The organism is Loktanella sp. Alg231-35, assembly GCF_900143545.1.
Lineage (GTDB): Bacteria > Pseudomonadota > Alphaproteobacteria > Rhodobacterales > Rhodobacteraceae > Yoonia.
Genome location: NZ_FREV01000009.1, coordinates 55,911 through 112,817 on the forward strand (window position 1 = coordinate 55,911; position 56,907 = coordinate 112,817).

At 55.5% G+C, this 56,907-nt stretch carries 58 protein-coding genes and 1 pseudogene (2 of these 59 running past the window's edge); 37 read left to right on the forward strand and 22 right to left on the reverse strand.

Annotated elements, in window-relative coordinates:
* From DHN10_RS18100 to DHN10_RS18135, 8 genes are all read left to right on the forward strand, one after another.
* Positions 1 to 238: the 3' portion of a DUF4956 domain-containing protein gene (locus DHN10_RS18100; protein WP_108816761.1), read on the forward strand. 338 nt of this gene lie to the left of the window's left edge; 238 of the gene's 576 nt are visible here — the last part of the coding sequence; its start codon lies off the left edge, out of view; it ends in the stop codon at positions 236 to 238.
* Positions 239 to 260: 22 nt separating this feature from the next.
* Positions 261 to 1,028 carry a polyphosphate polymerase domain-containing protein gene (locus tag DHN10_RS18105; protein ID WP_108816762.1) on the forward strand — a complete coding sequence of 256 codons (768 nt, stop codon included), beginning with the start codon at positions 261 to 263 and terminating at the stop codon, positions 1,026 to 1,028.
* A 281-nt stretch (positions 1,029 to 1,309) separates the two neighbouring features.
* Positions 1,310 to 2,857, forward strand: coding sequence for a sensor histidine kinase (locus DHN10_RS18110; RefSeq protein WP_108816763.1), 1,548 nt, complete (start codon positions 1,310 to 1,312; stop codon positions 2,855 to 2,857).
* A 9-nt stretch (positions 2,858 to 2,866) separates the two neighbouring features.
* The gene (locus DHN10_RS18115; RefSeq protein ID WP_108816764.1) at positions 2,867 to 3,538 is read left to right on the forward strand and encodes a response regulator transcription factor; all 672 of its coding nucleotides are present in this window, start codon (positions 2,867 to 2,869) and stop codon (positions 3,536 to 3,538) included.
* Between the two features lie 215 nt (positions 3,539 to 3,753).
* Positions 3,754 to 4,044: a hypothetical protein gene (locus DHN10_RS18120; RefSeq protein WP_441338184.1), complete on the forward strand. Its 291-nt coding sequence runs from the start codon at positions 3,754 to 3,756 to the stop codon at positions 4,042 to 4,044.
* The gene (locus tag DHN10_RS18125; RefSeq protein ID WP_108816765.1) at positions 4,041 to 4,343 is read left to right on the forward strand and encodes a metallophosphoesterase; all 303 of its coding nucleotides are present in this window, start codon (positions 4,041 to 4,043) and stop codon (positions 4,341 to 4,343) included. The genes DHN10_RS18120 and DHN10_RS18125 overlap by 4 nt, the downstream gene beginning before the upstream one ends.
* 51 nt (positions 4,344 to 4,394) lie before the next feature.
* Positions 4,395 to 6,050, forward strand: coding sequence for a Na/Pi cotransporter family protein (locus DHN10_RS18130; protein WP_108816766.1), 1,656 nt, complete (start codon positions 4,395 to 4,397; stop codon positions 6,048 to 6,050).
* 332 nt (positions 6,051 to 6,382) lie between these two features.
* On the forward strand, positions 6,383 to 6,868 hold the full coding sequence (locus DHN10_RS18135; RefSeq protein WP_108816767.1) for a hypothetical protein: 486 nt from the start codon (positions 6,383 to 6,385) through the stop codon (positions 6,866 to 6,868).
* A gap of 309 nt (positions 6,869 to 7,177) precedes the next feature.
* Here DHN10_RS18135 and DHN10_RS18140 read toward each other — a convergent pair whose 3' ends face one another.
* From DHN10_RS18140 to DHN10_RS18155, 4 genes are all read right to left on the reverse strand, one after another.
* Positions 7,178 to 8,377, reverse strand: coding sequence for an NADH:flavin oxidoreductase/NADH oxidase family protein (locus DHN10_RS18140; RefSeq protein WP_108816768.1), 1,200 nt, complete (start codon positions 8,375 to 8,377; stop codon positions 7,178 to 7,180).
* Positions 8,378 to 8,504: 127 nt separating this feature from the next.
* Positions 8,505 to 9,260: a globin domain-containing protein gene (locus DHN10_RS18145; protein ID WP_234417187.1), complete on the reverse strand. Its 756-nt coding sequence runs from the start codon at positions 9,258 to 9,260 to the stop codon at positions 8,505 to 8,507.
* Positions 9,261 to 9,271: 11 nt separating this feature from the next.
* Positions 9,272 to 9,727, reverse strand: a complete 456-nt coding sequence (locus tag DHN10_RS18150; protein WP_108816769.1) for a cupin domain-containing protein — start codon at positions 9,725 to 9,727, stop codon at positions 9,272 to 9,274.
* A 15-nt stretch (positions 9,728 to 9,742) separates the two neighbouring features.
* A complete protein-coding gene (locus tag DHN10_RS18155) occupies positions 9,743 to 10,177 on the reverse strand; it encodes a VOC family protein (protein ID WP_234417188.1) in 435 nt (144 codons plus the stop codon).
* Positions 10,178 to 10,273: 96 nt separating this feature from the next.
* Between DHN10_RS18155 and DHN10_RS18160 the strand changes: the two genes are divergently transcribed.
* Positions 10,274 to 11,176 (forward strand): LysR family transcriptional regulator, encoded by a 903-nt coding sequence (locus tag DHN10_RS18160; RefSeq protein ID WP_159087073.1) that lies wholly within the window; start codon positions 10,274 to 10,276, stop codon positions 11,174 to 11,176.
* Between the two features lie 127 nt (positions 11,177 to 11,303).
* On the forward strand, positions 11,304 to 11,765 hold the full coding sequence (locus tag DHN10_RS18165) for a hypothetical protein (protein WP_108816772.1): 462 nt from the start codon (positions 11,304 to 11,306) through the stop codon (positions 11,763 to 11,765).
* On the opposite strand, the gene DHN10_RS18170 is transcribed toward DHN10_RS18165, so the two are convergent.
* On the reverse strand, positions 11,716 to 12,162 hold the full coding sequence (locus DHN10_RS18170; protein ID WP_108816773.1) for an SRPBCC family protein: 447 nt from the start codon (positions 12,160 to 12,162) through the stop codon (positions 11,716 to 11,718). The genes DHN10_RS18165 and DHN10_RS18170 overlap by 50 nt on opposite strands.
* A 100-nt stretch (positions 12,163 to 12,262) precedes the next feature.
* Here DHN10_RS18170 and DHN10_RS18175 point away from each other — a divergent pair, with 100 nt between their 5' ends.
* A complete protein-coding gene (locus DHN10_RS18175; protein ID WP_108816774.1) occupies positions 12,263 to 12,955 on the forward strand; it encodes a helix-turn-helix transcriptional regulator in 693 nt (230 codons plus the stop codon).
* A 269-nt stretch (positions 12,956 to 13,224) separates the two neighbouring features.
* Here the strand turns inward: DHN10_RS18175 and DHN10_RS18180 are convergent, their stop codons facing one another.
* On the reverse strand, positions 13,225 to 14,109 hold the full coding sequence (locus DHN10_RS18180) for a LysR family transcriptional regulator (protein WP_108816775.1): 885 nt from the start codon (positions 14,107 to 14,109) through the stop codon (positions 13,225 to 13,227).
* 242 nt (positions 14,110 to 14,351) lie between these two features.
* Between DHN10_RS18180 and DHN10_RS18185 the strand changes: the two genes are divergently transcribed.
* The 9 genes from DHN10_RS18185 to DHN10_RS18225 are packed head-to-tail and all read left to right on the forward strand — an operon-like array spanning position 14,352 to position 21,899.
* Positions 14,352 to 15,806, forward strand: coding sequence for an NAD-dependent succinate-semialdehyde dehydrogenase (locus tag DHN10_RS18185; protein WP_199910721.1), 1,455 nt, complete (start codon positions 14,352 to 14,354; stop codon positions 15,804 to 15,806).
* Positions 15,807 to 15,834: 28 nt separating this feature from the next.
* On the forward strand, positions 15,835 to 16,869 hold the full coding sequence (locus DHN10_RS18190; protein WP_108816776.1) for a zinc-binding dehydrogenase: 1,035 nt from the start codon (positions 15,835 to 15,837) through the stop codon (positions 16,867 to 16,869).
* Positions 16,866 to 17,579, forward strand: a complete 714-nt coding sequence (locus tag DHN10_RS18195; RefSeq protein WP_108816777.1) for a succinate dehydrogenase/fumarate reductase iron-sulfur subunit — start codon at positions 16,866 to 16,868, stop codon at positions 17,577 to 17,579. Before DHN10_RS18190 ends, DHN10_RS18195 begins: the two co-directional genes overlap by 4 nt.
* Before the next feature lies 1 nt (position 17,580).
* Positions 17,581 to 17,913 (forward strand): succinate dehydrogenase, encoded by a 333-nt coding sequence (locus DHN10_RS18200; protein ID WP_108816778.1) that lies wholly within the window; start codon positions 17,581 to 17,583, stop codon positions 17,911 to 17,913.
* Entirely contained in the window at positions 17,910 to 18,263 is a 354-nt protein-coding gene (gene sdhC, locus DHN10_RS18205) for a succinate dehydrogenase, cytochrome b556 subunit (protein WP_108816779.1), read from the forward strand. The genes DHN10_RS18200 and sdhC overlap by 4 nt, the downstream gene beginning before the upstream one ends.
* A 1-nt stretch (position 18,264) precedes the next feature.
* Positions 18,265 to 20,022: an L-aspartate oxidase gene (locus DHN10_RS18210; RefSeq protein WP_108816780.1), complete on the forward strand. Its 1,758-nt coding sequence runs from the start codon at positions 18,265 to 18,267 to the stop codon at positions 20,020 to 20,022.
* Positions 20,019 to 20,975 (forward strand): fumarate hydratase, encoded by a 957-nt coding sequence (locus DHN10_RS18215; protein WP_108816781.1) that lies wholly within the window; start codon positions 20,019 to 20,021, stop codon positions 20,973 to 20,975. Before DHN10_RS18210 ends, DHN10_RS18215 begins: the two co-directional genes overlap by 4 nt.
* Complete coding sequence (locus DHN10_RS18220) at positions 20,972 to 21,637, forward strand: fumarate hydratase C-terminal domain-containing protein (protein ID WP_108816782.1); 666 nt, start codon at positions 20,972 to 20,974, stop codon at positions 21,635 to 21,637. Before DHN10_RS18215 ends, DHN10_RS18220 begins: the two co-directional genes overlap by 4 nt.
* 4 nt (positions 21,638 to 21,641) lie before the next feature.
* Entirely contained in the window at positions 21,642 to 21,899 is a 258-nt protein-coding gene (locus DHN10_RS18225; RefSeq protein WP_108816783.1) for a hypothetical protein, read from the forward strand.
* 470 nt (positions 21,900 to 22,369) lie between these two features.
* On the opposite strand, the gene DHN10_RS18230 is transcribed toward DHN10_RS18225, so the two are convergent.
* Complete coding sequence (locus tag DHN10_RS18230) at positions 22,370 to 24,049, reverse strand: BCCT family transporter (RefSeq protein WP_108816784.1); 1,680 nt, start codon at positions 24,047 to 24,049, stop codon at positions 22,370 to 22,372.
* A 127-nt stretch (positions 24,050 to 24,176) separates the two neighbouring features.
* Between DHN10_RS18230 and DHN10_RS18235 the strand changes: the two genes are divergently transcribed.
* On the forward strand, positions 24,177 to 25,112 hold the full coding sequence (locus DHN10_RS18235) for a LysR family transcriptional regulator (protein WP_108816785.1): 936 nt from the start codon (positions 24,177 to 24,179) through the stop codon (positions 25,110 to 25,112).
* Between the two features lie 957 nt (positions 25,113 to 26,069).
* Here the strand turns inward: DHN10_RS18235 and otnC are convergent.
* From otnC to DHN10_RS18275, 7 genes are all read right to left on the reverse strand, one after another.
* Complete coding sequence (gene otnC, locus DHN10_RS18245) at positions 26,070 to 26,714, reverse strand: 3-oxo-tetronate 4-phosphate decarboxylase (protein ID WP_108816787.1); 645 nt, start codon at positions 26,712 to 26,714, stop codon at positions 26,070 to 26,072.
* Positions 26,711 to 27,931, reverse strand: coding sequence for a 3-oxo-tetronate kinase (otnK, locus tag DHN10_RS18250; RefSeq protein WP_108816788.1), 1,221 nt, complete (start codon positions 27,929 to 27,931; stop codon positions 26,711 to 26,713). Before otnK ends, otnC begins: the two co-directional genes overlap by 4 nt.
* Complete coding sequence (locus DHN10_RS18255; protein ID WP_108816789.1) at positions 27,928 to 28,725, reverse strand: N-acyl homoserine lactonase family protein; 798 nt, start codon at positions 28,723 to 28,725, stop codon at positions 27,928 to 27,930. Before DHN10_RS18255 ends, otnK begins: the two co-directional genes overlap by 4 nt.
* Positions 28,722 to 29,012 (reverse strand): putative quinol monooxygenase, encoded by a 291-nt coding sequence (locus DHN10_RS18260; protein WP_108816790.1) that lies wholly within the window; start codon positions 29,010 to 29,012, stop codon positions 28,722 to 28,724. The genes DHN10_RS18255 and DHN10_RS18260 overlap by 4 nt, the downstream gene beginning before the upstream one ends.
* Positions 29,012 to 30,523: a tripartite tricarboxylate transporter permease gene (locus DHN10_RS18265; protein WP_108816820.1), complete on the reverse strand. Its 1,512-nt coding sequence runs from the start codon at positions 30,521 to 30,523 to the stop codon at positions 29,012 to 29,014. Before DHN10_RS18265 ends, DHN10_RS18260 begins: the two co-directional genes overlap by 1 nt.
* Positions 30,523 to 31,281, reverse strand: coding sequence for a hypothetical protein (locus DHN10_RS18270; RefSeq protein WP_108816791.1), 759 nt, complete (start codon positions 31,279 to 31,281; stop codon positions 30,523 to 30,525). Before DHN10_RS18270 ends, DHN10_RS18265 begins: the two co-directional genes overlap by 1 nt.
* 74 nt (positions 31,282 to 31,355) lie before the next feature.
* Positions 31,356 to 32,363, reverse strand: coding sequence for a Bug family tripartite tricarboxylate transporter substrate binding protein (locus DHN10_RS18275; protein ID WP_108816821.1), 1,008 nt, complete (start codon positions 32,361 to 32,363; stop codon positions 31,356 to 31,358).
* 131 nt (positions 32,364 to 32,494) lie between these two features.
* Here DHN10_RS18275 and DHN10_RS18280 point away from each other — a divergent pair, with 131 nt between their 5' ends.
* The 4 genes from DHN10_RS18280 (at position 32,495) to DHN10_RS18295 (ending at position 36,295) form a co-directional block, all read left to right on the forward strand.
* Positions 32,495 to 33,586: an isocitrate/isopropylmalate dehydrogenase family protein gene (locus DHN10_RS18280; protein ID WP_108816822.1), complete on the forward strand. Its 1,092-nt coding sequence runs from the start codon at positions 32,495 to 32,497 to the stop codon at positions 33,584 to 33,586.
* Positions 33,583 to 34,614, forward strand: a complete 1,032-nt coding sequence (locus tag DHN10_RS18285) for a Gfo/Idh/MocA family protein (protein ID WP_108816792.1) — start codon at positions 33,583 to 33,585, stop codon at positions 34,612 to 34,614. The genes DHN10_RS18280 and DHN10_RS18285 overlap by 4 nt, the downstream gene beginning before the upstream one ends.
* On the forward strand, positions 34,611 to 35,288 hold the full coding sequence (locus DHN10_RS18290; RefSeq protein ID WP_108816793.1) for a GntR family transcriptional regulator: 678 nt from the start codon (positions 34,611 to 34,613) through the stop codon (positions 35,286 to 35,288). The genes DHN10_RS18285 and DHN10_RS18290 overlap by 4 nt, the downstream gene beginning before the upstream one ends.
* A gap of 461 nt (positions 35,289 to 35,749) precedes the next feature.
* Positions 35,750 to 36,295: a cytochrome P460 family protein gene (locus DHN10_RS18295; protein ID WP_108816794.1), complete on the forward strand. Its 546-nt coding sequence runs from the start codon at positions 35,750 to 35,752 to the stop codon at positions 36,293 to 36,295.
* A 313-nt stretch (positions 36,296 to 36,608) separates the two neighbouring features.
* Here DHN10_RS18295 and DHN10_RS18300 read toward each other — a convergent pair whose 3' ends face one another.
* The 7 genes and pseudogenes from DHN10_RS18300 to DHN10_RS18330 all read right to left on the reverse strand — a co-directional run.
* Positions 36,609 to 37,520: a calcium/sodium antiporter gene (locus tag DHN10_RS18300; protein WP_108816795.1), complete on the reverse strand. Its 912-nt coding sequence runs from the start codon at positions 37,518 to 37,520 to the stop codon at positions 36,609 to 36,611.
* On the reverse strand, positions 37,520 to 38,119 hold the full coding sequence (locus DHN10_RS18305) for a histidine phosphatase family protein (RefSeq protein ID WP_199910722.1): 600 nt from the start codon (positions 38,117 to 38,119) through the stop codon (positions 37,520 to 37,522). The genes DHN10_RS18300 and DHN10_RS18305 overlap by 1 nt, the downstream gene beginning before the upstream one ends.
* Positions 38,119 to 39,168 carry an ABC transporter ATP-binding protein gene (locus DHN10_RS18310; protein ID WP_199910723.1) on the reverse strand — a complete coding sequence of 350 codons (1,050 nt, stop codon included), beginning with the start codon at positions 39,166 to 39,168 and terminating at the stop codon, positions 38,119 to 38,121. Before DHN10_RS18310 ends, DHN10_RS18305 begins: the two co-directional genes overlap by 1 nt.
* A gap of 18 nt (positions 39,169 to 39,186) precedes the next feature.
* A complete protein-coding gene (locus tag DHN10_RS18315) occupies positions 39,187 to 40,932 on the reverse strand; it encodes an ABC transporter permease (protein WP_108816798.1) in 1,746 nt (581 codons plus the stop codon).
* A gap of 72 nt (positions 40,933 to 41,004) precedes the next feature.
* Complete coding sequence (locus DHN10_RS18320) at positions 41,005 to 42,126, reverse strand: ABC transporter substrate-binding protein (protein WP_108816799.1); 1,122 nt, start codon at positions 42,124 to 42,126, stop codon at positions 41,005 to 41,007.
* 27 nt (positions 42,127 to 42,153) lie between these two features.
* A complete protein-coding gene (locus DHN10_RS18325; protein ID WP_159087075.1) occupies positions 42,154 to 42,990 on the reverse strand; it encodes a MurR/RpiR family transcriptional regulator in 837 nt (278 codons plus the stop codon).
* 123 nt (positions 42,991 to 43,113) lie between these two features.
* Positions 43,114 to 43,484 (reverse strand): annotated as a pseudogene (locus tag DHN10_RS18330) (IS5 family transposase); the annotation flags it as partial.
* Between DHN10_RS18330 and DHN10_RS18335 the strand changes: the two are divergent.
* Complete coding sequence (locus DHN10_RS18335; protein ID WP_306419275.1) at positions 43,441 to 43,881, forward strand: DUF6634 family protein; 441 nt, start codon at positions 43,441 to 43,443, stop codon at positions 43,879 to 43,881. The pseudogene DHN10_RS18330 and the gene DHN10_RS18335 overlap by 44 nt on opposite strands.
* Before the next feature lie 299 nt (positions 43,882 to 44,180).
* On the opposite strand, the gene DHN10_RS18340 is transcribed toward DHN10_RS18335, so the two are convergent.
* On the reverse strand, positions 44,181 to 44,843 hold the full coding sequence (locus DHN10_RS18340; RefSeq protein ID WP_108816802.1) for a GntR family transcriptional regulator: 663 nt from the start codon (positions 44,841 to 44,843) through the stop codon (positions 44,181 to 44,183).
* Between the two features lie 169 nt (positions 44,844 to 45,012).
* Here DHN10_RS18340 and DHN10_RS18345 point away from each other — a divergent pair, with 169 nt between their 5' ends.
* The 11 genes from DHN10_RS18345 to DHN10_RS18395 all read left to right on the forward strand — a co-directional run.
* Complete coding sequence (locus DHN10_RS18345; RefSeq protein WP_234417189.1) at positions 45,013 to 46,056, forward strand: Gfo/Idh/MocA family protein; 1,044 nt, start codon at positions 45,013 to 45,015, stop codon at positions 46,054 to 46,056.
* A 103-nt stretch (positions 46,057 to 46,159) separates the two neighbouring features.
* On the forward strand, positions 46,160 to 47,167 hold the full coding sequence (gene dctP / locus DHN10_RS18350) for a TRAP transporter substrate-binding protein DctP (RefSeq protein ID WP_108816804.1): 1,008 nt from the start codon (positions 46,160 to 46,162) through the stop codon (positions 47,165 to 47,167).
* A gap of 22 nt (positions 47,168 to 47,189) precedes the next feature.
* Positions 47,190 to 47,801, forward strand: a complete 612-nt coding sequence (locus DHN10_RS18355) for a TRAP transporter small permease (RefSeq protein ID WP_108816805.1) — start codon at positions 47,190 to 47,192, stop codon at positions 47,799 to 47,801.
* On the forward strand, positions 47,798 to 49,093 hold the full coding sequence (locus DHN10_RS18360) for a TRAP transporter large permease (protein ID WP_108816806.1): 1,296 nt from the start codon (positions 47,798 to 47,800) through the stop codon (positions 49,091 to 49,093). Before DHN10_RS18355 ends, DHN10_RS18360 begins: the two co-directional genes overlap by 4 nt.
* Positions 49,093 to 50,832: a bifunctional sugar phosphate isomerase/epimerase/4-hydroxyphenylpyruvate dioxygenase family protein gene (locus DHN10_RS18365; protein ID WP_108816807.1), complete on the forward strand. Its 1,740-nt coding sequence runs from the start codon at positions 49,093 to 49,095 to the stop codon at positions 50,830 to 50,832. Before DHN10_RS18360 ends, DHN10_RS18365 begins: the two co-directional genes overlap by 1 nt.
* Entirely contained in the window at positions 50,829 to 51,623 is a 795-nt protein-coding gene (locus tag DHN10_RS18370) for a citryl-CoA lyase (RefSeq protein ID WP_108816808.1), read from the forward strand. The genes DHN10_RS18365 and DHN10_RS18370 overlap by 4 nt, the downstream gene beginning before the upstream one ends.
* A gap of 67 nt (positions 51,624 to 51,690) precedes the next feature.
* Positions 51,691 to 52,590 (forward strand): sugar phosphate isomerase/epimerase family protein, encoded by a 900-nt coding sequence (locus tag DHN10_RS18375; RefSeq protein WP_108816809.1) that lies wholly within the window; start codon positions 51,691 to 51,693, stop codon positions 52,588 to 52,590.
* Positions 52,571 to 53,980, forward strand: a complete 1,410-nt coding sequence (locus DHN10_RS18380) for an aldehyde dehydrogenase family protein (RefSeq protein WP_108816810.1) — start codon at positions 52,571 to 52,573, stop codon at positions 53,978 to 53,980. Before DHN10_RS18375 ends, DHN10_RS18380 begins: the two co-directional genes overlap by 20 nt.
* Positions 53,980 to 55,773 carry a thiamine pyrophosphate-binding protein gene (locus DHN10_RS18385; protein ID WP_108816811.1) on the forward strand — a complete coding sequence of 598 codons (1,794 nt, stop codon included), beginning with the start codon at positions 53,980 to 53,982 and terminating at the stop codon, positions 55,771 to 55,773. Before DHN10_RS18380 ends, DHN10_RS18385 begins: the two co-directional genes overlap by 1 nt.
* Before the next feature lie 13 nt (positions 55,774 to 55,786).
* Positions 55,787 to 56,551, forward strand: coding sequence for an HpcH/HpaI aldolase family protein (locus tag DHN10_RS18390; protein ID WP_108816812.1), 765 nt, complete (start codon positions 55,787 to 55,789; stop codon positions 56,549 to 56,551).
* 41 nt (positions 56,552 to 56,592) lie between these two features.
* Positions 56,593 to 56,907, forward strand: the start of a protein-coding gene (locus DHN10_RS18395) for a fatty acid desaturase (protein WP_108816813.1). 513 nt of this gene lie beyond the right edge of the window; the window shows 315 of its 828 coding nt (coding positions 1-315); its start codon is at positions 56,593 to 56,595; its stop codon lies off the right edge, out of view.

The following is a 56,907-nucleotide window of genomic DNA, read 5'->3' on the forward strand; positions in this document are numbered from 1 at the left end:
CATTGTCTCGTTGGTTCTCATCGGTGCTTGGGCCCTGGATCATCCGCGCATTCTGCAATCCGCCGACGGCGTGAAAATCACACTCGACAAGATCGATCCGCATGCCTTGTCGGACCCCGACGCGATGCGCCGCGACTTGTCCACGCGCTTGGGTGTCGACGTTATGTCCTACCAGATTACCGCGCTCGACTACATCAACGATATGGCGCGTATCAACGTGTTCTTCCGCAAAACCTGACTCTGACCCTAGGGAGACCGACATGGATAATTCCATCGCAAAAACGCTTGCCGACTTCGAAACGATTGGCCTTGCAGAATTGAACAGCAAGGCCGCGATGCTAGAGCGGCTCGACAATAAATACATCCTGCCCGCCACTGCCTTTCGGCCCGCTTTGGCCCGGTTCGCAGCGCATTTCGATGTTCTTGAGATCGACGAGAAGCGCGCCTTCACCTATGCGACCAAATACTATGACGACGCAGAGTTGCGCGGTTACTACGACCATCATCAGGGGCGCCGAAAGCGCTGCAAGGTCAGAGTGCGTGAATACGTCGACGCGGGCTTCAGCTATCTGGAGGTCAAACTGAAGGACAAGCGCAAGGTGACGGTCAAGAAGCGCCTAAAGGTCGATGACAAAGCGAACCCTTTGAACGCGTCGGCGGTAGAATTCATCGAAGATAACTATCGCGATCTCTACGCACAGAACTTTGGCAAAACACTGCATCCGGTGATTGCCATGCAGTATCAGCGCATCACACTGGTCGCCAGGCAAGGTGGGGAGCGCATGACGATCGATACCAGTCTCCGGTTCGAAGCCAATGGGATCGTTCGGGCGGTTCAGCCCGACATGTTTATTGTCGAGACAAAATCGGCGCGGGGCAACGGGATTGCCGACAGAATTCTCAGAAGTCTGCACCTTCATCCGACGAAACGCTGCTCAAAATACTGCATCGGCATGGCTACAACGGGCGCTGTGCAACGACAAAACAAGTTCCTGCCCGCACTAAAGAAACTCCGTCTTGCGCACTGACCCGCCCATTGGGGCTGTAAGTGACGCAGGGACCGGATCGAAGTGCCGAGATGAAAGGTTAAGCCAATACTAATACCGGAGCGGAATTGGCCCCGAATGTGCGTGGTTCAGCCAGAAGTTAGTTAAGGCATTCATCAAATGTTCATATTTCTGACAAGCGTCGTTAATGATATGAGCATAGAAGAGATTAATCGGGCAACATCAGCGGCATCTTCGTTTGAATTTAGATGTTGGGGCAAGATGGCTCGCAGAGCCTTCATGAGTAGAGGCGCGACGTATCAATGAAGATCACACATGTGGTAAATGGTTTTGCTGCCGTTATGTTAGTGACGGCGATGGTCAGTGTTTCAGTGGCATCATGGGCTGCTAGAAAAAGCGACTACCACAATCACCGAATTTCTCTGGCTCACTCATCCTATGAATATCATCTGGCACTGACCGCTGATACATATCTGACGTTCAAACGGTTTGGGGATCTGCTGCTTATCGGGGACCCAGGTGAGATTGAAGACCTGGAGTTGTTGGCAACTCAACTGCGGGGTCATATCGCAAATATACGCCAAACCATCGAGCAAGAAATCCTACTGGTCGGGGATGAAGAGCTTGAGGAACTTGAACTACTCGCGCGTGTCGAGGAACTCATTGAAGAGTTGATCGCCCAGTTTCAAACCATTCTGGCGCTTGAAGACCTCGGAGACGAACGCACGAACTGGCGAGAGGTCTCTCAACTTCTTAGCAATGGTCTAAAGAATGACTTTCGCAGTTTGATCGAAATTGCGCTGACTGAGGAACAAGAAGAGGTCGCTGAAACGGAAGCCGAAGCGCGTTATCAGATGATGATCGTGAGGCGGATGTCGTTTGGCCTTGGCATGCTGTCTCTCTTCTTGACAGTCTTCGCACTCCATATCTTTCGTCGCAAATTCACCCGCCCCCTCAAGAGGCTTTTGGTTGGGGTGCGTGGCTTTGCTGACGGTGACTTTCGGTCACGCATCAAGCTTCGGGGCCGCAGTGAGCTATCAGAGATTTCGATGGTGCTCGACGAAATGGCCGAAGTTGTTGCAGATAAGACCGAGGCGCTGACGCTCGAGAATGAAAAGTTGGATGCGGCTGTCAAAGAAAGAACAAAGACGCTTGAGCACCTCTTGGCCGAGGCACGTCAATCCGAGGTGAACCGGCGCCAGCTTTTGGCAGATGTCAGCCACGAATTGCGGACACCGCTGACTGTTATTCAGGGTGAAAGTGATATCGCATTGCGTGGGAGCGATAAAACATCGGCCGAATACAAGGAGGCGCTGCGCAGGGCGCGCACAGCGGCGACGCATACTGCCAATCTCGTCAACGATCTTCTTTTCATGTCGCGTAACGAAGCTGGCGTCCTGCGGCTTTCGCGGGAACCGATTGATGTGGTCGAACTTCTGAATGAGGTCATTGCCATTTCTGGTACAGATGCAAAGCTCACCCCATCGCAACAGCCCGTTTTCGTGAATGCAGATCGGCAACGCATAAGACAGGCTGTTTTGGCGTTGCTGCACAATGCCGAACATCACGGCGGCGAGGATATCCAGGTCGCACTTAATGAGTATCCCGACAATGTAGAAATCTCTATCTCTGACGATGGGTCGGGAATGGCGGATGATGAAAAAAAGCACGCCTTTGAACGTTTCTTTCGCGGTTCAAATGCTACGACGCGCTACGCTGATGGGCTGGGGCTGGGATTGCCCATTGTCAGGTCCATTGCAGAGGCACATGGTGGCTACACGCGGATAAACGACCGCCCCGAAGGTGGTACAATAGTTTCAGTCTCACTCCCCCGAATACGCGAGAGCTAAGGTGCCGTTGTGAATATTTTATTGGTTGAAGATGAAGAACGGGTCGCTGATTTCGTCCGTCGTGGCCTGAAGGCAGACGGCTATAGCGTCGAGCACGCCAACAGTGGTGAAATGGCCCTTGAATTTCTGCTGTTGCGTGAATTTGATGTCGTTGTGTTGGACCTTATGTTGCCCGGCATTTCAGGCAGCGATGTTTGCCGCAAGATCCGGGCACGAGGGGATCATACACCTGTTTTGATGCTGACCGCACTGGATTCCACAGATGAACGTGTCGCTGGACTGCGGTTGGGCGCCGACGACTATTTGCCAAAACCCTTCGATTTCGATGAGCTGGTCGCCCGCATTGAAGCCCTGAATAGGCGCAAGACAGGCTATGCGATCAAAGATGGTGAAGAGCTCATCGTACATAACGGCCTGTCATTTGATCCCCGCGCTCTGGAGTTTTTTGTAGACGGCCACGCGGTCGGATTGTCCAGCAAAGAGCGTGAGCTTGCACTGTTGTTGCTAAAGAATGTCGGTCGTGCGTTAAGCCGTGAGCGCATCCTGAATGCCGTCTGGGGGACGCAGGCCGATCCAATGACAAATATTGTGGATGTCTATATTGGGCGACTGCGTAAGAAATTTGGTGACGCCGACATCAAGATTGTCACGGTCAGGGGCGCCGGTTACCGGCTAGATTGATGGGCAGGCAGTTTCGACAACCAGCCAGGGACAAGCCTATGCCAATCATCGGTACTGGCGGATCAAAAGGGGCAGGTGGCGTGGTATCCGGTCTAAATCGAGACCTGATGAATTTCTAACAAATTGAAAATAAATAACATTTCGGAAGATTCCATTTAGCCTCCGACGTTCGTCCGGCCAAGAACGCAACTTGGACAATAACCACCCCTGGAGATTTGAAAGAAGCCGACGACATCGAAGGCATGAACCGCTGGACCTACTTCATCTACGCGTTGGTGTGCGTGTCTATGCACTGGAACAACTTCCTGAAGCCGTTGATCGTAACAAACTCTTGTGAAACGCGGCCTTTGACAGTTGACTTGTCAACCTTTGGCGCGCCGGAAAACGACGTCGAATTCAGCATCATTTCCGCCACGACATGTATGTCGGGTGCGCCATTGTTGATTGCCTTCTTGATCTTCCAGCGTCAGTTTGTGCGGGCGTTCTTGCGCCCGGGAATCAAATGACGGCAATCTTACACATCACGGATACGCATATCGTAGCTGAAGGCAAAATGGTTTCTGGTAAGCTCGACGCGGCGGATACGCTGCAATGGCTGGTTGCCAGGCTTTACTCAATCCGTGATCAAATTGGGTCGATTGATGCAGTTCTGATCACCGGTGACCTCGGCGATGATGGCATTGCCCAAGGCTATGCCCGTTTCCTTGATCTGATGGCACCGTTGGACCTGCCGTTTCATGCGACCCTCGGAAGCAATATCGTTGAAACGACGGCTTTCAAACAATTCGGATCGGACCAGTGGTAGGATCAGGCCCATTTCCATTCCAGTCGCCACACTTAACAGAAAGCAGACACGGTGAGTGAACCGCACGCCCTTCAAATTCTAATCCATATCGCTGGCGCTGCCGCTTTGTTGATTTGGGCCGTGCGTTTGGTGCGCACCGGCGTCGAGCGCGGGTTTGCCGCACAGATGCGTTTCTGGTTGCGTCATTCGGCCAATAACCGTCTGCTTGCGGCCGGGACCGGAATGGGGGCAGCTGTCCTGTTGCAAAGTTCCACAGCGGTTGCCGTCTTGGTGTCAAATTTCGTTTCCAAGGGCAGTCTCGCAACGGCAGCAGGGTTGGCGATCTTGTTAGGGGCCGATGTCGGATCCGCGGTCGTAACGCAGCTCTTGATGGTACGCCAACCGCTTCTGATCCCGCTTCTGCTCGTGATTGGGATTGCGATCTTTCTGCGCGGTGAAGGCAGCAACACACGTCAGATTGGCCGGATCATGATCGGGCTTGCACTCATTTTCGTCTCACTGGATATGATCCGCGGCGCGACCGATCCGATGATATCACACCCCGGCACACAGGCTGTTATGGCCTATCTGGGTCGCGATCTATTCACCGCTTTCATCATCGGGGCCGTATTTGCATGGGGTGTCCATTCAAGCGTCGCGGCGGTGCTGCTGTTCGTCACCTTGGCGGGGCAATCAATCTTGCCGGTTCCAGCTGCCGCAGCAATGATTCTGGGGGCCAATTTAGGGGGCGGTTTCATCGCATTTGTTCTGACATATTCCGCGCCGCTAGCGTCGCGAAGGATGGTCATGGCAAACCTCATCCTGCGGGGGGGCGGTGCCGCGCTGACGGTTCTTTTGATTGCGGGGGTGCCGGACCTCATGGCCCAACTTGGTGCGACGCCCGCTCGGCAGGCCATAAACCTGCACCTTGGTTTTAATTTGGCTTTGGCGATCGTCGCCCTTCCTTTTGTCGCACCGATAACATCCGGACTTTCCCTTTTCATGGTTGAAAACACCGCCCCGAATGGCACTTTGGATGTCACCAGTGCGCTTGACCCCGCCCTGCTGGAGCGACCGCAGCGGGCAATAGATTGTGCGGCACGCGAACTGCTCACGATGGGCCAGAAGATCGAACAGTTGCTCATCGCGGTCCAACCGCTTTATGACAAATGGAATGCGGCCACCGCCAGTGTCATCGAGGATCAAAACAGAGCGATCAAGCAGACCCATCTGGACATCAAACTATACCTTGCCCGCCTCGGAAAAACGGGAATGGACGAGGATCTGAGCCGACGGTCGATGGAGCTTGCTTCGATTTCATCCAGCCTGGAAGCGGCGTCAGATGCGATCACGCGGATCATGCTCGATCTTGCCAAACGTCTCGACGCGCAAAAGCTGCAATTCTCACCACAAGGTCGCGAAGAAATCAGTGACTTTTCTGATCGGGTGCAGGGCAACATTCAATTGGCCCTGAATGTGATGATGAACCAAAATCCCGCTGAAGCCCGTGCGTTGGTTGCAGCGAAGGAAAAAGTACGCAAGGTCGAACAAAAACTACAGCGCAGTCACATTGGTCGGCTACGCGAAGGGCTCGCCGAAAGTATCGAGACCAGTAACATTCACCAAGAGACCCTGCGCGCGCTCAAACAAATCAACACAGCCTTTTCTATGGTGGGATATCCGATCCTTTTGAAGTCCGGAGACTTGCTAAAAAGTAGGCTTTCTTAGCGTTGGATCGGCACCATAAGGAGGCCTTCGTCCACTCCGCAGCAGATAACGGTCTTGGGCTCGCTCATGTGTCTTCATCGGCCCTTTCGAGACGTTGGCAGTGACAACCAACGCTGCAGTGCGGCTTCCCTGAAGCGGGCTTTTGAACCGGTACGCAGCATTTTGACTGGCTCGAGCTCTGCTATGCGGGACTTTCCCGACATTGGTATTCACAAATCGAATGACCGCCAAAAACCTTGAAAAACCACATGAGCGATGAGGTTGCCTCTCGAACTGCATAGGCGTGGCGACTGTTACTTGCGAACCTTGGCAGATCAACGCACTGTATTGTCATGGAAGAAATAGATGACAAACAAGCGAAAATTGAGGCCTTGCGTCGGCATTTCGCTCCATTGATTGGAGAGCGATTGTCGAGTTTTGAAACGGCTCAGATAAAACTTGAAGGCGGCTGGCTACCTTGGCTTGACCTGCCGATCCGGCTTTACTTCGGCCGTGAATCATTAGTTTCTATAGCATGGTCGCATTTTGACAAGCTATTCATATCTAACGATAAAACGATAAACTTTTCGACCGAAGGCTCAGAAGCGCGGTGGGTTTCTAAAAAGATTGACGTGATACGGCCAGCGTTATCGGGTACTTTGAAATCTGTCGAACTTGGTCGCGGGCGTCTAAGCATCGGAGACCAAGAAATCGAGATATGGACACGCTTGATTTTGGAGCAAGATAACGGCTGGCTTGAGGTGTTTAATGGTCTGGATGAGAACGCATTTCATTTTTGCCAGGATAAGCCGATCGGTGAATTTATACGATGTTGCTAGGTTGAAGTGTTTTACCAGCAGTCTTCTCGTTCCCTGAAAGCGAACTTTAGCTGCGTCACGGAAAATCGATAAAGAGTGCTCTTCGCGGCCATCGGATGCGGCGCAGCATTGGATCACATGCCGGCAGAATCGGCGTGGGGCACGGCCGAAAGTTGACCTCCAACGTGGATCTCGATGCTGCGGTCGCAACCCGGCACAGCCGACATTCGACGCGAGTGCAAAATCTGGAACAGATTGAGCATACAGATCGCGGAGAAGCGCCCCTTCACCGCAGGCGCACTTATGTCTGCTTTTTAACGGCACACACCACTATGCTGGGTGAAAATGGACGTTCCAGGTTGCGCGGCGCTCTTGGTCACGATCCTCATATTCCTTGATCGCCGCCCCAAGATCTGCCGCGATGAGGGGTGGTTCTGCATTGGCGATCTTCGTGATTTGCATCGTAAACCACGCGGTAACCCCGCCTTCAGGTGGATTGTCAAAACGGGGAAATTCCGGGTTGTCTGCACTGCCCGGCAGCCACTTTAGCGGAAGATCCGGATCAAGCACCAGGACGCGCGCAAGACCAACGATATCGGCCTTTCCATCGGCGATGGCACTCTCGGCCTGTTGTAGTGTTTTGAACCCCCCAGTCACCATGAGTGGCTTGTCTGACTTCGCCCTCGCGCGTTCGGCAAAATCCACAAAGTAAGGCCCCGATCCCGCCCTGTCCGAAGAAGATGCCGCGCCGGGAAAATATGTGCCGCCGCTGATATCGATGAGGTCGATGCTTGTCCCGTCAAGCGCCGCAATTACACTAAGCGCCTCGTCCTGTTGGAACCCACCCTCCAATTGATCGGTTGCGTTTAGCTTTATGCCGACCGGAAAATGTGGCCCAACAGCATCGCGCACGCTTGTCACAACTTCGAGCAGCAAACGCATTCTGTTTGTAAGGGAGCCGCCATAGGCATCGGTCCGCTGATTAAACAGGGGGGACAAGAACTGGCTGAGCAGGAACCCATGTGCTGCATGAATTTGAACCCCACCAAACCCAATTTCCTGCGCAAGAGCAGCGGTTCGCGCAAATTCGGCGGGCAATTCTTGAACCTCCGCCAATGTCAGCGCCCCGCATGACAAGCCGGGCAGATCAAGCGCACTTGGCCCCTTGGGCGCACTGATTAGTGGGTCCGCCATCGCTCCTGCATGGCCGAGTTGCAGCCATAGGTGCGCATGGTTCGTCGCCCCTCTTTTGGCAAGCAGTGTGAAGCGTTCGCGGTCAAAGCCTGGGCGCAAAACAAGGTTACCGGGCTTCTCCGCAAAGTCCGGCGATCCCTGGACTTCTCCAATTATGGATAGTGCCAACCCACCTTCGGCCCAACGTTCATATAGGCGAACTTGAGTATCTGTCGGATTGCCGCGCCCATCACCGAGTGAATCGGACATGGCGGGCTTGGCGATGCGATTTTTGAGAACAACACCGCAGGGTAGTTCCAACGTTTGCGCTAGTGGTGATTTTGTTAGGTCAAGCATGGGCCTTACATACCAGAATTGTCTACATCTGCCAGCAAAGCTGCCGTTCGTCATATCTCATCCGAATTTAACAGATGCGGGCTTTGCTGCCACGGTCGACCGTCGTTCAGATTTGCCGTACTTCGCCCTATAAGCCTATCGCTTTGCGTATCAAATCTTGCTTTTCACCAAATCGGCTGACATCGACCCCTCGACCCTCAAGGCCTTCACGCAGCTCGTCTTCAGTGAGCGCCTCGATTGCGCTTTCGGTCATGTTCCTGAAGTTGACTTGACGCCGCCAAGGTGGATTGGTTTCCCCAAAGCTCTCCCGATTTTCAAATGCGAACTCATGGGCGTATTTACCAAGGAAATGGGCAAGGAACGTGTTGAGACTGGGCCGCACCCGTGGGTCGTGGGTCATGCGTTCGCCAGAGGCATCCAGCGTCCGCACCATCAGCTCAACCCAGCGTTTCGCACCCTTTGCATCCATGAGCTGATGCGCATTGTGCGTGTGATGAAAACTAAGCCGGAACTCTGCGCCGTGGTAGTAGGGCCCGCCGCCCATGACGTCAGCCCACATGCTGGCTTGGGTGTTGGTGTGATGTTCCACTCCGCCGACGCGCGCAAAGACGGAAGTAAACCAATCCTCATCGGCAAAGACGCGAGTATAGAAGTCACCGACAATCGCGACAATGCGCTCAGGCCCAAGGATGGAAAAGAGCTGCCAGAACTGAATCGGGTTCCTGCAATTTTCAGGTGCGGAAAGCGAGACAATCTCGGGAATGCGATGGGCGTCTTCAGGAAGCACACCTGTCTTGATAGCGGACTCAATGTAATTGGTTCGCGTTTTTTCGGTCATATAGCCGTTAGCGGTTGGAAACCTGATGTCTGTGGTTTTGTTCAAATCTGGTCTTTCTAAAGCGGCGGTCCCACAAAGGTTTGCCCGTGATCTTTCGCGACCTGCGCCATGGTCGCTTCGGTCAATTTGCCATCGCCCTGCGCTTGATACAGCGCCCGAAACATATCTTCCATCTGCAGCGCTGGCGAAAACACATATCGCAGACGTCCAGGGGTCGATCCAACGTTTTTGAATGCATGCACGGTCTCGCGCGGCACAAAACCAATGTCCCCCGGTTCCATGTGATAGAGAGCACCGTCAATTTCGACATCGAAAGACCCCTCAAGGAAAAAGAAAGTCTCGTCTTGCCCATGATGGATATGACGGCCGGGTCCAATGCCGGGCTCAACGATATCTTCAAAGATCGCCTGATTACCATCGGTTTGAGACCCTGACAGCAGCACCCTCAAGGTGATCGCGCCGGGAAAGTTGAGGGCTTCTACGTCACCATATTTTGTTTGAACCGGTTGCATTGCGTCAATCCTTTCTCAGCTTGCATGAACATGGTCGGCAATCAGCTCGGCTACAGATGGACCGGGACCGACAAGCTCCAGTACATTGCGGTCTGGATCGCGGATAAAGATGGTCTTGGTGCCTTTGAATTCACGGCGACCGGTGATCGCAATATCGCTCTCAGTGACAAAGGCCTCTGTCGCCTCTGCATCCTTCACCTTCACGGCAAGATGCGTGATCCCTGGATACTTGGGTTTCTCATCCATGAGGATGTTTTCGCCCGCCTTGGCGGTCGCTGGTCCAAGAAGGTTGATGTTGATCCCGGACGGATGAAGCATCACCAGTGGGTGTCCGGCGTCATAGCCGCCATCAGCAATAAGCTTAAATCCCAGGTTTTCGTAGAACGCGACGGACTGTTCGCGATCACTGATACGGATACCGATATGGTCAAAGTTTGAAATGTCGAGCATGTCGCAGGCCTTTCCTTGTGGTTGGATCATAGATAGGCTTGCAACATGAACGCAGCTAGATCAGAAAAAATCACATCACCTGCTCATTCAGATCACATGCCAAGCGTAGATCGGATGCGCGAGTTTCTGTCCGTGATGCAGGCTGGAAGCATATCTGAGGCGGCACGGGTTCTTGGCTTACCTCGTGCAACGCTTAGCAGACGCATGGCCTCTATGGAGGCCGACCTTGGCATCAGGCTAATCCTGCGCAGAACGACCCGTCTGGCGCTAACCCATGCTGGCGAGGAGTTGTTTAGGCGGGCGCAACGGATTGTGGCTGATGCAGACGCTGCCTGGGAGGCTGTGCGCAGGCTGGACGACACACCACGCGGGCTGTTGCGTGTTTCGGTTACCGGACCGCACTTTCTGAAGCTCTTCACACAGTTCTTGTGCGACTTTCCGCAAGTCCGGTTGGAGGTTCAGTCGACGACGCGCCATGTCGACCTGTTGGCAGATGGCGTAGATGTCGCAATGCGGATTGGCCCAGTTGAGGACAAGGACCTGATTGTGCGGCGGGTTCACACAGATCGATCTATCGTCGTGGCCTCGCCCGACTATCTGGCTAACAGTGGCACGCCCCAAAAGGCGAGCGACTTAGCCAAACATCGCTGTATTGTCGGATTTGCCGGCGGTTGGACACCACAGAGCGAATGGCCTCTGCTAAAAGGTGGATCGGTTAACGTCGGTGGTCGCCTTTCAGCCAATGAGATCACCCTCATCCGAGAGGCAGCCCTTGATGGACTAGGCTGTGCGCTGATCGGGTCGGCTGTGGTGGCTCGGGAAATCCAAGAAGGTCGCCTGGTGCCATTGCTGTTGGATCAAGTTGGTTCAGAGCTGCCTGTCAGTCTTGTCTTTGCAGATCGCGAGTACATTGATCCCAAGGTTCGCGAGTTTGTGGATCGGGCAGTGAAGGTTATTGCGCAAGAGATGCCCCAGCCATTTGAGGACCTGGCGATCTAGGCTCTGCGGACCAGACAGGTATGCAATGCTCGGAAGAGAAAGGCAGACATTTCTGAAGGCGACGCGCCTTCGACCGTCGACAACATTCCAGTCGCGATGCCAACGCTAGGGGACCCGCACTGAATGGTTGGCCGAGCTCCAGAACAAGCAATTTGATCAGGCTGAAGAGTTGGTGTCGTTGATGGAAGGGGTCATCGAAGCGCTGGATAAAGGTAACGTGCAGATGCCGCATCCCGGTTACTTCGGGCTGTTCAATCCCGCGCCACGTTTTGCTTTGGAATGGGCTGACCGGATTGCGTCCGCGTTCAACCCGCAAATCGGTGTCTACTCCCATGTGACTGTCGCCGTGGAGGTAAAGCAGCATGTCATCAAAGAAATCGCGCGCCGCGCGGATCCCGATGAGACATACGACATGCGGTTTCATGTTGGCGCGGCGTCGGGCGGCGTGCTGATTGCCGGTGATGAAAGCCGTGGTGCGCTTTGGCTTCGCTTAGCCACCAATCCGCTCCAAAAGACGAGTGATTGCTTTAAGAATTTACTCATACAGCGCGAACCTTCTCTGACAGCCCCTGAAGGTTTGCATCGATGATCTTTCCCATCATGATTTTCATCATGGTTTGTCCCATCAGCCATCCAACCGGCCCGTATTTCACGCGATAATCAAAGGTCCAGGTCACCTTTGATTTGCCACCCGTTGGAGTGATGCGGATTTCGGAATTGGCTTCGTGCAGCGGCATCGCAGCCATGTCGGACAGCTTGACGCTATAGCCACTGCCCGGCTTCCATGCAGTCACCTCTTCGACAACAGATGTACCATTCGTAAAGTGGTTGCGGCGCTTTGATCCAATACCGATATCGCCATCGGTCAAGGCATCGACCGATGTGATCTGCGGTGCGAATTCATCGATTTGCATGTATCGGCTCAGAACCGTCCACACGACATCAGGGGCTGCGTCGATCGTCAGGTTGCGCTCAAGGTGGATCATTTTTCGGCTCCGTTTTTTTTGCGGTTTTCGATTTCTGAGCCCTTCCTAGAATTTCCCTCCTCTCACCGTTATGACAGTAGTGTGAGAGGAGGCTGTAAAAATGCGTCGCACTGAACGTCTGTTCCAGATTATCCAAATACTGCGATCTATTCGGTCGCCGATAACGGGACGGGAGTTAGCAGATGAACTGGAGATATCTCTTAGTACGCTTTACCGCGACATGGCGGAGTTACATGCTCAACGCATTCCCATCACGGGCGAAGCGGGGATCGGATACGTACTTGACGATGGATATGATATGCCGCCCCTGATGCTAACCGCAGATGAACTGGAGGCTGCGGCCCTTGGTGCAGCATGGGTGGCCTCCGAGGCAGACCCCTCGCTGGCGAGGGCTGCGCGGGATCTCGTATCAAAGCTCTCTTTGGCCATCCCGAAGGAACTGCGCCCCGTGGTGCTGGACGGCAGCACAAAGCCCATTCAAACGCACGCTAGAGTATCCGAACGTTTCGACAGCGCCCTGCTGCGCCATGCCATTCGAGAACGATATCGCTTGCAACTTTGCTACACGGACCGAGATGGCAAAACGACAGACCGGATCGTCTGGCCTCTGCTGATCGCGTTTCTGGATCGCACTCGATATCTGGTCGGATGGTGCGAGGCAAAAGACGACTATCGGCATTTCAAGACAGAACGGGTTGAGGGACTTAAAGTTCTCGGAGAGAAGTATCCAGGCCGCCGGGTGGCATTGCTAAAAGGTTGGGAAGAGGCAACGGCCAGGCGCACCCAAAGCTGACACTCATCCTTCTTGCAGCGCTTGGAAATTTGGGCTCTTTGCGGCCATTGGACACTGTCGGTGGCGCACGGGAGGCGTCAAGGCCCTCTATGAGCCCAGACAAGGCGAACACTGTCGCACGGTCGACGAATGGCTGCTCATGCGACTTGACGAGGATTATACGGACCAAAGCCGCGGTTAAAACACTGTCAAGGAATGGCGGCCTTAGTCCGCCTGCGAATGAAGCAAGAGTCATTCGAAAGGAGCGTCAGGCCAGACGTTGCACTTCGTCAATCGGCTGAAGAAGATTGGATGGCTTGGGAAAGCGCTTCGAATACTTCATCGATAGCCCTTTTTTTGACCTCGTTCTGACGATGCACAAGTCCCAGTGTCCGGAAAGGCGCTTCCGCTCCAAGACCTATGCGTTTGACGGAGGTGGAATCGATCGGCTTGATCGCAAGATTTGGCACGATTGAGACACCCAGACCGGCATGCACCATTGATGCGATGGCCTCTGGGCTGTCCAATTCCATCGTTTCAGAAACTTGAATGCGCTTTGACGAAATCCAGTTGTCGATAAGTGCCCCTACGACGGTGTTCCGGTCATACCTAATGAAGGGCCGTGATCGTAAAAGTTTGAGAGGGTCCTGTTCTTCTTCTTCAATTGAAGTGATCAACTGCAAAGACTCGTTCGCTAGCTCTCGAAAGATAAGGCCACTTGGCACTAGGTTTGGTTTGATAACTATTGCAGCGTCTAAGACCCCACGTTCAATTTCTAAGAACAAGGCACCTGTTAGACCGGGGCGAATACGCAGCCCTAATTCCGGGAATTTCGACTTTAGAATGGACATTGCTTTTGGCGTAAGACCCGTAAGCGTTGTACGGATCGCGCCCAAGGTGATGTTGCGAGCTAAGCCACCATCTCCCAATGCGATAGGAACCAAATTGTCGTACTCTTCAACAAGTTTGCGGGCCTTGATTACGACCTTGTGACCGTCTGGGGTCAACTCCGGAGTTCGGGTGCTGCGATCGAACAAAGCGACATCCAAGTCGGATTCCAGCGCCTGCATTTGTTGGCTGATTGCGGCATGTGTCACATGAACGACGTCCGCCGCAGCACTAAAGGTTTTTTTGTCCGCAATCGCGATGAGCGTCCGAAGGCGACGAATGGTCATGAACAATCTTTCTTTTCGAGGCGGCCATTGCCGCGAAGATCAAAGCTGATGAAGGTGTTTAGCAGCAGGACCGGCTTGCTAGGTTCGTAACAACCCGCAACGGTTTATGTAAGAAAAAGTACATTAGTATTAAGAATTTTTGAGTGTATGTGCATTCTTGCTTAATGCTAAAAGGCTCGGAAATAATGTAATGTTCAGGCGTTCTGAAGTTTGGATCTATTTCGCGTTCAAGGGAGCCATGAATGAATGATTTTAGCGGCATGCTGTTACAAGCCAACTTGATTGGCGGTGAGTGGGGCGGGGCGGACAGAGGGGCAACCATAGCAGTCACAAACCCGGCGGCCGGTACCGAGTTGGGCCATGTGCCCAACTGTGGCGCCGCAGAAACCAACCGCGCGATTACCGCTGCAACTTTGGCATTCGCGGATTGGTCCCGCAGCGACCTGTCGTTCCGTGTAGATCTTTTGCACAAGTTGCACGACGCATTGATGGATAATCAGGAACCGCTGGCGCAATTGCTAACGGCTGAACAAGGGAAGCCCTTGGCTGAAGCGCGTGGAGAAATCGCTATCGGCGCTGCTTATGTGCGTTGGTTTGCGGAAGAAGTCCGGCGAGCCAAGGGTGAGATTGTTCCCGCGCCCACAGCTGATCGTCGATTGATGGTTACGCGCCATCCCGTTGGTGTTGTCGGCGCGATTACCCCATGGAATTTCCCGTCCTCAATGTTGGCGCGAAAACTTGCACCCGCTCTCGCAGCCGGCTGCACGGTAGTCGCGAAACCAGCGACGGCCACGCCTTTTTCGGGTCTTGCCTGGGGAAAATTGTGCCAAGATGTTGGTTTTCCGGACGGTGTCGTGAACATTTTGACTGGCTCTGCCCGTGAAATTGCAGGCGCGATTATGGCAAGCCCAGACGTGCGCAAAGTTACGTTCACGGGTTCAACTGACGTTGGCAAAGTGCTGATCCGTCAATCTGCTGACACGGTCAAGAAAGTCTCGATGGAGCTGGGCGGCAACGCGCCCTTCATCGTTTTTGATGACGCTGATATTGATGCCGCTATCGAAGGCGCGATGATCGCCAAGTATCGCAACATGGGTCAGACCTGTGTCTGCACCAATCGCTTTTATGTGCAAGCGGGCGTGCATGACGCCTTTGTGGCGCGCCTCAAGGAGGCGACGGAAGCGATGCTCGTTGGTGACGGGACGCAAGACGGCGTTGTACAAGGGCCGATGATCGACATGGCCGGCGTTGAGAAAGTCGAAGAAATGATCGCCGACGCGACCTCTAAAGGCGGCAAAGTTATCACTGGTGGAAATCGCCACGCAAAAGGCGGCACGTTCTTTGAGCCGACAATCATTACTGATGCGTCGCCAGACATGCAATTCGCCACCGAAGAGATTTTCGGCCCGCTGTCTGCGGTGTTTAAGTTCGAAACCGAAGAAGAGGCGATTGAAGCGGCGAACGCCACTGAATTTGGTCTTGCGGCCTATGCCTACACCAAATCGCTTGGCCGTACGTTCCGCCTGAACGAGGGGCTGCAATACGGCTTGATTGGTATCAACTCAGGACTCATCACCACAGTTGAAGCCCCCTTTGGTGGTCTCAAAGAAAGTGGGATGGGCAAGGAAGGCGGCAGTCAAGGTTTGGAAGACTACCTCTCCGTCAAATACATGTGCGTCGCTGGCTTGGACGGCTAGATCACCTCACGCAACGAAGGAATAAACGATGCGCGCAGCAATCGTCAGAGATTTCAACGAAGACCTGTCCATCGAAACGGTTCAGGACCCCTCTTGTCCAGAGAACGGCGTTGTACTGGAAGTGGCGGCTTGCGGTGTGTGCCGATCTGATTTTCATGGCTGGGTAGGAGGCCACACCAAGGTGGCCAATGGTTCAATCCTTGGGCATGAATACTGCGGAACCGTTGTCGAAGCGGGTGCGCAAGCGAAGTACAAAGTTGGCGACAAACTTATCGCACCATTTATTCTAGGCTGTGGAGATTGCCCCGCTTGTCAGGTTGGCGCATCCAACACTTGCGAAAGTGCGATCGTTCCCGGTTTCGGCGCGCCTGGTGCTTATGCAGAATTCGTCGCTGTCCCATTTGATCACAACCTTGTCTATTTACCAGAAACGATGTCACCCGCCCTTGCCGCTGGTCTAGGATGCCGTGTCACAACAGCGTGGCATGCTTTGACCGACCGCGCCAACGTGCGCGCGGGGGAATGGGTCGCTGTGCATGGCACAGGCGGCATTGGTTTGTCTGCCCTGCTTTTGGCAAAGATGCTCGGCGCTCAAGTTGTCGTGGTTGATGTGGTGCAGGAAAAGCTGGATCATGCTCTTAGCCTAGGCGCGGACGCCGCAGTGAACGCGTCGACGCAAGACGTGCCCGCAGCGATCATCGATATCACAGGTGGCGGTGCGCAGGTTTCCTTAGAGGCGCTGGGCATCGCACAGACCACCAACGCCTCTGTAGAATGCCTCGCGACACTAGGTCGCCATGTGCATGTCGGAATGCCGGCAGGTGATGGTCGCATGGAAGTCAACATGCGCGCGATCTATTCCAAACAATTGGCTTTCTTTGGCACGCGCGGAATGCCGTCCTGGAAATACCCGTCTTTGCTCAGCATGATTGAACGCGGTGCCGTGGACCTTACCCCAATGCTTGATCGCGAAGTGTCACTGTCTGGTGCAAGCGCGGAATTGCGCGCGATGAAGGGCCCAACACGGCCCGGAACAGCGGTAATCACGGACTTCTCCAAATGACGAGTAGCGTGCTGAAAGTCACAATAGAGCGCAGCTCGGATGCGCAGGATGTCTTTGAGGTGCCCGCCTTTGAAAGCCAAACTGTGCTCGATGTGGTATCTTGGGTTCAGCAGAACGCAGACCCGACGTTGAGTTATCGTTTTGCGTGTCGCGTCGGCATGTGCGGTTCTTGTGCAATGATGGTGAACGGTGTGCCACGTTGGACCTGCCGCACGCATATCAACAAGGTGCTCGACGGGAACGAAGTCACCATCGGTCCATTGCGCAACTTGCCCGTGATCAAAGATTTGGCGGTCGACATGGATCCATTCTTTGACAAATGGGTTGCAGCCGAAGGCGTGCATCATGGCGCGTTGACCCGAGATGATCCGATTGCCCCCGTTGATGAGGATAGCTCGGATCGGGTCGAGGCGAATGCCGGGATCGAGTGCATCAATTGCTCTGTTTGCTACGCCGCGTGCGATACTGTCGCGGGCAATGCTGACTACCTTGGGCCTGCCGCGTTGCAACGTGCTTGGACTTTACTCAATGACGCCAAGGACGAAGGGCGTAACGCGATTTTGGAGGCTGTGTCGGGAAGTGGCGGTTGTCACAACTGTCATTCTATGGGGTCTTGCGCCGCTTATTGCCCAAACGATCTCGACCCAATGTCGGCGATTGCTGGTCTAAAACGCGGGACCGCGAAATCCTATTTCAAGCGGGGCCGCTAAGATGTTGAACCTGCGTCTATACATGCTGCAACGCATCACTGCGCTACTGATGGCACCTTTGGTGCTTGGGCACTTAACCGTAATGATCTACGCAATCCAAGGCGGGCTTTCAGCCGCTGAAATCTTGGGTCGCATACAGGGTTCTGCTTTGTGGTTCATCTTTTATGGCACCTTCGTCATCGCGGTAGCCATCCACGGAGCAATTGGCCTTCGTGCGATAGCGCATGAATGGGGCGGCCTCAAAGGAGGCGCGTTGGAAGTTTCCATGTGGGTCGCGGGACTTGGCCTTTTTGCATTGGGAGCACGCGCCGTTTGGGCCGTGACCATCGCATGAGAGCAGCCGCTGGCATCACATCACGTGCGCACCCTTTGTGGCTCGCTTATATCTTACATCGCCTTTCCGGCATCGTCTTGGCGCTGTTCCTTCCGTTGCACTTTTGGGTACTCGCCCTCGCGATGACAGACCCTGTGCGTTTGGACGGCTTCCTGCATCTGACAGAAACAGGCGTTGTGAAACTCGCAGAATTCGGTCTCGTCTTCCTGCTGGCTGTGCACATGTTTGGCGGTTTGCGTTTGATGGCGATGGAGTGGTTGCCTTGGACCCCTTCGCAGAAAACGCTCGCGGCAAGTGCAGCGGCTATTTCTTTCCTCATCGCCATGCTCTTTTTCCTGAAAGCGATCTGATATGCAGCTCTCTGACATTGAACGGCACGACACGGATATTTTGATCCTCGGCACGGGCGGCGCAGGTCTGTTCGCGGCCCTTCATGCCCAGCAAAGCGCGCCGGAAGGCACCAAGATCACTATCGCTGTCAAAGGGCTGATCGGCAAATGCGGTTGCACGCGAATGGTGCAGGGCGGCTACAACGTCGCCCTTGGCGGTGGAGACACGGTAGAGCGCCACTTCATGGATACCATTAACGGCGGCAAGTGGTTGCCCAATCAGGACATGGCATGGCGGCTGTGCGAGCAAGCGGTTGTGCGCATTCGTGAATTGGAAAACGAGGTCGGTTGCTTCTTTGATCGCAACTCCGATGGCTCTTTGCATCAAAAAGCGTTCGCAGGTCAAACTGCGGATCGGACAGTTCACAAAGGTGATCTCACAGGAATCGAAATCATCAATCGCTTAATGGAAAAGGTCCTCGCGAGCGGTGTTGAGAAACTGCAAGAACATCGCGCAGTGGGTCTGATCCCGACGAAAGACGGCTCCGCGCTTGCAGGGGTTTTGATGATCGATATGCGCACGGGTGGCTTCAAATTCGTGCGCGCCAAGACTGTGCTGATGGCCACGGGTGGCGGCCCGACCATGTACAAATATCACACCCCAAGCGGCGATAAGACAATGGATGGTCTTGCTATGGCACTGCGTGCGGGACTGAAATTACGCGATATGGAGATGGTGCAATTCCATCCAACAGGTCTGCTTGCGGGGGATCATACGCGTATGACGGGCACTGTATTGGAGGAAGGATTGCGCGGTGCTGGCGGGCAACTCATCAACCATTCTGGTGCGCGGTTTATGTTTGATTACGATGGCAAGGGCGAACGCGCCACGCGCGATGTGGTCAGCCGCGGCATCGATGCGGAGATGCGCAAGAACAACAATCCCGAGCAAGAGGGCGTGTTCATCTCGATGAGCCATCTTGGCCCAGACTTCGTGCGCAAAAAGTTCAAAGGAATGGTCAATCGTTGTGCGGACTCAGGCTTTGATCTGGCGGAGGGTAAGGTCGAGGTTGTCCCAACAGCACATTACTTCATGGGCGGTATTGTGGTTGATGTGGATACGCGCACGGCCATGGAAGGGCTTTATGTTGCCGGCGAAGACGCAGGCGGCGCGCATGGTTCCAACCGATTGGGCGGTAACGGCGTAGCCAATTCCACTGTTTATGGCGGAATTGCAGGGGACACGATGGGGGCCGATATTGTTAGCATGAGCCTGCGCGAGCCTGATGAAGCGGTACTCGCGGCTGAGTTCGACCGTGCGATTTATCCGCTGTCGAGAAAGCCCAATCTGGTGCTGCCATTGCGCAAACAGTTGCAAGATCTGATGTGGGAAGAGGTCGGCGTGATGCGCACAGAAGCGGGCATTAAACGCGGGCTAACTGGCATTGCCGAGGTGTCTGATGCGCTGATGGATGTGGGCGTCGATAACGGCACCCTTGCGTTCAATCTAACATGGCATGATTGGCTGAACCTACGATCGCTGTGCGACATATCCGAAGTGATTGCGAAAGCGGGCAACGCGCGAGAGAACTCGCGCGGCGCGCATTTCCGCGAGGACTTCCCAGAACCAGGTACGATGGAAGACAGCGAGTTTACCGTGGCGCAACAGACGTCCGAGGGCGTCACAGTCACTCGCGAACCCGTTGAATTTAGCATCGTGCGTCCGGGGGAGACAGTTCTGCCCGCCGACGCACCTGAAACACTGGTGGCTACTCAATGATCCCTATCAACCTTATCCAATCCACCGCCGAAACGCTGATGGACAAAGCTGCGATTGAAATCCCGCAGGATTATCTTGACGGGTTGCAAGTGGCTGCAAAAACAGAAGATGGCGATCTAGCTTCTTTTGTTCTGAAAGCCATGTTGGAGAACTACGAGGCTGCCAAAGAAGATCGCCGCGCGATGTGTGGTGACACGGGCGTGCCACGTTGGTTTGTGAAAATGGGCAATGAAGCCAGCGTCGAGGGAGGGATGATTGCGCTGGAGGCGGCGCTGCGCCGTGCGACTGCCTCTGCCACCAACGGAGTACCCCTGAGGCCCAATCGTGTGCACCCGCTGTGGCGCACAGATCACAACAACAACGTAGGCATAGGCGCGCCTGAGATCGAATATGGATTCGAACCTGGCGGCGAATGGATCGATTTGATCACCGTTCACAAGGGCGGCCTGTTCGGCTCTGACTATCGCATGCTGTTCCCTTCTGACGGCGTTCAGGGGATTAAGCGTTTTTATCTCGATAGTCTCATGGCTTTTGGAAAACGCGGTCTCGCGTGCCAGCCAGCGATCATTGGGATCGGGCTGGGTGGCTCAAAAGATATTTGCATGAGCCTTGGCAAACGTGCCTCGACCCTGCGCATCGTTGGATCACAAAACTCTGATCCTGAAGTTGCCAAGATGGAGGCGGAGTTCAAAGAAATCGGCAATTCCATCGGCATGGGCGCGATGGGGTTTGTCGGCAAGAATATGGTGATCGATTGCAATATCGAGGTCGGATATTGCCACACGGGTGGGATGCCGATGTCAGTGCACGCCTTTTGCTTGTCATCGCGCCGTGCCGTGGCACGGATTCATGCGGACGGACGTGTCGAACATCGGACTGATCCTGACTGGTTCACACCTTATCAGCGCCGCGAAACGGTCGACTGGCCCGCAGCGCAGGAGGCAGCGGAATGAGTATTCGTGAGGTCCGCCTGTCCACCACTCCGACCGATGAGGCGATTGCAGATTTACGACTCGGTGACATCGTTTACCTTGACGGATTGATGTATACCGCTCGCGAAGGCGTCTACATGCGCGCGCTTGAGGATAAGGCTAATATTCCAATGGAATTGCCAAGCAAATCGGCGGCGAATTTTCATTGCTCACCTGCAGCGCGGATCAACCCTGACGGATCGTTTGATATGGGCGCGGTGACCGCCACAGCGTCGTTCCGTTTTGCCAAATGGTTGCCTGAATGGATGGCCAAAACGGGGGCCAAATTGATCGTCGGTAAGGGCGGCATGACGTCCAAAGACTACAAAGATTACTTTGTGCCCAACGGTGCGGTTTATCTGTCCACCGTCGGCTATGGGACCGGCGCGCTTTTGGGACGCGGTGTCGAAAGCGTCGAGGCGGTTCACTGGAACGAAGAGCTGGGTGTTGCACAAGCCATGTGGGTTCTGAAATGCAACAAAATGGGACCGTTCATCGTTGCGTCCGACATGAATGGGGACTGCTTGTTTGAACGCGAGAACGCCAAAATCGCTGAGAATGTCGAACGGGTCTATGAGGGGACCATACCTGCAACCCTTAAACGCTATGGAGAAAGCGACGATCGCACGGATGAGGTGATCTGACCCCATGCCAATGGATGAAACCAAAGAAGAAGTGCCATCGATGAGGGACTGCCTCCTTCCAATCTTAATAATTGAAGAATTGGTAAAGTCAGACAAACCTATGGCAGTGGACAACATGCGTAATAAGTTGGGCATCGGCAAAGCAATGCTGCCGGGGCAATTCATTGCTTTGGCCGAAGAAGGCTTTATTGAGTCTTATGGATTACAAACGACGTATGTCGCAAGTAGATGGCTAGCAACACTGTCGATGGATGTTCTGTAAAAGTAACTCCGCATCGGCGATGAAGTCGCGGCTATCCAGTTTCCAATTCCACTCTCTGAAACCGGACTTTGGCAGTGATGCAGAAAAATAGGGAATTCGGCTCAGACCCGCCGTCGGTGCGAGCGCAGCATCTGCTCAACCTGCGCTCTTAACTCGGAAGCAGACGGCCCAAACCTGCCGTTCACCGGCTGGTCAAGATGATGCCGTCGCAGCCCGCTTTGCAGTCATTCGCTGCATGCACAAAATCTGGATGAGATCGAACACACAGTCTGCGGAACAATACTGCCATTCGCTGCGATCGCTCTAGTGACTGCTATGGGCATGATCGAAGCTCAGGCCGATCAGAAAATTTTGCCAAAAATGCAATCACACACTCGAATCTATTGAGCTCTTTACGCACCTTTCAGCGGCGCGAGAAGACACCTACGCCTCGACCAAAGGCCGAGGCGTAGGTTAGCTTTGTGTTTGAACTATTCCGCTGGCATCTGCGATGTTGCTGGATCAATCGTCGTAGCGACACCCGCTGCTTCACGGCGGCTGTCATTCCAGATCGCTTTGATCAATGCGACACACATCAATGCCATCACAATGGAGAATGGCAATGCTCCGATCACCATTGCAGTTTGGATTGCCCCGGTTCCTCCAGAGATCAACAAACCGCCGACAACAAGAGCAAGTGCTGCACCCCAGAACAATATGTGTGGACGCGCTTTCGGACCCTCATCACCGGCAGCGTTGATTGTATTCACAATCAAAACCGCCGAGTCAGCGGATGTCACGAGGAATGTCATGAGCAGGACCACAATCATGACCGCCATCCCCCAAGACAATACTTGGCTGATCGGCGACAGCATGAACTCGGTCATGGCAAATATCTTGTCGCCATTGGCTGCATCCAAAATCACTCCATTTGCTGCTCCGTTGAGTTCAAGATCAATTGCTGTGCCGCCGGCCCAAGCGAACCAAACAAAGCACATCAGAGATGGCACGATCATCGCTCCGAGTACGAATTCTCGGATGCTACGACCGCGAGAAATCCGCGCAAGAAACAGACCTACAAAAGGAGCGAATGCAATCCACCAGGCCCAATAGAATACCGGCCACCAGCCTTGCCACTGGGTCAACAGGAATGACTCGGATCCTTCGACACCATCTGAACTGTAGACGTTAAAGCTTAGCCATGGCAGTGCGACCAGATAATCCCAGATGCCGACGAAGAACGCCGAAGCACCAAAGAATGTTGCACCAAACAGGATAAAAAAGCCTAGCAGCACAATAGACAAGACCATGTTGATGTTGGACAGCCATTTGATACCTTTGCCAACACCAGACAGCGCTGACAACGTCGAGGCTCCCATGATGACAAGCAACGCAACCACAATTCCTAAAGATGTTGCCGAGCCATCTTCCAATGCAAGACCGCCGATCCCAATTCGAGTTAGTCCTGCTACGAATTGCTCAACACCGAATCCAAGCGTTTGCGCCACACCCAGAATAGTCGCCACAACTGCCACAATATCGATGAAATGACCGAAGTTTCCAGACAAGGCTTTGCCAAACAACGGTGTGAGTGAAGAGCGGATCGTAAGCGGTAGCCCTCTGCGGTAGCTGAAGAAGGCAAGTGCGAGGCCCGCGATGGCATAGCACGCCCAAGCGCCAAGTCCCCAATGTAGATATGACCAGACATAGGCAGTACGCACGTTGTCTACGTCTAACGCTGTCGTCACACCTTGAATAACGGAGGGGTTGTTTTGGAAATGCGCGACGGGCTCTGCAACAGCCCATGTTAACATCCCAACGCCGATGCCCGCACCGAACATCATTGAAAACCACGAAAAATTGGAAAATTCAGGGGTTTCGCCGTCCGCTCCGAGATTTAGTCGCCCGGCTGCTGGCCAAATCGCCAGGCCGATACAGACAATGACAAAGGCAGTCACGACCCAAATATACCAAGCGGCAAACTGAGCCAGAATTGCGGTGTTCCAATTTCCAAGAACTGTACCCGCCTGTGTTGGCCAAACAATGCACCAAACAACAAGTAGACTGATAATGATCTTACTGATCACCGTGACGTTCACGTTAAATCCTCGATAAAAGCCGTTGTCTGCGGTCTTGATCGGTAGCTCCGATAGTGGAGGTTTCATAGACATTCGTTTCTCTCCCAGCTGGCAACCTTGCACACTCCGTGCGGTCTCCATACTTCTGAGCCTACTTGTTCTTCTTGGTTTGAGAAATGGAAACGTTCCGATATATGGTTGCAAAAATTGGAAACCTTACATGGCCAAACGTGCACTCATTCGAGCTATTAGTAACATCGACATTCGGCTTGTTAACATTTTCATCATAGTCACGGAATGCGGTGGGTTCGCGGCGTCGGAGCTGGAGCTGAATATTGGCCGTTCGACCATTTCTAAGCACATCTCCGATTTGGAATCTCGGGTTGGGCTCAAGCTGTGTAATCGCGGACCTTCAGGATTCTCACTTACACTTGAAGGCCAAAAGTTCCTGGCCGTCGCCCGTAAACTGTTGATGTCCATCGATGGGTTTCAATCTGACATCGACAACATTCATGCCAATTTGACCGGCACACTGCGGCTTGGCTTGTTTGACCAGTCAACGACCAACCCACATGCACATATAGACAGAGCTATTCAGGCATTCGATGACATAGCACCGCAGGTCACCCTTGAGATTGGACTTGCTCCACCCAGCAGCCTCGAAGCGCGCGTCACGGATGGAACCATGGATGTGGCTATCGTGCCGATGCATAAGCAGTCCAGTCTGCTGAAATACACCACCCTCTACACTGAACGGATGACTCTATATTGCGGCGTAGGTCACGTGCTTTTCGATGCATCGCCTGACTTGAACTGCACTGACATAAATCTAAAGGAACAAAAGTACGCCGGTTATGCATTCAATTCTCCCAATTTGAAGGCGGGGCATTCTCTTGGCATCGCTCGTGCCGCCCGCGTCGAAGAAGAAGAGGCATTGGTCCTGCTCATTCAATCCGGGCGGTACCTTGGTTTTTTAGCCGATCATGTGGCTGCAAACTTCGTTCACGATGGTGAAATGCGCCCAATTTCGTCGGCGGAAACATCTTACGTTACCACTTTCGCGGCTGTCACTCGCAAGAAACCAACACCGGATAGAAAAACGCAGGAATTTGTTGCCTGCCTTGCCGCATCACATGGTGCAAAGGTCCTCGAATGAGGTTCAGTGCAACTTGAATTCTTGCGAATGCGGTTTCTTAAGCAAATGAAAAACAACGTGCATTTGTGAAGTTAAGCAGGCAATCCTCCCATCGAAAAGCCCACATCTTGGTTCTTCACCCAACGTAGAGTTAAGGGACGTATTGTCGGTAAAAGCATGCCATGCTCCCCCAATGCGCATTTGGGCTACGAGCTGACAAAAGTTGCCGTTCGTGCAAAGCGCAGCATCGGTCAACGTGGACTCGAACCGACGATTAGATCGGTCGCAGTGTCAACACCGAGCGGGCTCGCCAACCCCAGCAGGGACGGCCCAAACCGGGCACTCGTCGTGCCGTCCGTCGCCGCGCTGCAGCTTTCCCCAATGCGGTCGTTGATTGACTGCGCCGTATTTTGACAGAGCGGAGGTCTGCTTTGCGGGACAAACCGCCGTTTCGCTGCCACTGCGCAAATGGCTGATTTAGGACAATTGGTGCGGAACGCCTAACTCCTACTGCGCCAGGTGCCTCTTTGGGGTTTGTCGTGACTGCCATGGCAACTGACATCGTTCGTCTTTGGGGGCAGTCATACATTGTAGTTCGCCAAGGCCTTCGAAAGGTATGCGCTCCGCGATGTTCATCAAATGCAGTATGTTATGCTTAACAAGAACGATTGGGCTGCTTCGTGAGCGAACGCCAGCATCAGGCCCAGCATACAGCATCATTCTTTGATGCGACGAAAAGCCTTATGCGCTTGCCGAATGATGACGCACTTAAGTACGAACGTGACGACAAAATGCAGTTTGGCGCATGCAGCAAATTTCTTGTGCCGTCCCCACGCTCAATCTTTCAGTAGCATTAAGCCTTAAACAAAACCTTCAACCAGCAAACGCATGCGAGAATTCGACCTACACTGTGACGTGGCAATTCCTCTCGTGCAGAAATGGTTGCCCTTCATGTTCTGGGTCGGCTGCCGATTGACCCTACCAGTCTACGTCAAACTTGCGCACGATTTGCTGGACATGGTCGTCCAACATCATGATCGCATTCATTCCTCGCGTCAGCATCGCCAGCTTTGCCGTTTCTTCCAGTTCTTCCATTGCAAAGGCCGCCGCCCAAATGTCTTTGCCCGCCACAACCGGGCCATGATTGGCCAACAATACCGCCGAGCGTTTACCCTCCAGCCCGCGCACAGCGTCCCCCATGGCGGGGTCTCCGGGCAGAAAGAACGGCAGCAGTTTGACCTTGCCGACCCGCATGATCGTATAGGGCGTCAACGGCGGCAACACGTTGTCGGGGTCGGTTTCGGGCAACATGGACAGAGCTACAGAATGGGTTGAATGCAGGTGCACCACCGCGCCTGTGCCCGTTCGTGTTTCGTAAAATGCAGAATGCAGCGGCGTTTCTTTGGTAGGCGGATCACCCGACAGCAATTGGAAGTTCGTATCAAGATGACTGATCTGCGCTGGGTCCAAAAACCCCATTGCGCGGCCCGTTGGCGTGACCAGAACGCTTCCGTCCGAAAGGCGAGCCGAAATATTGCCGGACGACCCGCAGGTCAGTCCGCGGTCAAACATGGATTTGGCGAGAACGCAGATATCCTCGCGTAATTTGGCGTGTTCACTCATGCCGAGGTTTCCATGAGGTTAAGTGTTTCAGCAAAAAAGTCAGGACCACCAAAGTTGCCTGATTTCAGCGCCAGTGCGGTCCCGTTTGATGTGACCAATGGCACGCCCGCCGCTGCACGTGGACCGATAGTCAGTATGTCAGCGTCCAGCCCCGTAACAACTGCGCCCGATGTTTCACCGCCCGCCACGACGACACGTTGCACGCCCTTAGCGACCAATGCGGGCGCAAGACGGGCAAACAGTCCTTCAATCGCCTCCGCTGCGCGGTTCGTCCCGTGTTTGTCTTGAGTTGCGCGTACGGTTTCAGGATCGGCAGAGGAATAGATCAGCGGTGGCGCGTCTTGCGCCAGCACCCAATCCACCAGTTCATCCAGGTCATAGCCGTCCACAACAGCGTGATCCGCGTCAATCTGACGACTCGGCGCGATCGCGGCAAACCGCGCCACCTGTTCACGGGTCGCGCGGCTGCATGATCCGGAAAACACGACGCCTTGGCCCTTCACGGCAGCCCAGCTTGGAACTTTCGGCGCCATCCCAAAGTTTGCAGGCAAGCCCTGCGCAATGCCCGACCCGCCACACAGTAACTTGGCCCCATCCGCCGCCTTGCCAATCTCAAACAGGTCACGGTCGCTGATGGCATCGGTGATTAGGTGACGGTTCCCGGCCAATTCCGCGCGGATCGCGTCTGCGCCGTTCAATACCGTCATAGCATCAATATGGCCAATGTCCCGCGTCGTTTGCGCGCCCAAAACGCGGCGCAAATCGGGGTCGGTCATGGGCGTCAGAGGGTGATTTTCCATGCCGCTCTCGCTTAGCAATCTACCGCCGACGAACAAATGCCCCATATAGACGCTGCGCCCGTTTTCCGGGAACGCGGGGCAAACGATCACAGCCTCTGCTCCCAGTTTTTCGACCAATGCATCCAGTACCGGGCCGATATTGCCCCGCGCCGTGCTGTCAAAGGTTGAACAAACCTTCAAAACGATCTGCGTGGCGCCTTCAGCTAGTAACCAATCACACGCCGCAAGCGAATGCGCGACTGCGTCGTCCACAGGGGCCGTGCGCGATTTCAGCGCGACAACCCCTGCGCCCAAATCGAGATCCGCAGAGCTGCTCGGCACTCCGATAAACTGCGCCACGGACATGCCGGCCTCCGCTAGTGTCAGGGCGATGTCGGACGCACCCGTGAAATCATCCGCGATGACACCAATTTTCATGTGGGAATATCCTTGATCGGTCCGACGTCCAGTCGGTGAATATGATCGGCGAGGTCGGCCACAAAGTAGCTTCGCACCAGCGGGTCATGACCGGGAACAATCAGTTCGGGTTTGGACGCAAGGCGGCGCAGCGTGTCAAATCCTGCCATCATGTTTTCAAGGTCCACAACAATCGGGAAAGGTTTGCGCGCAAAGACGTTCTCATAGAAATGCGCCGCGTCCGAAGCCAGCACAATGCGCCCCACCTTGGTATTCACACACACACATTGCAGCCCGCGACTGTGCCCGCCAATGTAATGCACGGTAATGCCCTCTGCCACCTGCGCCTCACCGTCATAAAACGTAACCTTGCCGGAATAGAGCCGTTTGACCGCTTCGCAGATATGATCCGCCGTGAAGGGCATGCGCAGCGTGTCGTGGCACATGCACGGCCCCGTTGCATGGGCCATCTCGGCGGCTTGGATGTGCAGCGTGGCATTGGGAAACAGGTGCAGCCCGCCTGCGTGATCATAATGCAGGTGGGTGACGATGATCTTCGTAATGTCGTCGGGCGTGATGCCAAAGGGGGCGAGGGCTGTGCGCGGATCAAGACGGATGGGTCGCCCCCGCGCCTGTGCCTCGTCCGTGTCATAGCCAGTATCGACAAGGATAACCTCATCCCCGTGCCGCAGCAGCCACATGAAATAGTCCATGGCGTGGGGCGCATCTTGCTTATCATCGAAAATGAAGCTGTCGGCGCGCGTGCGTTCGTTTCGGTCAGCATATTTAACGGCGTAGACTTCCCATTCAATCATGATGTGACCTGCGCGTAGGTGGCTGCGGATTTCGACGCGATCATCGGGGCGACGAGCGCGTCGAAGGTCTTGAAATGGGCGCTGGCCAGATGGACGTCGAACGCGGCGCGATCTGTATATAGTTCGTACAAGAAGACCTCATTTGGGTGCGCTGGATCGGTGCAGACATCAAAACGATGACAGCCACCTTCATCTGCCAAAGACGTGGCTGCATTGGCCCGCATGGCTGGCATAAACGCTGCCCAATCGGACGGATTGATCTGGAACGTCACAATAACAGCAAACATCAGGCGGCCTTTCTGAACACTCGGCTAGACGCGCGTTTGACGAAAGGGAACTGGCTCATGATGAGAGCAATGTTCAAGAGCAGCAAGATGCTCGCCACGGGGCGCGATGCGAACACAAGGATATCCCCGCCTGATATCAACAGCGACCGGCGGAAGGTCTCATCAAACAACCCGCCAAGGATTACCCCGATCACAAGCGGCGCGATGGGGAATTTCAGCAGGTTCATGAAATAGGCCACAAACCCCACGCCCAGCATCAGGTACAGATCATTGATGCCACCACCTACGCTGAATGATCCGATCGTGGTCAGCACCATCACGATGGGCAAGAACACGACCGGCGGTATACGCAGGATTCTCATGAACACGCGGGCGGTTAACAAGCCCATGATGAACATCGTGCACGACGCCAGCAACATGATCGCGACCACGCGCAAAATGATGTCGGGGTCGATTGTGGGACCCGGAATGATATTGTTAATCTTGAACGCCCCCATCAGCGCCGCGGCGGGGGGCGACCCTGGGATGCCCAGCACCAGCAGCGGGATCAACGCACCGCCAATGCAGGCGTTGTTGGCCGTTTCGGATGACAACAATCCCTCAACGCTGCCTTTGCCGAATTTATCGCCTTCTTTGGAGACGGTCTTGCCGACGCCGTAGCTGACCCAGCCCGCCACGTCCTCTCCCACACCCGGCAGCGCGCCGACGCCCGTCCCAATGACGCCTGAGCGGGTAATCGTAGGCAGATAGCGCCGCACAGAATTGAAATTGGGGACGATGCGGCCCTTCACTTGGGCCACTTTGCCGACTTCCATGTGACGCATACCCTCGATGATCTGGGGCACCGCAAAGGCCCCCATCAACACGGGCACCACTTGAAAACCTGACAGCATATAGGACCACCCGAACGTGTAGCGCGGCTCTGACAGCAGCGGGTCGAGGCCCACCATGGCCATCGCCAACCCAATTAGCCCCGCGATCCAGCCTTTGACGACCAGATCCTCGCTCATCAGCGTGCCCGACAGGAGGATGCCGAACAGTGCGAGTAGGGCTTTTTCAGGGCTGGCGATGTTCTTTGACAGCAGCAGCAACACCCAGACGAAGACGAGCAACGCAATGGTGCCAATCAACGTGCCGATAAAGCTGGCTGTGGTGGTCAGGCCCAATGCCTCACCTCCGCGTCCTTGTTTGGCCAATGGGTAGCCGTCCATCGCCGTGGCCGCAGACGCCGCCGTGCCGGGGATATTGAGCAAGATCGACGGATAAGACCCGCCATATATCGCTCCGACATAGGCCCCAAGCAGCGCAATCAGCGAATAATCTAGCGGGATTTTGTTACCAAAGAACCCTGTCAGGATCGTCACGGCCAGCGTCGCCGTCAGCCCCGGCAAAGCGCCAAAGGTGATACCAAGGAACACGGATATGATCAAATAGGCATAGGTGAGTGGGTCCGCAACCAATGAGTAAAACGCGCTGCCAAAGCCGGACAATTGTGTGAGAACGAAATCCATCATGACCTCCATAGCGGGCGAAGGGTGACGTAGTAGTGGTATTCGATTTGGCTAAAGATGATGCCGCCTCGGTTGGGCACATTCTGGCGAAACCCGAAGGCCATCGCGCAGACCAAAATCAACGGGGCAACCACGGCGAGCACAGGCACAAGGCGCAGCACACGGTCGCCCTTTGCATTGATCATCACCCAGACGGTCAACACGGCCCAGAGCACCAATGTGACCACATCATCGTCATGCACGCCCCACTCGGCCTGCGGCAGATGGGCGATAAAGGCGTAAGCGCCAGCCAGCGCGACAATGAAAGCGGCCAAAATCATCCGCTCAACGCGGCCTTGGTAAAACCCGAAAACTAACGCCGTGACCAAAAGCCCGCTACATGCGATGAAATCAACCCGTGGGACCAATCCGGCGACGTAGCAAAAGAGTATAACACCGATTGTGGTGAATCGCAGCGCCTCTGTGCTGTTCCAACCGATCCCAACGGCGCTGAATGCGCGTTTCGCACCACCCGCCTTGATGGCGATGAAAAGCAGCACAAAAGACAAAAGCAACAGCGCGGAGAAAATGCCGAGCGGCACAATTGCGGCGGAATTATACCAAGACGCCGATGCCACCCCTGCGCGGTTTCCACCCCAAAGCGGAATGTCGAACGTGCGCCACAAAAGACAAACCGACAGCGCCATAAGAACCAGCGCGCCCCAGAAATCGCGGGCGCGCAATACCGCAAGCTCATCGGACGTGGTTTCGTGTTGCATGGATGTCTTCCCTTGGCGGTCGCGTAAGGACGCGAGGTAACCCCGCGCCCTGGAGAAATTTTGAATCAGCCGGCTTATGGCCGTTCGATGCCCAGGCTCATTGGATCGACTGTTGTCGCGCCAAGCTCCTGCAGCGTGTAGGCAAAGTTTGCTTCCAGTGTTGTGAAAATTACCTGAGCTTCTTCACCATACTGACCGCCAACATCGTAGTTGTTGGCCGCGGCCCATTCGGCAACCACATCGGATGCGATGGCTTGTTCGAATGCTGCACCAAGGGCAGCTTTCACTTCGTCAGAGGCGGAATCGTGGATCGCAAAACCGATCGCTTGCTTCAGTGGCAGGTACGCATCCAAACCATCATAGATGTCGAATGCGGAGGGTACTGTGCCTCCACCGATGTCTGCACTGTCTTCTGTCAGCATAGCGAGTGGGCGCAGTAGGCCTCCTTCGATCAGCGCCGCTTGTTCAGCCAAAGATGTGACAACCAGAGCAACTTCGCCGGCAATCGCAGCCTCCTGGCCGGGGGCAGACCCACCGTAAGGCACGAACAGGAATTCAGCGTCCGCACCGTTCTGGATCGCGAGCAAATTCAGATGGTGGATAGACCCAGCACCGGATGCCGCCGCAGGGATCGTTCCAGGTGCCGCTTGAGCTGCATCAACCAGTTCTTGCAGCGTTGTGTAAGGGCTGTCGGCTGGAACCGAGATCAGGTCAGGCGAGCCGCCAACAATGAACGGATACCAGAAATCGAAACGCTGGTCCCAACCGCCCTGAACCGCAGCTGTGACGTTGGATTCAGACAGACCAACCAACGTGTAGCCATCGTCGGGCTGGTTCTGAACGTAGACCATACCATTAGAACCGGCGACGCCGCCTGTCTGATTGATAACGTTGATCGACACGGGAAGGTGCTTCTCCATTTCCGCCATGATCATGCGGTTGATGCTGTCGGTGCCGCCACCGGCACCCCAAACAACAGCCGTCGTGATGTCACGGAATGGGTAGTCCTGTGCGGTAGCAGCTGTTCCCAGCCCTGTCGCCAATGCGGCTGCAGCCGCCAGTTTCACAAGATTGAACTTCATTTTGTTGGTCCTCCCAGACGCAAGGTGTTTGTTATTGCATTTCATTGCGTATGCATTAAATGATGCACTGTCAACTTTTCGGTTTCAATTCCCCGAAAATCTGTAAAAAAACCGAATGCAACGAGGGCCACATGACCAAGAAATTTAACATCGCAGTCTTTCACGGGGATGGGATTGGCCCAGGAATTATGGGGCCGACGGTCAAAATCCTGACCCAAATGGCGGATGCTTCATCTGGCTATGATCTGATCTTTCAAGATGCCCCAGCTGGCGCCGCCCACTACGCCAAAACGGGCGAATCGCTGCCTGATGCGTCCATGGACACCGCCCGCAACGCCGATGCGATCCTGCTTTCGGCGATGGGTTTGCCCGACGTGCGCTACACCGATGGCACCGAAATCTCTCCACAGATTGACCTGCGCAAGGCGTTGACGTTGTTTGCCGGTGTGCGGCCTGTGACCGTGCGCAAGGGCCAGCGCACGCCACTGAACCTGCCGGCTGGCAAAGAGATTGATTTTGTGTTGATCCGCGAAAGCACCGAAGGGTTGTTTCATTCCCAAGGCCGCGGCGCGGTGACCGACAACGAAGCCCGCGAGACTCTGCTGATCACGCGTGATATCTCCGAAAAACTGTTCCGCTTTGCTTTTGATCTGGCGCAGACGCGCAAGCAAGCTGGCCGTGGACCGGGCAAAGTTACCTGTGTGGACAAAGCCAACGTGTTCCGCGCCTTCGCCTTCTTCCGAGAGCTGTTTGACGCCGAAGCCGCCAAGCACCCGGACCTCACGTCCGATCACGCCTATGTTGATGCGACCGCCCTTTGGATGGTTCAAAAACCGTGGGATTTTGATGTTATGGTCACGGAGAATATGTTTGGCGATATCCTTTCCGACCTTGGGGCGGGCCTGATGGGCGGCCTTGGCCTTGCTCCATCCGCAGACATCGGACTGGATCATGCGGTATTCCAACCGTGCCACGGATCGGCCCCCGACATTGCGGGTCAAGACCTTGCGAACCCATTTGCAATGATTCTGTCGGCAGCGATGATGTTGGATTGGCTTGGCATCAAACACGACAACGCGGCGATACGGGCAGATGGCAAACGCTTGCGCGAAACGGTTGAGGATGTGGTTGCCAGTGGCACGTACTTGACCCGTGATCTGGGCGGTACGGCAGGAACAGACAAGGCTGCGGGTGCCGTGCTCGACGCGCTGTTTGTGTCATGAACGACGCGCCAAGCCTGCGCGTGGCCTGCGTTGGTGCCGGCTATTTCAGCCAGTTCCATTACGGCAGCTGGGCGCGGATGGATGATGTTACCATTGTGGGGTCCTGCAATCGCGACATCGCCAAGGCAAAAGACACTGGCCTGACCGCCTATAGCGATCTGTCTACTATGCTGGTCGAACAAACACCTGACCTGTTGGACGTGATCCTGCCTCCCGTAGCGCACGCCGAAACCATCCGCACCGCGCTGGCGGCGGGGATCAAATGGATCATTTGTCAAAAACCGTTTTGCGTAGATCTCGCCGAAGGCCAGGCCATTACCGCAGAGGCCGATGCCGCAGGTGCTACGATCATTGTACACGAAAATTTCCGCTTTCAGCCTTGGTATCGCGCGATCAAAGCGGCGATTGATAAAGGAGCAGTGGGCGATCTTCGTCAAATCACCTTCCGCCTGCGCCCCGGCGACGGCCAAGGTGCGGAAGCCTATCTAGACCGTCAGCCCTATTTTCAGGATATGCCGCGTTTCTTGGTGCATGAAACGGCTGTGCATTGGGTCGACACGTTCCGCTATCTGCTTGGCAATCCGTTGTCGGTCTATGCAGACCTGCGCCGTGAAAACCCGGTGATTGCCGGCGAAGACGCGGGCTACATCCTGTTGGACCACCCTAACGGTGTGCGCGCGCTGTTCGATGGTAATCGCACCCTTGATCACGCTGCCGACAACCTGCGCCGCACCATGGGCGAGGCCTTGGTTGAAGGCACGCAAGGCACTATCAGCCTATCCGGCGACGGGTCCGTCTGGTTGCGAAAATTCCATACGCAAACACAAACCGCGCTGTTGCATGCAGACACATGGGACAGTTTTGGCGGTGATTGCGTCCATGCTTTGCAAAGCCATGTTGTGTCAGGCATATTGCACGGTACGGCGCTGGAAAACACGGCCCGCGACTATTTGGAAGTCGTCGAAATTGAGACCGCGGTTTACGCCTCGTCTGAGGCTGGCCGCAAAATCGAGTTGGACACCATATGAACAAAGTTCTTCGCAAGCAGATGAGCAGCTCGCAGCGTGCCTTGCTTGAGCTTCGCGAAAAGATCTTTGCAGGCGAGCTCGCGCCGGGGTCCGACCATTTGGAATCTGAACTCGCCGAACAGTTGAGCATGTCACGCACCCCCGTCCGCGAGGCGGTTTTGATGCTCGAAGGTCAGGGTCTGTTGGAATTGCGCCCGCGCAAAGGCATTCGGGTCGTGCCGTTGTCACCTGAGGATATGGAAGAAATCTACGATGTCTTGACCGAACTCGAAAGCCTCGCGGCAGAGTGCGCGGCAAGGGCGTCGCACAAAGAAGAAGACTTACGGTTTCTTTCGACCGCAATTGACGACATGGATGTGGCCATTGCGAATAGCGACTTGGACGCGTGGGCGGATGCAGATGACCGGTTTCACACTGAACTTGTTCGGCTTGGCGGCAACAGCCGGGTAAATTCAATTGTTCATATGATGAGTGACCAAGTGCGGCGCGCACGTATGACGACACTCTTCATGCGCCCACTACCGACGAAATCTAACGAAGATCATCGCAAGGTATACGAAGCCATTAAAGACGGGGAATCACAAGTCGCCCGCGATACACACCGTGAACACCGATTGCATGCCAAAAGGATTATCGTTGAGTTGCTGAAAAAGCACCGTTTACGGTTTCTCTAAGCCTAGTTCTCAAAACAAGTCATTCAAACGTCTCACCCAACTTTTCCTTTGTCCCGGCCATCTTCGCGAAGGCGTCTGCCATAGTGTCGTTTTAGGGATTGGTCAGGCACGACCGTTTGCTAAGACGGTACACATGGATTTGGTCTGCTTCCCCGAACATAAGGTGACTTTTGTTGCCTATCAGACTGTGGAGACTTCGGCCAAACCAACCCAGCGCAATAGGCAAATGCAACAAAGCCGCCCTTTGTCTTTACTGCAGCATCGGTCAAGTTGGGCTCAACGCGGTCATCCTCTGCGACCGAGATAGAACCCGCAACTTGGTGCGGGCAGCCGTGAAATTCCCAACAGCTCTTCTCATATCACCGGTATGTGATGAATCCTGAACTCTGAGTGAATGGGTTCCCGCTAACCTCCCTACTGACGCGCGCATGTTGCGGCGCAAAAACCGGGGGAGAATCGTGATGAAAAAGTTCGTTTTCGTGGCAGGGGTGGTAGTGGCTTCATCTGTGTTTGCGCAAGATACTATGATGTTTGGTTCGGATGATGATGAAGCCTATGCTTTAGCGATTTGGGACAGCATGTTGGAGAGCGACTTGGCCGGTGACGGGCTAGTGATTTCTTACCCATACCCAGGAACCGACCCCCATGGGTTTCTGCTTGAAACGTTCTACACGCAAGCAACCATCAATGGCCACACTGGTGCGCTGGTTGTGAAACGGAACTATGGCCCACTAGATGTTTCCGAAGATGAAGTGATTGCAGATCCCAAGGGCCATCTAAGCGCAATTACAATTATGTTCGAGCGCGAAGCTGGATATGATGATGCAACGCAGAACTGGTTTTATGCCAAATATCTTCCCGAAGGCTCATTGGACGTAAATCCGAATGGCGTATCGTTGGCGGGACTTGTCGGCAAAGACGCTGACGCCGGGTGCATTGCTTGCCACCAGAACGCAAGTGGAGACGACTACATTTTCACTACAGATGCGCGTTTGACGGTGAATTAAAGAGGGCGGCTGACCCTCATTCAACCAAGGTTCGCCATATCTTCCCAATGCCCTCTCGCAACGATCATCAGCGCAGGGTCATTGGCGCTGGCCTCGAGAACCCCGGTCCGGTTGCTCGATACACCACGAGAGCCTGAATGGTTCTTTATCAGCGTCCTAAGTTGGCGGCATCAACCCTTGCAGCATGGTATTGATCTGCCTGAGATTTCTAAAGCCGACCTTTGGACGTATTGCAATGAATGACTTGAAAAAGCCCAAAACCACCGATGCTGCGCTGACCACGAATGTCTGCCTCGAACAAGATGGATGGGGGTTAGATCAAAAACAGCACCGCGTAGCACGCCAACATGACCAGGGCCTCTGGTCGATTAAGGCAGAAATTTATGCGTAGGAAAACGAGTGTCAGGATCGTCGCACCAATCATCCCAAGCAGCCAGAATGATAGAAATATCGGGGCGATCAAGATCGGTGACGCCAAGGCAGCTGCACCGATCACGATTGTTCCGTTGAAGACATTGCTGCCCAGAATCCCACCCAAGATAAGGTTTCCTTCGCGGCGTAAGGCTGCCACGAAACAGGCTGCCATTTCAGGCAATGATGTGCCGATCGCGACAACGGTAAGCCCGATGATCGCTTCTGACACCCCAAACGACGTTGCAATTCCGATGGCGCCGTCAACGAAAAGATGCGCGCCCAGTGGCAAGGCCAAAAGCGCCAAGGCCCCGATCACCAGTGCGCCGGATAGACTTTGCACATCGGTGGGGGCGTCATCCTCCGTTTCGCCGATCGTGAAAAACCGCAAGACGATGTAGCTCACCATTGCACCGATCAGAAGGAATGCATCGGTGCGTGAAACTACGCCGTCAGCCATTATTGCCCAAAGGGCCAATGCGGCGACAAGCATGGCGCCACCATCCATGTAGAGGATGCGTTTGTCGATCGCTAGTGGCGCGATCAATGTCGTGAGCCCCAGCACCAGCAACAGATTTGCGATGTTGCTTCCCACCACATTGCCAACAGCGACGTCAGGTGTGCCTGTCACGGTTGCGTTGACCGCAACAAAGAGTTCAGGCGCAGATGTACCGAACCCCATAACCACAAACGCAACAAGAACGGGTGGAATGCGCGATCCCCTTGCAAGACCTACAATCCCGTCCACAAGCCAATCACCACCAAAATAAAGTAGGCCGCAGCCAGTGATCAAAAAAGCAACGTCGATGAGCACTAGTCGGGCGCCTTGAAATCAAGAGTGCCGGGGCGGTGGTTGAATAGCTCCAACCTCTCGGGCTTGTTTCCTAGTAGACGGATCGCCGTTAAGCTGGCGGGAGCGACAGGAATGATGCGGTCGGGTGTCAGGCCCAAAAATCGATGTAAGATGGCGCGGATGACGCCGCCGTGGCAGACAACCAACAGGTTTTTGCAGGGGTTTGAAGTTTCAGATTGGATCACAGAGGCCACGCGGTCAGCGAAATCATCCCAAGGCTCTCCGCCGGGCGGCGTGGCGGTGCCCGCGCGCCATCCCTGATAGGCGGCTTCGTCCGCGTCACGAATGTCCGCAATGGTTTGACCTGTCCAATCACCAACATCAATCTCGCGCAAGTTTGGTGTAAATGATGGTGTTGCATCGGAGATGCGCGCGGCGGTTTCCTGCACCCGTTTCAGATCGGATGCAATCACGCGGCAGGGCCCAATCTCATCAATGACGGGTCGCAGGGCGTGCGCCTGCGCTTCGCCAGCGTCAGACAGCGCAATATCAGCTTGGCCTTGCAGACGATGTGTTGCGTTCCATTCTGACTGACCGTGACGTACCAACAAAAGCCGCATCAGGCGATCCTCTCGCCTGTGGCCCCGAACCAGACGTCTGGCTTAGAGGGCAAGATAAAATTGGCCGTCTCGCCGACACGTTGATCTGGTTTCTCATCCACGATCGCAGTCAGTCGTAGGCCATCGCGCAGGCCTGTGATCATGGTGCGGCCAGCGATTGTGCTGATCTCGACGAGTACCATTTCAACGCTTTGGTTGGGCGCGTCGGGCGCAACCCTGAGGCCTTCGGCGCGGTACATCGCGTGGCTGGCCCCGTCAGGCGGAGTCACGCCAAGCTTGCAGCCGCAGACCTGATGATGTCCGCTTGTTTGATCAATCGGAATCAGGTTGTTCGGCGGGGTGCCGACAAAGGTCGCAACGAACGCGGTTTCAGGCCGGTCCACCAGATCTTGCGGCGTGCCAAATTGCTGCACGACACCGCCGTTCATCACGGCCACATGGGTTGCCATCGTCATCGCTTCGATCTGGTCATGGGTCACATAGACGGTCGTGGCCCCGGTCGCGTGATGCAGGCGCATCAGCTCTGTGCGCATCTCAACACGCAGCTTGGCATCAAGGTTCGACAGCGGTTCATCAAACAGCATCACGCTGGGCTTTGTCGCGATTGTGCGCGCGATGGCGACACGTTGTTGCTGGCCACCCGAGATTTCGTTTGGATAGCGGTCCGCTAACTGGTGGATATCAAGCAGTTTGAGCGTCTCATCGACGCGCTCATCACGTGCGGCCTTTGGCATCTTTTTGACCTTCAGCGGCCATTCGACATTGCCACGGACGGACATGTGCGGCCAGAGCGCGTAGGATTGAAATACCAGGCCAGAATTGCGGTTGGCCGGGTCGACTGACCAATTTGTGTCGCCGTCTGAGACCAGCTGACCGTCAAAAGCGATCTTGCCTGTAGTCGGCTGCTCAAGGCCCGCCAGCATCCGCAGCAAGGTTGTCTTGCCGCATCCCGACGGTCCTAGCAGCACAAGAAATGCTCCGTCAGGTACCGAGATAGACACATCCTTGACGGCCTCAAAATCGCCGAAGATCTTGGTAATGTTACTCATGTCCAGCATAGGTTTTCCTTAGTCTTCCAGCCAGGGTTGCGATTTTCTTTGCAACCGGTTGGCCAGCAACGTGGCCGCGATTGAGATAAACAGGATCACGATAGTGATCGCATTGGCGAATTGTCCGAACCCTTCAGAGGCATAGCGATAAGCCAGCACCGACAGGACCGGCATCGTCGGGGTAAACAACAGCACCACGAGCGACAGATCGCGGATGATTTTCACAAAGATCAGAATACCGCCCGCCGACAGGCCGCGGATGGCCAAGGGCACTGTGATTGACGCAAGCCGCCGCAGGAAACTGGCCCCAGTGATGCGGGCACTTTCCTCAAGCTCTCCACCTACCTGTTGAATAACTGCGCGACCTGTCTGTACAGAAAACGGCAAGAGATAAGCGGTTGCGGCGATCACGAGGATGGCGAAGGTACCGTAAAGTGCAGGGAATGGCCCGATGGGAGCACCAAGATAGGCGATGTAGGCTGCACCGAACGCAATGCCGGGCACCAGCAGGGGCAGAAAGCTGATCTGCGTGATCGCGGCAGAGACCCAGCCCGTGCGGTAGCGCGCCGTCGTGTAAGAGGCCAGCAATCCGACAATCATACCTGTGAACGCCACCGCAATGCCAAGGCTGAGTGTGACGATCAAAGCCCGCACGATATCAGGATTATAGGCAATACCGGGGATGCCTTGGGCAAACGATGGGTCCGATAGCCCTACCCAATAGGCAGAGGTCCAGTTGGAAAAGAGGTTTGCAGATGATGGCGCGAAGCTGGAGGCGAGCAGGATGATTATCGGCACCACGGTCGAGCTGAGCAAAATCACCATCGCAACTGCAAACAGCGGCCAGCGCGCGCCGCGCAGATCAAAACGCCTGGCCCTTCCGCCCTTGCCAGTGATCGTGGCATAGGACCGCCGGCCAGAGACCGCACGGTTGCCGATCCATAGAAAAGCGGCCGAGATCAGGACCAAAAGGATCCCTATCACATAACCGCGCCCCACCTGACCAACCTCGATCATACCGAACAGACGCGTGGACAGCGTTTGCATGCGCACAGGCAAACCGAGCAACGCGGGTGTTGCAAAATTTGAAACGGCACCCGCAAAGCATAGGCTGCCCGCTGCGACAAGCGCTGGTGTTGTCACCGGTAGGACAATGCCCATCAAGATGCGCCTTCCTTTGGCACCAGCGATCTGTGCTGCCTCGACCAGATCCGAGTTCACGGTCGCAAGGGCTGCGGCAATGATCGTGAAAGCCAGGCTAAAGTAATGCAGCGTCAGGACGATCAGCGTTGGCACCATGCCCCATGCCAGCCAATCGGGAACATCAAGCCCCATTCCTTGCAGCCATCCGACCTGCCCACCGACACGGTCGTTTCGAAACAAGGATCCCCACGCAAGCGCTGCGGCAAAGCTGGGGATCATAAAGGGCAACGCAGACAAGATACCGATGGTGCGTCGGAAGGGAACATTCGTCATCACCACAAGCCACGCCAGAAACCCGCCTAGCAACATGCAGCCCGTTGCGACGATTACGCCGATCAGCATCGTGTTGCCGAGAGGTTTGTAAAACAGGTTGCGCGACAGACGACCGGTTAGAACATCGCTCCAGGCCTTGATGACATCAGGCTGAAAGGTGAAGAGAACCGTGCGGATCAGGGGTAAGACGATCAACAGGCATAAGATAATTAGAACGACGGCCTTGAGGATCGTGCCGTCCCGAAACAGCACACGGCGGCCTTGCGCGTTCAGTGAGGCATCCGACATGCGACGCTCCTTTTCCACAAAATGAGGTTAACGTGCGCGCAGTGACGGCGCGCACGCCATGTGAGTTTGGCGCTACTGTAGCGTCAGCACCAGATCACCGATCTCGGCGCGGATTTCTGCCGTGGCGGCAGGGGCGATGCGCCAAGCGGTGAAATCATCTAACGACACGGCATCGGGATGCGGCGCGATATCGCTCCGGGTGAGGTAGTCACCGGCAACATAAAACGGCGCCAGACCGGGCCCGCCTGTCTCGCTCTCGTCGCCCATCAGGAAATCAATCACCAAACGTGCGGCTGCCGGGCTATTGGGTTCGGCTGACAGGGCCACAATTGCGGGAAAAATAATGCCGGGTGCCGGTGCCACATCATTGGCAACCTGTAGGGCCCAGCCTTCTTCTTCATTGTCGCGGCGATCAGAGTAGGAGGTGAAGCCAATGGGCGGGTTTTCTTGACCCAAACCGCCAACAGCGGCGTTCACATCATCGGTCGAGCTGACAAGGATCAAATCATTGGCAAAAAGATCCATGATGAACTTCTCACCCGCATTTGCGGCACCATCCAGATCAATCGCCATGCCAAACTCGACCTCGTAGGCGACTGCCATCTCATCCGAGCGCAGCACGATTTCTGTCATCAGATCAAGATAATCGCCACGCTGAAGCGGATCGACCATCAACACGCGACCAGTCCATTCTTCGCGGGTCAGATCCCATAGACTGTCAACCGGTGCGCCATCGGGGCTGGCCTCTTCGTTATACATCAAAACCTTAGTCGACAGGCGCTGCGCCAGAACCGGGCTTTGGAATTCTGCTGGAACGCGATCGGCCACACGCGGCGGCACATAGGGTGCGATGATCCCGGTCTCCAGCAACTCGGGCAGAACCACTGGCGCATCAGATACATAGATCACATCTGCATTGGCAACGCCTGCTTGGGCCTCCGCCTTGAGGCGGGCGATTTGCTCGGTCGATGAAATGTCAAAACCGATCAAATCAATGCCCGGATAAGCGGCCTCAAATGCCGCCTCGACCTTGCCGATGCGGCTGGTGAAGGAATAGACCGTGACCGATCCTTCGGCCTGCGCCAGTGGCAGCAATTCTGCCGGTGTCATGGTGTCGATGTGGCCGTCCGCAAGTGCGGAACCGCACATAAGAATACCGATCGCGCCAAGGCGCGTTGCGTTCATTTTAGTCATGATGTCCTCCATTTGGACTATGTTGAGTTAGTCGAACCGCTCGATGAGTTGTCCCAACCTCTCCAGTTTTTTGAGTGATTGTTTTTGCTCCGTCAGACCGGCGGCAATCACAATCGCGTTGCAGATGGTCATAGGAACGGTCAGCGTTTGAAACGCCTCAGTGCTGCCGGACCGCGGGGCCGCCAGAATGTAATCAGGGGAGGGGGCCGCCATCGCACCTGCGCTGCCGCAGATCACGATGGATTGCGCCCCCGCTTCGCGCGTTGTTTCGATCAACGGCACGTAGTGCTTGGGTGCGCGGCGGAACACGAAAGTCAGAACGACATCCCCTGGACGCAGGCCCAGAGTTTGCTCCGCCAGCGATCGTGCATCTGATGCAAGCTGGTGGGCGTCCTTCCCAAAACGGCGGAACCGTTTGAGCATCAGCAAGGCTAGAATTTCGGCGTTACCCGTGCCTTGGATGAAAATGCGGTCTGCTGACATCAGCTTTTCTGCAACTTGGTTGATTTGGGTGTCGGAAATGAAATTGTCGACGTGCGACAAAGCATCGACTTCCTCGGCGATAAGATTACCAAGAGTTGTGCCCGTGTCGTTGTCAGAGATCGTTTTTTGAAAGCGGGTAGCGGTTTCATTGGTCGCTATGAACTCATCGCGCAAGGCATCTCGGAACCTCGCGTAACTATTAAACCCTAACTTCTTTGCCAGCCGTGACGCTGTCGCCTCATGGACCCCGACGGCCTTTGCAAGTTCACTTGCAGTCCCAAGTGCGGCCGTGGTCGGGTCGTCCATCACCGACTGAATCAGCAGTCGCTCATTTGGCGTCAGTGTTAGCGCGCTGTCGGATATCGTCTTGATGAGTGACATAGTGCAAGTCCAATCGTTTCTGCAGGTACATTTGCAGAAAGAGATATATCTTGCAAGAAAAATTGCAAGAATCATTCCAAATTTCAGACAAAAGGTCGATCTACGTCCTTCTGGGGTCAGGGCTCATAACCAGTAGATGACGGTAGCGGCGAGTGCGATTGCTGAGAGGAAGACCTTGGGGCAACGATCATAGCGGGTTGCGACACGTCTCCAGTCTTTCAGCCTACCGAACATGATCTCGATACGATTGCGCCGCTTGTTTCTGCGTTTGTCATATCGACAGTTTTGGAGCGGGACCTCCGACTGGGGATGCATGGCCGGATGGCCTTGTCTTGCAGGGCTTCGCGGAACCAATCAGCGCCGTAACCACGATCCCCGAGCAACCAGTCAACGTTTGGCAGGCTGCTCAGCAGCGCCCGCGCTCCAATATAGTCGCTGACCTGCCCGGCGGTGACGAAAAAGTTGACGGGGCGTCCTGCGTTGTCACCCATCGCGGATGCCGAACGTGGACCAACCGATGAAGAATTATCGGCTGGTCCTTACGTCAATCACTACCGCCTCGAAACAATGGAAAAAAGTATTCAACAAATTTACGGGCGAGTGCATGGCCATCCAACGATTGATGATCGGTTTGAGACGACAACGCCGCTATTCGGTTTTGATCCCGATGCTGGATGGGCGCGGACACGCAGCCGTTGGTATCGGCTTGGGCCGGACTGGCAGCTCCTAAACCCCGATGAGAGGGAGGAGACCGCCACGGCTATACAGAGGCTCCTTAAGGCGCAGCGCAATTGGGTTGCTGCCGAGATACACGATCATCAGAAGCTGGTTAAGATTGTGAAAGAACGGAGCGACGAGATGCCGATCCGAAAGTCAATTGACGAATTGTAGCGGCAGACAGGATCTACATTCGAAACTAGCCGACCTTCATCGCTGAAACGAAGACGTCTCTTATGCGGACAAACCGGACTTTTGCAACTGCAGCCACTGCTGACGCAGCATTTGTTGATGCTTACAGATACTTATTTACGTCATTATGCTGAGTTTCGCCAAAGCGGTCATTGAGGTCAGCAAAGGTGCGACGGAAACGGACATGGCTTTCAGTAAGTATCTAGGTGAGTTCCACCATAAAGCCTCGTCACGATGCCGGGCGCGAGGTCGAAACGATCAAGATTTTCAGTGCGTTGGTCTTACAGCTCCGCCATCGCGGCCAGTGTGTGCTCCAGACCCAAACGAATATGTGTTTCCAAGGCCGCCTTCGCCTTTGCGGTATCGCGGGCGAGTGCTGCATCGAACATCGTCTTATGTTCGAGCACGGCGTCGGCGCCGCGGTTCGTCAGCACAAGCATTTGATAGCGCAGGTATTTGTCAAAGATTGTACCGTGCAGCGATAACAAGTTTTGCGAATTGCAGGCCTGAATAAGCGCTTGATGGAACTCCCAATCGTAACGTTTCCAAAGCTCTTTTTGGGCGACGTCGCCATCCAGCATTTTCTGTTCGATCAAATGCAGCTTGTGATGCGCGGCAACAAGATTGCCTTCCCAATCCGCATCCCCACAAGCAATCGACGTTTCGAGCGCAGAGCATTCCAGCAAAATGCGCAGTTCTGCGATCTCTGTCAGGTCTTCAGCGGACACGGGGCGCACGAAGAATCCGCGCTGTTCGGCCGCCTGAACGAACCCTTCGCTGGCCAAACGGTTCAGCGTTTCCCGCAACGTCGATACGCTGGCCTCATACCGGTCGCGCAATCCGTCCAGCTTGAGTTTCGCACCCGGCTCAAGCCCACCAAAGATAATGTCATGCTTGATCCGCTCGTATGTGCTGGAGCCTACAGTAGGGGCGGTTTGGGACATGCTGGTCTTTCATTTTCACGCAGTTTTTCAGTTGATAACACGATCATCCGATATTCCTCAATGGTGGATAAAATAGGCAATAATAAAAAATATCATATATTCTTGCGAATCTATAGAACTCTGATAGCGTGGCCGAAATACGTTACGAGAGGGCCGGATGGGGCAATCAATGAAATTGGCGGTCGTGGGGGCAGGTCTTGTCGGACAGCGCCATATTGCTGCGATTGGTCAAGTGGACGGCGTTGAACTGGCCGCTGTGGTCGAACCCGGACCGACAGAACAATCGGTGCCTGTTTTTGCGTCCTTAGAAGATATGTTCGCGGCGGTCGATGTCGATGGTGTGATCCTGTCGACGCCTACCTTGATGCATGTTGATGGTGGTATGGCCTGCATGGATCGCGGCGTGCCTGTGTTGATTGAGAAACCTCTGGCAGCATCAGCGGATGATGCACAGGGGTTGATTGATCGCGCCCGCGAAAAGGATGTGGCAATTCTGGTCGGCCATCACCGCCGCCATAACCCGATCATTCAGAAGACGGCAGAGTTGATTAAGGAGGGGGCGATCGGTCAGCCGCGCGCAGCACAGGTGACGTGCTGGTTCTACAAGCCGGATGATTATTTCGACGTCGCCCCTTGGCGCAAGAAAGCAGGTGCGGGTCCGATCTCGGTCAATCTTGTCCATGACGTTGATCTCATGCGCTACTTTTTGGGGGAGGTCGTGACCGTTCAGGCGCAGACGGCGCCATCATTGCGCGGGTTTGAAAACGAGGACCTTGCGGCGGCCGTTCTGCGGTTTGAAAGCGGTGCGGTCTGCACGATCACCGTGTCCGACAGCATCGCATCGCCGTGGAGTTGGGAGCTGACATCGCGCGAGTATCCGATTTATCCCGCGACGAACGAATCCTGTTACCTGATCGGCGGGTCCGAGGGCGCGTTGAGCATCCCTGACATGCGCCTTTGGCAACATGAAGGCGGCACAAGCTGGTGGAACCCGATCAAGGCGACGGCGATGCCGGTGAGCTCGTCCGATCCGCTCATCAATCAGATTGCACACTTCGAAGACGTGATTCGTGGTCGCGCTAAACCCTTGGTTACAGGGGAAGAAGGCCTAAAGACATTGCGCGTTATTGAAGCGATCCAGATCGCCGCGCACACGCAAACCACCGTTCATCTAGGCAACGATGTTGCAAAATCAGTTGCTTTAGGTGAATAAAATATCCGATATTTTGTAAAATGTATTGCGAAATTAGGAAAATACGGCATTAATCTGCCACACAACCTGCCCGAACGGGCATTCAATCGTCTGGGAGGACATTATGAAACTTACAATGACCCGCCGTCTTGCGATGGCCGCCATGGTCGCTGCTGGCACAATCGCCGCCGCGCCTGCATTCGCCGATGGGCACGCCATTCAATTGCGCATGTCCACATCCGGTTCTGAAACCGATGCGCGTTCGGTTGCTTTGGCAGAAGTATTCGGCCCCGCCGTTGCTGGTTTCGCATCCTACGAGCCATCCTACAACGCAACACTGTTCGACCAAGGCACAGAGCTTGACGCGATCAGCCGTGGCAACCTTGAGATGTCGATCACATCGGCACAGGAACTGGCACAGTTCTTCCCTGAGTTCTCGATCTTCGCGACGGGCTACGTCCACCAAGACGCCGCGCACCAGGTCCGCGTGTTCAACGACCCGCTGATGGCGCCATTCCTTGCGACTGTCGAAGAAGAGCTCGGTGTTAAGTTGCTGTCCGTGATGTATCTGGGCCAGCGTCACGTGAACCTGCGCCAGACTCGCGAAGAGCTGGACGTGCAGACACCTGCTGACCTTGCAGGCGTGAACCTGCGGATGCCGGGCACAGACGCGTGGCAGTTCCTCGGCGCTGCTTTGGGTGCGGCACCAACGCCAATGGCCTTTACCGAGGTTTACACCGGTCTGTCGACTGGTGCGATTGACGGTCAGGACAACCCGCTGCCGACCGTTGTGGACCGCAAGTTCTACGAAGTGACAAATCAGATCGCTCTGACGTCACACCTTGTGGACCTGAACTACATCGCGATCTCTGCCGAGACGTTTAATTCCATGGAACCTGCGCAGCAATTGGCTGTTCAGAAAGCTGCAGACGCTGCGGCTTCCGTTGGCCGCCTCCGCCAGCTTGAGCTCGAAGGCAGCCTGACCGCTTTCCTCGAAGAGAATGGTGTGGAAGTCTATACACCTGACACAGCCGCATTCCGCGAGCACGTACAGGCGCAGTATGTCGGTTCCGAATTTGCCGCCAGCTGGCCAGAAGGTGTTCTGGACGCAATCAACGCGCTCGGTAACTAAGACCTGAGAAGGGAGACCCGCCATGAAGACTTTATTCCGGTGGGTCTCTCGTATCTCTGACGCAATCGCGGCCACATTGTTGGCCGTGATTTTCTTTACCTTCCTGTTGCAGATCGGGTCGCGCTATACGCCGCGCATCATCCGCAGCCTTGGTCTTGAAGAGACCTTTCCCACACTTGCCGCTGTGCAACCCCTTGGCTGGACGCTTGAGCTTATCGCGATCCTGTGGGTTTGGGTGATCTTTTTCAGCTGCGCCTTCGTGGTGCGCGAATGGGATCATGTGAAATTCGACATTATTTGTCTGGCGGTGTCGCGCCGAATGCGCACGATCTTCGCTGTGATCTCGGCCGTCGCGATTGTGGCGGGGATGCTTTACGCGCTGCTGCCAACGCTTGATTACATCGACTGGATGAAAATCCGCAAAACATCGACGGTACGCAATCCATTTACAGGCAGCAAAATTCCGATGCGCACCATCTTTAGCGTCTACGGCGCATTCATGATCGTGGTCGCCGCCCGCTATGCGTGGCTGGCGATAGATACGCTGCGCAACGGGCCGCCCAAGACCGAACTCGAAATCGTGCTTGAGGCTGAATCTGCAGCAGATGCCAAAGCGGCGGAGGCACAGTCATGAGCTTTGAACTCGTCTCCCTCCTCATAACGCTCTTTTTCCTTGCAGGAATTGGCACGCCCATTGGGTATTCTATCCTGCTGGCCTCGGTTGTTTACCTCGGTATTGCGGGTCTCGATGTGGCGCTTGCTGGTGAAAAGATCCTGCAAGGGTTCTATGGCAGTGCGATCCTGCTGGCCGTGCCGTTGTTCATTGTGGCCGCGAACATCATGAACGCGGGCTCGATTACGGACCGTTTGTTGAACTTTTGCGTGGCTGTCGTTGGGCGGTTCAAAGGCGGGATGGGACATGTGAATGTCGTTGCCTCGCTGATCTTTTCGGGCATGTCAGGGTCCGCCGTGGCAGACGCGGCAGGCATCGGGAAAATCATCATCTCGATGATGACCCGCAGCGGCAAATACAGCCGTGGATATGCGGCGGCAATCACTGCGGCCTCGGCCACAATCGGCCCGATCATCCCACCATCCATTCCGATGGTTCTCTATGCGTTAGTGTCCAATGCGTCAATTGGCGCTCTGTTCCTCGCGGGTATCTTGCCCGGTCTGATTATGGGCGTCGTCCTGATGGGCATGAACGGTTACCTCGCCCACAAACGCGGGTTCGAGGTAGAAGAAGCTGTGCCGCTGAAGGCTTTGCCGAAAGTCACAGCAAATGCGTTTCCTGCGCTGCTCATGCCTGTGATCCTGCTCTATGGAATTTACGGTGGCGTCACGACACCAACCGAAGCCGCCGCGGTCGCCGCATTCTATGCCCTTATGCTGGCCGCGTTGTTCTACCGCTCTTTGTCATTCAAGGCGCTCTACAATGTGTTCGTAGGCTCCGCGCGTTCATCTGCTGCCGTAGGCATTGTGATCGGTGGGGCGTTCATCTTGAACTTCATCGTTATCACCGAGCAAATCCCGCAGAGCATTTCCGGCGTTTTGGAAGGGGCCGAGATCAGCCCGCTGATGTTCCTGATCATGGTCAATGTGCTGATCCTGCTGTTGGGCTGCGTGCTGGACGCGACGACGATTATTTTGGTGATCGTGCCGCTGTTCATCCCGACCTGCGAAGCCTTGGGCATTGATCTGGTGCATTTTGGCGTGCTGGTTGTGGTGAATTCGATGATCGGCCTGATTACGCCGCCCTATGGGATCTTATTGTTCGTGATCAACGCGGTCACCGACATTCCCTTGCGCGAAATTATCTCGGAAATCTGGGCGTTCCTTGCCGTGCTAATTGGGGCGCTGATCGTGATGATGCTCTCACCTGATCTGGTGCTCTGGCTCCCGCGTTTGCTTGGATATCAGGGCTAATGTTGACGATCCCGCTCAGCGCTGCTCCGGGTGATTTGGCAACGAAACTGGCTGCGATCGCCGAGGTCGGATTTGAGGCGATTGACCTGAGCCTGACGGAAGTTGCCCAGTTTGACGGCACGCTTGACGAACTGGCGGGGCACATCGCGGGTACAGGCCTCAGGATCGCGTCCCTTGGGCCGCTCGATACGGGTGCTTCTACGGCTTTGATTGAGGCCAAGGCTGCTGTGGCCCAGGCCTTGGGCGTCGATCTTTTGATCCTTACAGTTGACGGGGATGTCCCGACTGCTTTGCCAAACACCAAGGGCGTACGTCTGGCGCTGCGACCATCGCGAACCGCCGAGGACGCCGTGATCGCCTTTGTCAAAGAACAGAACGATCCCGCGATTGGCCTAGCCTTGAATGCGTTTGAAATCTTGGGCGATGGATCCCGCCCCGCCCGTCTACGGGATCTGGACGGGTCATCGGTGTTCCATGTCACCCTATGTGACGGCCCAACCTCGCCCGCCTTGCCGGGCCAAGGGACATTGAACCTAGGCGGATTTGCCCGTGTGCTGGCGCGGATTGGATATCATGGGCCGTGGTTGGTGGAGGCCGCGGCTACGGGGTCCGCCAGCGTGCCCGACGCATACCGCGCACTTGTTACGGTTTTGTCTGATGCGTCAGTGATCGAACCCCTTTTACGTAGCACCACGCCCGAACTCCCCGCAAAAGTCCCTGTCAGCGGGTTTGAATTTATTGAATTTGCGGTTGATGAAGCGGGGGCTGTCCAACTTGAGGCCGTGCTGACCTCAATGGCGTTCCGGCGCGAGCGTTCTCACCGCACCAAACACGTGGCGCTCTGGCGTCAGGGGGCGGTGAACATTGTTATTAATCAGGATCGACAGGGCCATGCGGCGCGCACCTTTGCGCAGCACGGGCCCTGCGTCTGCGACATGGGCCTGCGGGTTCAAGATGCGTCCGAGACCGTTGCGCGCGCTACGGCGCTCGGCAGTCAGGATTTCTCACAAGCAGTGGGCCTTGGCGAGCTTGATATTCCAGCGATCAAGGGCGTAGGGGGCAGCCTGCTGCATTTCATTGACCAGCATTCTGATCTGCACCGCGTTTGGGACATTGAATTTGAACCCGTCGCACGCACGCGTGCCACACCGCCGGCTGGGCTGCGCAGGGTCGACCATGTGGCCCAGACCATGCACTTTGAAGAGATGCAGAGCTGGCTTCTGTACTATCTGACCACATTCGAGATGACAAAATCAGCCATTGTGAACGTCGCGGACCCGTCCGGCATCGTGCGATCGCAGGCGATTGAAACACCCGAAGGCGAGGTGCGGCTGAACCTGAACGGGGCCGCAGATACCGAAACGCTGGCGGGGTCTTTCGTGTCGGGCCGCTTGAGCGCGGGGGTGCAACATATCGCTTTCCAAACCGACGAAATTTTTGAGACTTCTACGCAGTTTGAAGCCTCTGGCTTTGCTCGCCTGAACGTTCCACAAAACTACTACAGCGACACGCAGGCGGCGTTTGGCTTGGACGACGCGACGACCGATGATCTGCGCCGCCACAACATCCTTTATGACGAAGACGAACACGGGGCTTATTTTCAGCTGTATGGCCAGACGATCTTTGACGGGCTCTTCTTTGAGATCGTTGAGCGCAAAGGCCGCTATGCAGGATACGGCGCACGCAATGCGCCAATCCGGCTGGCCGCACAAACACGAACCCTCAAAGGTGCCGCATGAGTGACGACGCAGATGCAATCCGCAATTGGTGGCGCACGTCGATCATCGACATGGAACCGGGCAAGATCGCCTTTCGCGGCCACCTGATTGAGGACCTGATCGGCAATGTGTCCTTTCCGCAGATGATCTGGCTGATGACCGCCGCGCGGTTGCCATCGGCGGGTGAGGCCACGTTGCTTGAGGCGGCTTTGGTCGCAGGAGTCGATCACGGCCCGCAGGCGCCGTCGATCGCCGCCGCCAGAATGACTGCGACCTGTGGGGTTGGTTTGAACAATGCCATGGCGAATGGCGTCAACATGCTCGGCGATGTGCATGGCGGCGCGGGCGAGCAATGCGCGGACCTGTATTATGACATCAACGACCGGATCGAGGGCGGCGCAGCCTTGGCTGATGCCGTGCAATCAGGGCTTGATGCATGGCGCGCCGAAAACGGCAAGATCGTCAGCGGCTTTGGCCATCGGTTCCACAAACCTGTCGACCCGCGCGCGCCCCGCCTGATGGCGCTGGTCCGCGCGGCGGCCAAGGCAGGCACCGTTTCGGGCCGCTACGCCGACATTGGCGAGGCCGTGCAGGCCAATCTCAGCGCCCGCAAACCTCTGGCGATGAATATCGATGGGGCCACGGCCGTGATTTTCTGCGAGCTCGGATTCCCTGCACCTTTGTCGCGTGGCCTATTTTGTCTGTCCCGTTCGGTGGGAATTCTGTCCCACGCATGGGAGCAGATGCAGCAGGGCGGGCGCAACAAAGGCCCGATGCCGCCCGCGTATTTGCCAAAATACGATAAAGCATAAAATATCATAGATTTTTAATTACCTAATATGATACTGCTTTAAGCAGACATAATAAGGTGATTCCGACATGCCAAATGAAACTGGCGATCCTCTTTATTCGCTTGCGCATCTGACGTTGATCAATGCGACAGCGCCCGAGCTGATCTACATCGCGGCGCGCGCGGGATATGACGCGGTGTCCCCGCGGTTCATCCAGATGAACGTGCCCGGTGAGTTTCGCGAAAGCCCCATTGATAAGGCGATGGTGTCGGCCACCAAGACGGCGTTGAAAACGACGGGCCTCAAGGTTCTCGACATCGAACTGGCCCGCATCACCGAGGATTGCGACCCGCGCAGCTTTGAGGCAGCGTGTGAATTGGGCGGCGAATTAGGTGCCACCCGTATGATTATGTCCGCTTGGACGCCCACGCGCGATGATCGCAATTTCATCGTCGATTGCTACGCCGAAACTTGCGAGATCGCGGCCCCCTACGGGCTGTCCGTCGATCTCGAATTCCCCAGCTTCAGCCGTCTGCGCACCTTGGACGAGGCGTTGGACATCGTGCGCGCCGCAGATCGGCCCAACGGCGGCATACTGGTCGATACGCTCTATATGCACCTCAGCCGTGTGGACCTTGCCGAGCTTCTGCATATCCCCGGTGATTTGCTAAACTTCCTTCACATCTCGGACGCTTTGCCTGGCATCGCGGATACGCGCGAAGGGATGATCCAGCTGGCGCGCGATGCGCGTCTTTACCCCGGCGAAGGCTGCATCGATTTCGCTAGGATCATCGAACGCATGCCGCCGATTGATTATTCCATCGAACTGCCAAACCAATCCCGCGTCACTGAGCTGGGCTTTGAAGAACATGCACGGCGGTGTTTGCAACACGCCAAACGCACCTTCGGCCATGTCCGGTCCGAGCGGCGCACCCATCCTATTCCCCTACAAGAAAGCACTAAGGACTATGGCCAAAGAGCTCACTGACGAAGTCCGCCAACTGACGGCAGACATGATTGCGCGGGCCCGCGCAGCAATGAAAGAAATCGAGAACTGGTCTCAGGCTGATCTGGACCGGTTGAGCCAAGCCATTGCATGGTATGCAGGCAACGAGGCGACTTTCACACGACTGGCCGAACAGGGCGTCGATGAAAGCGGCATCGGGGATCGTGCAGGTCGCCCCGCCAAACGTTTCAAGATCCAGATGGTGCTGCGCGACGTGTTGCGCACCCCGTCCACGGGTGTGGTCGAGGTGGATGAGGCCAAGGGGGTGGTTAAATACGCCAAACCTGCCGGTGTGATCGCCTCGCTGATCCCGATGACAAACCCGGCGATGACGCCGCCCGTGACGGGCGTGTCGTCGGCCAATGCGCGCAACGCGGTGATCTTCTCGCCGCATCCGCGCACCGCTGGCACCACGTTTGAGATGGTCGAGATGATGCGCAAGGCCTGCGAGGCCGTGGGTGCGCCTGCCGATCTGTTTCAGGCGGTGCGCCACCCGTCCATTCCAATGACGCAGCACCTGATGGAGGAATGCGATCTGACGCTGGCCACGGGTGGTAAACCCATGGTGAAAGCCGCGTATTCGTCGGGGCGGCCTGCGTATGGGGTTGGTGCGGGCAACTCGTCTATCGTGATTGACGAGACCGCAGATATCGACGTTGCCGCCGCAAATACGAGGATATCCAAGACCTCTGATTTCGGGTCAGGCTGTTCGGCGGATGGCAACATCATCATTCAGAAATCCATTTACGATCGAATGGTTGCGGCGTTGCAGGCCGAGGGCGGGTATCTGTGCTCTGCCGAGGAAAAGGCGCTGCTTGAGGCTGCGATGTGGGATGAAAAGGGCAACCGGACTTTTCCGACGATTGCCTGCAAGCCACAGCAAACTGCAGATGTTGCAGGGTTCACCGTGCCAGAGGATAGCAAGTTCATGATGGTCGAAAATCAGGGGCAGATCGGGCCGGAGCATAAATTTAGCAGGGAAAAGCTCACCACGGTTATGGCCTTGTATCACTTTGATAGGTTTGACGACGCCCTCGATACCGTGCGCCAAATATATTCAACGGGCGGCATCGGCCATTCGTGCGGCATTTACAGCCACAGCGAGGATAATATCGACGCCCTGGCGCGGGTCGCGCCCGTCAGCCGCATGATGGTGCGCCAACCGCAATCCAAAGCCAACGCGGGGTCGTGGACCAACGGCATGCCGATGACCAGTTCACTGGGCTGTGGCATCTGGGGCGGCAACATCACCAACGAAAACGTTACCATGAAACACATGATGAATTACACTTGGGTCGCGCGACCCATCGCCGAGGATCGACCCTCTGAAGAGGAACTTTTCGGTGAGTTTTACGGACAGGAGATCGCGTGATGGACGGGACCAAAGTAGAAGGCAAAACAGTCGCAGAACATATCGTTGATTTTCTTGGCCGACGGAACGTCGAACATGTGTTTGGCCTGTGCGGGCATACCAACATTGCTGTTCTTGCGGCGCTGGCCGAAAGCCCGATTGATTTCATTACTGTGCGGCACGAACAAATTGCGAGCCATGCGGCGGACGCCTATGCGCGGGTCACGGGGCGGGCGTCGGTGGTTCTCAGCCACCTCTCGCCGGGCCTAACTAACTGCGCCACCGGCGTCGCCAACGCAGCACTTGATTGCATCCCGATGGTGGTGATCGCAGGTGACATTCCAACGCATTACTATGGCAAGCATCCGCACCAAGAGGTGAACCTGCACGCGGACGCGGCCCAGTGGGAAATCTATCGCCCCTTCGTGAAACGCGCATGGCGGGTGGACCGCGCTAACCTTATGGCGGAAATTCTTGAAAAGGCCTTCCACCTTGCAGAATCTGGTCAACCCGGCCCCGTATTGGTCAATGTCCCAATGGATATCTTCAGCGAAGTCATTTCGTCCGATACCTTTGATCGCATCGCGAACAACACCAAATCGCTGATCAAGCCCAGCATTGACGATGAAACCGCCCGCGAGATCATCGAAAAGATCGCAACTGCAGACAAACCCGTCGCCTATATCGGTGGTGGGATCCTGTTGGCGCAGGCGAGCCAGGAAATGGAAGATTTCGCCACTCACATGGGCCTGCCGATTGCGCATTCCCTGATGGGCAAAGGGGCTGTGCGCGACGATCATCCATTGGTCATGGGTATGACGGGCTTCTGGGGCACCGAACTGGTGAACCAAACCTGTTTGAACGCCGACGTGGTCTTTGCCGTGGGCACGCGGTTCAAAGAGGCCGATTGTTCCAGCTGGTACCCGGGCTACACCTTCAACATCGGGGTCGAGGGAAACGACACAAAGGTCATTCACATCGACATCGAACCGCAAGAAATCGGGCGCAATTACCCGACCGAAATCGGGGTGGTGGCTGATGCCAAGGCTGCGTTGCGTGTGTTAAACCGTGTCGCGCGCGAGATGTATCCAGACAGGTTTGATCGCACTGAAAAGAAGACCGAGATTGCCAAGTTCCGTGAGACCTTCAAAGCGTCGAACACCGACATGCAAACCTCTGCCGCGTTCCCGATGATGCCCGAACGCATCTTGGCAGACACCCGCATTGCCTTGCCTGACGATGCGATTATCACAACGGACGTAGGCTGGAACAAGAACGGCGTGGGCCAGCAGTTTGATATCCTCACACCGGGATCGATCCTGACACCGGGTGGCTTTGCGACGATGGGCTTTGGTCCGCCCGCCGCCATTGGCGCAAAACTGGCAGCACCTGATCGCGTGGTCCTGTCGCTGGTAGGCGACGGCGGCTTTGGTCAGAACCCGTCGATGTTGGCCACGGCTGTGGAACTCAACCTTGGCATCATCTGGCTAGTGATGAACAACAACGCGTTCGGCACAATCGCAGGTCTGCAAAAGGCGCACTATGGCCTGACCTACGGCACGACTTTTCCGGGCAGTGCAGCAGCCCCGACCAACGGGCCAGGCTATGCCGAGATTGCGCGCGCCTACGGGGCGGAAGGCATCCGCATTTCCTCTGCCGATGATCTGCTGCCCGCCTTGCAGGCCGCCATTGCCAGCGGCAAGCCAACGGTGTTGGATGTTCCCATGATCAACAACCCGACGCCCACGACAGGGCACTGGAATATCCTCGACATCTATTCCCCTGACAAAGACGTCAGCCACGTTTCGACCTAAAGAAAGCCGCGCCATGCAGAACCCCAAGAACCGTTTCAAATCCGCCATCGCAGATCAAAAGCGGCAATTGGGGGTCTGGAATACCATTGGCGGCAACACGGTGCCCGAACTTTTGGGCGGTGCAGGCTTTGATTGGGTGCTGGTGGACTGCGAACACGCGGCGATTGAAACGATCGAGGTTCTGCCCGCGCTTCAGGCTATCGGGCAAAACCCAGATACATCCGCCGTGGTACGCGTTGCCGCCAACGATGCGACGCTATTCAAACGGGTGCTCGACATGGGCGCGCAGACCGTGATGGTCCCTTACGTGCAGACCGCAGATGAGGCCGCCGCCGCCGTTCACGCGATGCGATATGGCCCACAAGGCATGCGCGGCATGGCGGGCATGACCCGTGCCACACGCTACGGAAAGGTCGACGACTACTACAACGTCGCCGAAGATGAACTGTGTCTGATCGTTCAGGTCGAAACGCTCACGGGCCTGGAAAACCTTGATGCAATTGCGGGGACCGACGGCGTGGATGCCGTGTTTATCGGCCCCGCCGACCTCAGCGCGAGCATGGGCCTGCGCGGACAAATGACCCACGTGGACGTGGATGCGGCCGTCGGCGATGCAATCAAACGGTTGGTGGAGATGGGTGTGCCTGCGGGTGTCATGGCGCTCAACCCGGATGTCGCGGACCGATACCTCGCCCTCGGCGCGGGATTCGTGGCAGTTGCCGTAGATTTGGTGGTTTTGGCCGACGCTTTGGCGGACATGCGAGGCCGTTTTTACTGAGCCTAAATTGACTCGCGCAACCCCTGTGACTACAAAATTTCATGCGTGATGCGTATCAACTTTCGGCCGAAACGAGCCGCCTTGCCACCGAGAACGGCACGGCGAACCCCAAGTGGTTTCGCCCAAACGTGGATCCGCAGGACATCCGTGCATTGATGCAAAAATCCGACGCGCGCGCGATGCGTGACACGGTTCTTTGGCTCGGGGCGATGTTTGTTTCGGCTGTATGCGCCGTTGCCCTTTGGCCATCATGGTGGTCGTTTCCATTCTGGCTGATTTACGGCGTTCTTTACGGGTCTGGCGCAGACTCTCGATGGCACGAGTGCGGGCACAAGACGGCATTCAAGACCGCATGG

Bases quoted from the DNA above. Each gene is read 5' to 3' on its own strand.
- DHN10_RS18105 (WP_108816762.1), top strand. From the start codon at position 261: ATGGATAATTCCATCGCAAAAACGCTTGCCGACTTCGAAACGATTGGC.
- DHN10_RS18110 (WP_108816763.1), top strand. From the start codon at position 1,310: ATGAAGATCACACATGTGGTAAATGGTTTTGCTGCCGTTATGTTAGTG.
- DHN10_RS18125 (WP_108816765.1), top strand. From the start codon at position 4,041: ATGACGGCAATCTTACACATCACGGATACGCATATCGTAGCTGAAGGC.
- DHN10_RS18135 (WP_108816767.1), top strand. From the start codon at position 6,383: ATGGAAGAAATAGATGACAAACAAGCGAAAATTGAGGCCTTGCGTCGG.
- DHN10_RS18140 (WP_108816768.1), bottom strand. From the start codon at position 8,377: ATGCTTGACCTAACAAAATCACCACTAGCGCAAACGTTGGAACTACCC.
- DHN10_RS18150 (WP_108816769.1), bottom strand. From the start codon at position 9,727: ATGCAACCGGTTCAAACAAAATATGGTGACGTAGAAGCCCTCAACTTT.
- DHN10_RS18155 (WP_234417188.1), bottom strand. From the start codon at position 10,177: ATGCTCGACATTTCAAACTTTGACCATATCGGTATCCGTATCAGTGAT.
- DHN10_RS18160 (WP_159087073.1), top strand. From the start codon at position 10,274: ATGCCAAGCGTAGATCGGATGCGCGAGTTTCTGTCCGTGATGCAGGCT.
- DHN10_RS18170 (WP_108816773.1), bottom strand. From the start codon at position 12,162: ATGATCCACCTTGAGCGCAACCTGACGATCGACGCAGCCCCTGATGTC.
- DHN10_RS18175 (WP_108816774.1), top strand. From the start codon at position 12,263: ATGCGTCGCACTGAACGTCTGTTCCAGATTATCCAAATACTGCGATCT.
- DHN10_RS18180 (WP_108816775.1), bottom strand. From the start codon at position 14,109: ATGACCATTCGTCGCCTTCGGACGCTCATCGCGATTGCGGACAAAAAA.
- DHN10_RS18185 (WP_199910721.1), top strand. From the start codon at position 14,352: ATGAATGATTTTAGCGGCATGCTGTTACAAGCCAACTTGATTGGCGGT.
- DHN10_RS18190 (WP_108816776.1), top strand. From the start codon at position 15,835: ATGCGCGCAGCAATCGTCAGAGATTTCAACGAAGACCTGTCCATCGAA.
- DHN10_RS18195 (WP_108816777.1), top strand. From the start codon at position 16,866: ATGACGAGTAGCGTGCTGAAAGTCACAATAGAGCGCAGCTCGGATGCG.
- DHN10_RS18200 (WP_108816778.1), top strand. From the start codon at position 17,581: ATGTTGAACCTGCGTCTATACATGCTGCAACGCATCACTGCGCTACTG.
- sdhC (WP_108816779.1), top strand. From the start codon at position 17,910: ATGAGAGCAGCCGCTGGCATCACATCACGTGCGCACCCTTTGTGGCTC.
- DHN10_RS18210 (WP_108816780.1), top strand. From the start codon at position 18,265: ATGCAGCTCTCTGACATTGAACGGCACGACACGGATATTTTGATCCTC.
- DHN10_RS18215 (WP_108816781.1), top strand. From the start codon at position 20,019: ATGATCCCTATCAACCTTATCCAATCCACCGCCGAAACGCTGATGGAC.
- DHN10_RS18220 (WP_108816782.1), top strand. From the start codon at position 20,972: ATGAGTATTCGTGAGGTCCGCCTGTCCACCACTCCGACCGATGAGGCG.
- DHN10_RS18225 (WP_108816783.1), top strand. From the start codon at position 21,642: ATGCCAATGGATGAAACCAAAGAAGAAGTGCCATCGATGAGGGACTGC.
- DHN10_RS18230 (WP_108816784.1), bottom strand. From the start codon at position 24,049: ATGTCTATGAAACCTCCACTATCGGAGCTACCGATCAAGACCGCAGAC.
- DHN10_RS18235 (WP_108816785.1), top strand. From the start codon at position 24,177: ATGGCCAAACGTGCACTCATTCGAGCTATTAGTAACATCGACATTCGG.
- otnC (WP_108816787.1), bottom strand. From the start codon at position 26,714: ATGAGTGAACACGCCAAATTACGCGAGGATATCTGCGTTCTCGCCAAA.
- otnK (WP_108816788.1), bottom strand. From the start codon at position 27,931: ATGAAAATTGGTGTCATCGCGGATGATTTCACGGGTGCGTCCGACATC.
- DHN10_RS18255 (WP_108816789.1), bottom strand. From the start codon at position 28,725: ATGATTGAATGGGAAGTCTACGCCGTTAAATATGCTGACCGAAACGAA.
- DHN10_RS18260 (WP_108816790.1), bottom strand. From the start codon at position 29,012: ATGTTTGCTGTTATTGTGACGTTCCAGATCAATCCGTCCGATTGGGCA.
- DHN10_RS18265 (WP_108816820.1), bottom strand. From the start codon at position 30,523: ATGGATTTCGTTCTCACACAATTGTCCGGCTTTGGCAGCGCGTTTTAC.
- DHN10_RS18270 (WP_108816791.1), bottom strand. From the start codon at position 31,281: ATGCAACACGAAACCACGTCCGATGAGCTTGCGGTATTGCGCGCCCGC.
- DHN10_RS18275 (WP_108816821.1), bottom strand. From the start codon at position 32,363: ATGAAGTTCAATCTTGTGAAACTGGCGGCTGCAGCCGCATTGGCGACA.
- DHN10_RS18280 (WP_108816822.1), top strand. From the start codon at position 32,495: ATGACCAAGAAATTTAACATCGCAGTCTTTCACGGGGATGGGATTGGC.
- DHN10_RS18285 (WP_108816792.1), top strand. From the start codon at position 33,583: ATGAACGACGCGCCAAGCCTGCGCGTGGCCTGCGTTGGTGCCGGCTAT.
- DHN10_RS18290 (WP_108816793.1), top strand. From the start codon at position 34,611: ATGAACAAAGTTCTTCGCAAGCAGATGAGCAGCTCGCAGCGTGCCTTG.
- DHN10_RS18295 (WP_108816794.1), top strand. From the start codon at position 35,750: ATGAAAAAGTTCGTTTTCGTGGCAGGGGTGGTAGTGGCTTCATCTGTG.
- DHN10_RS18305 (WP_199910722.1), bottom strand. From the start codon at position 38,119: ATGCGGCTTTTGTTGGTACGTCACGGTCAGTCAGAATGGAACGCAACA.
- DHN10_RS18310 (WP_199910723.1), bottom strand. From the start codon at position 39,168: ATGAGTAACATTACCAAGATCTTCGGCGATTTTGAGGCCGTCAAGGAT.
- DHN10_RS18315 (WP_108816798.1), bottom strand. From the start codon at position 40,932: ATGTCGGATGCCTCACTGAACGCGCAAGGCCGCCGTGTGCTGTTTCGG.
- DHN10_RS18320 (WP_108816799.1), bottom strand. From the start codon at position 42,126: ATGACTAAAATGAACGCAACGCGCCTTGGCGCGATCGGTATTCTTATG.
- DHN10_RS18325 (WP_159087075.1), bottom strand. From the start codon at position 42,990: ATGTCACTCATCAAGACGATATCCGACAGCGCGCTAACACTGACGCCA.
- DHN10_RS18340 (WP_108816802.1), bottom strand. From the start codon at position 44,843: ATGTCCCAAACCGCCCCTACTGTAGGCTCCAGCACATACGAGCGGATC.
- DHN10_RS18345 (WP_234417189.1), top strand. From the start codon at position 45,013: ATGAAATTGGCGGTCGTGGGGGCAGGTCTTGTCGGACAGCGCCATATT.
- dctP (WP_108816804.1), top strand. From the start codon at position 46,160: ATGAAACTTACAATGACCCGCCGTCTTGCGATGGCCGCCATGGTCGCT.
- DHN10_RS18355 (WP_108816805.1), top strand. From the start codon at position 47,190: ATGAAGACTTTATTCCGGTGGGTCTCTCGTATCTCTGACGCAATCGCG.
- DHN10_RS18360 (WP_108816806.1), top strand. From the start codon at position 47,798: ATGAGCTTTGAACTCGTCTCCCTCCTCATAACGCTCTTTTTCCTTGCA.
- DHN10_RS18365 (WP_108816807.1), top strand. From the start codon at position 49,093: ATGTTGACGATCCCGCTCAGCGCTGCTCCGGGTGATTTGGCAACGAAA.
- DHN10_RS18370 (WP_108816808.1), top strand. From the start codon at position 50,829: ATGAGTGACGACGCAGATGCAATCCGCAATTGGTGGCGCACGTCGATC.
- DHN10_RS18375 (WP_108816809.1), top strand. From the start codon at position 51,691: ATGCCAAATGAAACTGGCGATCCTCTTTATTCGCTTGCGCATCTGACG.
- DHN10_RS18380 (WP_108816810.1), top strand. From the start codon at position 52,571: ATGGCCAAAGAGCTCACTGACGAAGTCCGCCAACTGACGGCAGACATG.
- DHN10_RS18385 (WP_108816811.1), top strand. From the start codon at position 53,980: ATGGACGGGACCAAAGTAGAAGGCAAAACAGTCGCAGAACATATCGTT.
- DHN10_RS18390 (WP_108816812.1), top strand. From the start codon at position 55,787: ATGCAGAACCCCAAGAACCGTTTCAAATCCGCCATCGCAGATCAAAAG.